Raw genomic sequence first — 55574 nt, forward strand, 5'->3', positions numbered from 1 at the left:
AGCCGTTTCAGCATGCCGATTACCTCGGCGCCTTTTTCATAGACGGTCGCGGTGTAGAAGTTGTTGATTTCCTGAAAGCTTTCCGGGCGGACAGGGTGGGACAGGGGGCCGTTATCCTCGGGGAACTGCCGCGCGCGCAGGTCGATGGCATCGTGGATGCGTTTCACCGAAGCCGACCGCATGTCAGACGTGAACTGCGCATCCCGGAAGACGGTCAGACCCTCTTTCAGACACAGCTGGAACCAGTCGCGGCAGGTGATCCGGTTGCCGGTCCAGTTGTGGAAATATTCATGCGCGATGATCGCCTCGATGCGTTCGAAATTCGCATCGGTCGAGGTTTCGGGGCTGGCCAGCACAGCAGAGGAGTTGAAGATATTCAGCCCCTTGTTCTCCATCGCGCCCATGTTGAAATCATCCACGGCAACGATGTTGAACACGTCCAGATCGTATTCGCGGCCATAGACGTCTTCGTCCCATTTCATCGACTTCTTCAGCGCCTCCATCCCAAAGGCGCATTTGCCTTCATCGCCCGGACGGACCCAGAGGTTCAGTTCGACATCGCGGCCCGTCATGGTGGTGAACCGGTCGGGATGGGCGATCAAATCACCCGCGACCAGAGCAAACAGATAGGCCGGTTTGGGCCAGGGATCGGTCCATTCCGCCCAGCCTTCACCCTTGCCCGTGGGGTTGCCGTTGGACAACAGCACCGGCAAGTCGCCATTGATGCGCACGGTGAAGGTCGACATCACATCGGGGCGGTCGGGGTAAAAGGTGATCTTGCGGAATCCTTCCGCCTCGCACTGGGTGCAATACATGCCGTTGGACATGTAAAGCCCCTCAAGCGCGGTGTTGTTTCCGGGGTCAATCTCGACCACGGCTTCCCAGACAAAGGGCGCGTCCGGGACGTCCGCCGTCAGCCCTTTGTCGGTGACCTCGGGCGAAATTTCTGTCCCGTCGACGACCGCGCGGATCAGGGTCAGGTCTTCGCCATGCAGAAAAAAGGTGCGGTCAGTGGCCTCGGGGTTTGGGCGGAATGCGATGCGCGAGGTGACGCGGGTGGCGTGATCAGCCAGATCGAATGTCAGGTGCACGCTGTCAACCAGATAACCAAACGGCGTGTAGTCTTTCAGATAGATCGTGGTGGGGGCGGCATCACGCATCGGGGGCCTCGCATCGGTTCGTGTCTGGCGCGACGTTATGGGCTGTAGCGCCGGGCTGCAAGCAGTGTGGTCCGGGCCCGGACGGGGGCAATTCGAAAATTCGGACCGGTTCTTTTGCGGCGGCCTAGCAGCGCAAGTTGCCTATCGGAAACTTTCGGCCTAAATGCAGGCTGCATACAGTGGCGTACATACACGGGAAACACATCATGAGCAGCAGACAGACGCGCAGCGGACTTCAGGTCGATACCATTCTGGCCGAGTTCATTGAGGGCCGGGCTTTGCCCGGAACCGGCGTTACAGCTGGCGCGTTCTGGGATGGTCTGTCGCGGATGGTCACCGAGCTGGGTCCGAAGAATTGGGATTTCCTGGCCAGACGGCAACAGCTTCAGGGGCAGATCGACGCCTGGCACCTTGAGCGCGCAGGTCAGGCGCATGACGCCGAGGCGTACCAGTCATTCCTGCGGGAAATTGGGTATCTGGTCGATGAGGGCGCGGATTTCCAGATTGAAACCGCCAATGTTGACCCCGAGATCGCGCTGATCCCCGGTCCGCAATTGGTTGTGCCCATCACCAAAGCCCGTTTTGCGCTGAACGCTGCCAACGCGCGCTGGGGCAGCCTGTATGATGCGCTTTATGGCACCGATGCAATGGGCGATCTGCCGGACGTAGCAGGGTACGACCCGGCCCGCGGCGCACGGGTCATCGCCTGGGCCAAGGCCTTTCTGGATGACGCCGTGCCACTGGCAGAAGGCTCGTGGACGGATGCCGCCGCGCTGCGCGTTGAAAATGGCGTGCTAATCCCCGGATTGGCCGATGTGTCGAAGTTTGTTGGCTTTGGCGGCGCGGCAGACAGTCCGGAATTCGTTCTGCTCAAGAACAACGGATTGCACATCAAAGTTGTGATTGACCCGACCAGAGATATCGGCGCTGCCGACCCGGCAGGCATCGCGGACGTCATTCTGGAATCCGCCCTGTCCACGATCATGGACTGCGAAGATTCGGTCGCCTGTGTCGATGCCGAAGATAAGGTTATGGCCTACGGCAACTGGCTGGGCCTGATGAAAGGTGACCTGACCGAAGAGGTCACCAAAGGCGGCCGCACCTTCACCCGCAAACTTGCGGGCGACGTGGACTACATCACCGCAGGCGGCGACCAGGCCACGCTGAAAGGCCGCTCGCTGATGCTGGTGCGCAATGTGGGCCATCTGATGACCAACCCTGCCGTTCTGGACGCCGATGGCAACGAGATCGGCGAAGGTCTGATGGACGCGCTCTGCACCACGCTGATCGCCATGCACGACCTCCAGCGTGACGGCGGAAACTCGGTCACAGGGTCGGTCTATGTGGTGAAGCCCAAGATGCACGGCCCGGAAGAGGTCGCCTTTTCCGTCGAGATTTTCGACATGGTCGAGGACATCCTCGGCCTGCCGCGCAACACTGTGAAACTGGGCATCATGGATGAGGAACGCCGCACCTCGGCCAACCTCAAGGAATGCATCCGCGCCGCGAAATCGCGCGTGGCCTTCATCAATACCGGCTTTCTGGATCGGACGGGGGATGAAATTCACACCTCGATCGAAGCGGGTCCGATGCTGCCCAAGGGTGACATGAAAGTGACGCCCTGGATCACGTCTTATGAGGACCGCAATGTGGATATCGGCTTGGCTTGCGGCCTGAAGGGCAGGGCGCAGATCGGCAAGGGCATGTGGGCGATGCCGGATCGAATGGGCGATATGCTTGCGGCCAAGATCAGCCATCCGCAATCCGGCGCGACCTGCGCCTGGGTTCCGTCGCCCACGGCCGCAACCCTGCACGCGACCCATTACCACAAAGTCGACGTGCTGGCCCGCCAGGACGAACTGGCCGCTGGTGGAGCCCGCGCCACTCTGGACGACCTGCTGACTTTGCCGCTGCTGGGCGGTCGCAATCTCAGCGATGATGAGATCACGCGCGAGATTGAGAACAACGCTCAGGGCATTCTGGGCTACGTCGTGCGCTGGGTCGATCAGGGCGTGGGGTGTTCGAAAGTGCCGGACCTGAACGATATCGGCCTGATGGAAGACCGCGCGACCTGCCGGATTTCGTCGCAGGCCTTGGCCAACTGGCTGCACCATGACGTTGTCACCGAAGGGCAGGTGATGGCCGCGATGCAAAAGATGGCGGCGGTCGTGGACCGACAGAACCAGGACGACCCGGCATATCGGCCGATGACTCCGGGCTTTGACGGTATTGCGTTCCAGGCCGCCTGCGATCTGGTATTCAAAGGCCGTGTGCAGCCGTCAGGCTATACCGAGCCGGTTCTGCACGCCCGCCGGCTGGAACTGAAGTCCAGCCTTTAAACCCGATCAAACAGAACGACAGGACACGATATGGCAGTTTCCCTCCGCAAAGCCCGCACCATCATTCGAAAGGCGCTTGAGAAAGGCCGCGAGATGGAACTGAAACCCCTTTCCATTGTTGTTCTGGACGCGGGCGGCCACGTTATCGCGTTTGAACGTGAGGACGGCGCGGCGCCGGGCCGGTTCGCCATAGCGCAGGGCAAGGCCTATGGCTCGGTCATGCTGGGTATGGCCGGCACGGCGCAGATGCAGCGGGCCGAGGCGCAAGCCTATTTCATGGCTGCCGTGAACGGTGTTTACGGCGGTCAGGTCGTTCCGGTGCCCGGCGGCGTACTGCTGCGCGACAAAAAGGGCGAGGTGATCGGGGCCGTCGGCGTAACCGGCGACACTTCGGACAATGACGCAGTGGCGGCGATGGCCGGGATCGAAGGTGCCGGTCTGACCGGAGAAGCCTGATCCTTTCGGATATTGCAGAGCCCCGGGCGGTTCACCGACACAGGCGGACCGTTCACGCGCTGACGCAAAATCAAGCTTGGGTCGGGACAAGGCTACAATTCGCAGGCAACCTGCGGATTGTGCAGCGTTGAACAAGAACTTGCGCTGACACGCAGGGCTTGTGCTATTGCGCGCTATTCGCGCTGCCGATAGTTTTTCTGAAAGCTTGCGTAACGATTTAGGAAAACAGAATGTCTCGACCTGTCGTCGGTATCATCGGCAACTCATACCTGATGAACGATCAATATCCGACCCATGCCGGAGGGACGATGAATTCGGACGCGGTCGCCAATGTCTCGGGCTGTCTGCCGCTCTTGATCCCGGCGGACCCGCGCTACGTGAGTGTCGAGGAATTGCTGGAAGTTTGCGACGGTTTTCTGCTGACCGGCGGGCGGCCGAACGTGCATCCCGAAGAGTACGGCGAACCGGCAACCGATGCCCATGGCGAGTTCGACCGCGCGCGCGACGCGATCACCCTGCCGCTGGTGCGGGCCTGTGTCGAACGGGGTCAGCCGTTTTTTGGCATCTGCCGGGGATTTCAGGAGGTCAATGTGGCGATGGGCGGCACGCTCTACCCCGAAATCCGGGATCTGCCGGGCCGCATGAACCACCGAATGCCGCCCGATGGTACGCTGGAAGAAAAATTTGCCCTTCGGCATGTGGTGACGCTGACCGAGGGGGGCGTGTTTCACCGTCTGATGGGCGCGCCCGAGGTCATGACGAACACGTTGCACGGGCAGGGGATCAAGTCCGTTGGGCAGCGGATCGTCATCGACGGTCACGCCCCTGATGGCACGCCCGAGGCGATCTATGTGAAAGATGCGCCCGGCTTTACGCTCTCGGTGCAATGGCATCCGGAATGGGATGCCGTCAACGATCCGGTTTCACGCCCGCTGTTCCAGGCGTTTGGCGCTGCGGTGCGTGCTTGGTCGACAGGCTCGTCAGCGGGGTTGATTCAGCAATCCGCTTAAAACGCGCGCCGATCCGGGAGAGAAGAACCGGATCGGCGCGCCGTGATCAGACCAGCAGGTTAAACTGATTGATCAGAGGCAGTGTCCGCGCCCGTTCGCCGGTGAGATCGAACAGGGCATTGCCCAGTGCCGGCATCGACGGGGGCGTGCCGGGTTCCCCCGCGCCGCCCATATGGCGGTTGGTTTCCAACACGCGGACCTCGACTTCGGGGGCGGTGTGCATCCGTACGGCGTCGTAGTCGGGGAAGTTGAACTGCTCGACCTCGCCATCGGAAAAGGTGATCTCTCCGAAGCAGGCCGCGGACAGACCGTACATCATGCCACCGAACATCTGCGCCTTGACGTTTTCGGGGTCCAGCGCAAGCCCCATGTCGCAGGCGATCCACGCCTTGTTGATACGGATGGTGCCGTCTTCGTCCACGACCTCGATGACCTGCGCCACCGGCGTGCCGAAGCTATAGGTCAGGGCGACGCCGCGCCCGACGCCCGCCGGGGTCTGACCCGTCCAGCCCGACATCTCGCGCACAGCTTCCAGACAGCCCGCCGAGGGGGCGTGTTCGGATCCGGCCAGTTCCAGCCGGAAGTCAAGCGGATCGCGCCCGGCCGCGTGGGCCAGTTCGTCCATGAACGTCTCATGAAAGAACCCGTTATGGCTGTTGCCGACTGACCGCCAGAACCCGACGGGAATATCCAGATCGGCGATATGACCGCTCATCCGATAGTTCGGGACGGCATAGGGTTGGTTAAAGAAGCCTTCGACCAGCACCTTGTCGGGCCCTGCCGGGGGCAGCCCCGTGTACCGCGTGACAGCCTGCTGTGTGCAGGATTGCGCGGCGACCTGACCGTCGATCAGAACGGCCTTGCCATCTTTGACCGCGCCCCGCATCCGGGCAATCGCGCCGGGGCGGTAATAGTCGTGCCGCATGTCTTCTTCGCGGCTCCAGGTCGTCTGGACCGGAATGCCGGGCATGGCCATGGCGACTTTGGTAGCAATCTCGCCAAAGTCCAGCTCACCCCGGCGACCGAAGCCGCCGCCAAGATAGGTGGTGTGGATCTCAACCGCATCGGTGTCCAGATTGGCGACATTGGCCACCCGCATCTGGATCAGCGTCGGGGCCTGGTTGCCGCACCAAAGTTCCAGCGCGTCGCCTGTGAACAGGGCGGTCGCATTCATCGGCTCCATCGTGGCGTGGGCCAGATAGGGCACCTGATACTCGGCCGAAATTTCAGTGGCGCCTTCGGGCAAAACACTGACATCCCCATCGTCCCGCATGGTCGAGTTTGGCGCGTCATCGAACGCCTCGGCGATCCGGGCGAAAACGGCGTCGGTCTCGGGCGGGTAGGGGGCTTCACCCCAATCCACGTCAATCGCCTCGACTGCCTGATTGGCCAGCCAGGTGTTGCTTGCGACAACCGCAACCCCTGTGCCCAGATCGACGATCTTTTCAACACCGGGCATGTCCCTGGCGGCACTGTCGTCATAGCCATTCATGACGCCGCCCAGCCTGGGGTTCATCCGAACGCTGGCGAATTTCATGTCGGGCAGGCGCACATCGACGCCGAATTCTGCCGTGCCGGTGGCTTTGCCGACCATGTCCAAACGCGGTTGTGTCCGCCCCAGATAACGCCATTCGGACGGATCACGCAGCGGCACCTCCACCGGGTCGAACTTGGCCGCGTCCATCGCAAGGTCGGAATAGGCGATCTTGTCGCCATTGGGAGTAATGACATGACCGGACGCGGTTTGCAGCTGTGAGGGATCAACACCCAGCCTGTCCGCCGCCGCGCGTTTCAGCGTCTCGCGCGCGGAAGCTCCGGCTTGACGCATCCGTTCGAACCCGTCCTTCATCGATGTCGAGCCGCCGGTGACCTGAAGGCTCAGTACCTTGCCGACCACACCCAGCGCCTGGCCCAGATTGTGCTGGAAATTGGAGATGTCATAGCCCTTGTTGGGCAGACCTTCTCCCATCAGGGCTGAGTTGTAATAGGCGGCAGCCGCAGGTCCGTGCAGAACGTTGATCTGATCCAGATCCACATCCAGTTCTTCCGCAATCAGCGCGGCCCAGGTTGTTTGAACGCCCTGTCCCATCTCGGCCCGCGGCGCGAACAGGGTGACACCGTTCTGGTCGATCAGAACAAACGGGCTGAGCGCGGCTTCGCCGTCACCGGGTTTCAGCGGGTTTTTTGCAGGCCGGTTTACATAATAGGCGCCAAACGCCACACCGCCAACAATGGCGGCTGAACCGATCAGGAACGTACGACGGAGGATTTTACCAACGGATGCCATTGCTTACGCCTCCTTCAGCTTGGACGCCGCATCGTGAATCGCGGCGCGGATGCGGGGATAGGTGCCGCAGCGGCAAAGGTTGCCCTGCATGGCCTCGTCAATGTCGGAATTTGTGGGTGCCGGGTTTTCCGCCAGCAACGCGGCCGCCTGCATGATCTGGCCCGACTGGCAATAACCGCATTGCGCGACCTGATGGTCGACCCAGGCTTGTTGGATCGTGGTCATCGCGTCCGGCGCGCCGATGCTTTCGATCGTGGTCACATCGCCCCACACATCCGACAGTGTCACCTGACAGGATCGAACGGCCTCACCGTCGATATGCACCGTGCACGCCCCACAGGCGGCGACACCGCAACCGAACTTGGTGCCGGTCAATCCGATTTCGTCCCGCAGGACCCAAAGCAGGGGAACGTCATCGGGCAGGTCCACCTGATGTTGCTTTCCGTTGATCGTTAGGGCCGTGGCCATGGCGCACCTCTCTGTCGTAGCTGTGGCTGGTTTCTGACATAGTTGGCTTAAAATGTCAGGATGTCAATTGACAAAATTAACAGAAAGTGTCACGAGTTCAGATATGACGGGTACGATTGATGATTCACGACAAAGGGCGATCCTGACTTCGGCCTTTCAGGCGTTTGCCGCCTATGGATTCCGAAAGACCTCGATGGATGACATAGCGCGCGGAGCCGGGATGTCCCGTCCGGCCGTTTACCTGCATTACAAGAACAAAGAGGCCATCGTCAGCAAGCTGACGGAGTTCTATTACGCCGAGAAAACCGCTGCGGTGGCAGCGGCGCTGGCGACGGAAGGTTCAGTGTCCGACATTCTGACCCGCGCGATTCAGGCCCAGACCGAAGGGATGGCGGCAATTCTGGCCTCGCCGCACGGGCTTGAGATGCTGGACACCACCAAGTCCATGTCGGCCGAGATCATCTCGCAGGGCGAGGCCGGGTTGGCGGATTTGTACGCGACCTGGCTCCGGCAGGAAGACAAGCTGGGGCGGCTTCGCCCGATGGTGGACCCGGATGAAACCGCAAAGACGATTACCGCCACGCTCAAGGGCCTCAAGATGACCGGCACCGATGCCGGGGAATATGAGAACCGCGTGGCGCAGCTGGCCGCCCTGATCGGCGCCGGGCTGGAGGTCAGGTAACGCGCTGGCGGATCTTGTATTCCGGTGTGTCCCACAACCGGTTCTGCATGATGTCCGCCAGAATATCGACCGCACCTTCAACGTCTGTCTCATCGATATAGAGCGGAGTGAACCCAAACCGCATGATGTCAGGTGCGCGGAAATCTCCGATCACGCCGCGCGCAATCAGGGCCTGCATGGCGGCGTAGCCATGGCTGAAGCGAAATGAAACCTGACTTCCGCGTTGCATCGGGTCGCGGGGGCTGGCCAGTTCCAATTCGGGGCAGGTGGATTCGACACGTGCAATGAACAGCTCGGTCAGTTCAATGGACCTGGCCCGCACGTCCGACATGTCGGCCATGTCCCAGATGTCCATTGCCGTAGAAAGTGCAGTCATCTGAATGACAGGCGGCGTGCCGACGCGCATCCTTTCGATGCCGCTGCCGGGGCGATAGTCCAGATCGAAGGCAAACGGGGCCTCATGCCCCATCCACCCGGACAGTGCCGGGCGCACACGTTCTGCCAGACGCGCGGCGACATAGATAAAGGCGGGGGCTCCGGGGCCACCGTTGAGATATTTGTAAGTGCATCCTACGGCGAAATCGGCATTGCAGCCGGACAGGTCCACCGGAATCGCTCCGGCGGAATGGGCCAGATCCCAAACGGTAACGGTTCCGTTTGCATGGGCCAGCTCGGTCAGCGCCTTCATATCGTGCATCCGGCCGCTGCGGTAATCCACTTCGGTCAGCATCAGCACGGCCACATCTTCGGTGATGTTCTGCGCCACGTCCTCGGGCGCCACGACACGCAGTTCGTAGCCGGGCCCAAGTGAGCGCAACAGACCATCGACCATGTAAAGATCAGACGGGAAGTTGCCGCTGTCCGACAACACGACCTTGCGATCCGGGCGCAGCTCCAGCGCGGAGGCCACGGCCTGATAAACCTTGATTGACAGGGTGTCGCCGATCACCACGCTTCCGGGTTCAGCCCCGATCAGACGGCCGATACGGTCGCCCAGCCCGGTCGGCAGGCCCATCCATCCGGCCTTGTTCCACCCGGTGATCAGCATCTGCCCCCATTCCTGAACCAACATGTCATTCACCCGGGCACCGGCGGCGCGCGGCAGAGGTCCAAGCGAGTTCCCGTCCAGATAGATGACGCCTTCCGGCAGGTCGAACATGGCTTTGGTGGCGGCAAAGTTTGTCATGGGAATCCAGCTGATTGTAGGGTCGAAGGCTCGGGTCAAATGGCTATCTGATCACGATACCTGTGTCCATCTTCGATGCCTGCGCCTGAATTCGCAATGAAGATTGGCGGATTTCAGGCTGCGACCAACTGTAGTTTTGCCATTTGTGGCGGAAAACGGTAGTTGATCAGACAAAAGCGACACACTCGCGCGTCTTCCAGGCCGAAAGAAACAACGAGATGCAAAAAATCGACATTCCTCCGGTCTGGTTGGTAGGCTTTGCGGTTCTCGCCTGGCTACAAGCGCGCCACTTCTCGCTGGGTTTGTCACTGGACAGCGGGTTAACGGATCTCCTCAGCGGTATTTTGATCGGCGGGGGTGTGGTTCTGGCCGTTCTGGCCATTGTCGAATTTCGCCGCCACCGGACCACGGTCATCCCGCATGAGACACCCACCGCACTGGTTCAGAGCGGTATCTTCAAGCGCAGCCGGAACCCGATCTATCTGGGCGACGTGCTGATCCTGGCGGGTTTGATCCTGAGATTTGATGCGGTTTTATCGCTGGTATTGGTGCCTGTGTTCGTGTGGGTGCTGGAGCGCCGTTTCATCCTGCCCGAAGAAGACCGTCTGCGCCGAACCTTCCGGGCGGATTTCGCGCGATACGAGCGGCAGACCCGCCGCTGGATCTGAGGGTGTGTTCGTTGTGACACAACGTAAAAAATGCTGCGCTTGCGAAATAATATTGCGCAGGGTAGATGAAAGCTTGATGAACAATACCGACCACCTGCTCTGTCAGAGTGAAAATTAGGGGGATAGCACCGGTGAAGATAGGCACACCAAAAGAGGTACTGGACGGTGAGAACCGTGTAGCGATGACGCCGGACTCGGCGCGTCAGTTACAGAAACTGGGCTATGAGTGCCTGATCGAAAAGGGCGCCGGCGCCGCCGCAGGGTTTTCGGATGCGGCGTATGAGGACGCAGGTGTCGAAGTGGTAAAAACCGCGGCGTCGCTCTGGAAGGCGGCCGATATCGTTGCCAAGGTCCGACAGCCCACTGAAACCGAGCTGAAACGGCTGACCAAGGGCAAGACGTTGATTTCGTTCTTTAATCCTGCTGGGAATGAAGAAGGGATGGAACTGGCCAAGTCCAAGGGCGCCAATGTGATCGCCATGGAAATGGTGCCGCGGATTTCCCGCGCGCAGAAGATGGATGCGCTGTCGTCGATGGCCAATATCGCGGGCTATCGTGCGGTAATTGAGGCCGGCAACAACTTTGGTCGCTTCTTCACCGGTCAGGTGACAGCCGCCGGGAAAGTGCCGCCTGCCAAGGTGCTGATCGTCGGTGCCGGTGTGGCCGGGCTGGCCGCCATCGGCACCTCGACCTCGCTGGGTGCGATTACCTATGCATTCGACGTACGCCCCGAAGTGGCGGAACAAGTCGAATCCATGGGGGCCGAATTCGTCTATCTGGATTTTGAGGAAGAACAGCAGGACGGCGCGGCCACCGGCGGTTATGCCTCGGTTCAGTCCGAGGAGTTCCGCAACGCCCAGTTGGCCAAGTTCCGCGAGCTTGCGCCGGAAATGGACATCGTCATCACCACCGCCCTGATCCCGAACCGCCCGGCACCCAAGCTGTGGCTTGAGGATATGGTCAAGGCGATGAAGCCGGGCTCGGTCATCATCGACCTTGCGGCCGAGCGCGGCGGCAATGTCGAAGGCACCGTGCCGGACGAAAAGGTCGTCACCGACAATGGCGTAACCATCGTCGGCTATACCGATTTCCCCAGCCGGATGGCGGCGCAGTCGTCGTCTTTGTACGCGACGAACATCCGCCACATGATGACCGACCTGACGCCGGAAAAGGACGGTCAGGTCAATCACGACATGGAAGATGACGTGATCCGTGGTTCCACCGTGACCTATGAGGGCGAAATCACCTTCCCGCCGCCGCCGCCCAAGGTGCAGGCGATCGCGGCGCAGAAGAAACCCGAGGTCAAGGAACTGACTGCAGAAGAGAAGAAGGCGCAGGAAATTGCGGCCTTCAAGGCGCAGACCAAGCAGCAGTTTACCCTGCTGGGTGTCGGCGGCGCGCTGATGCTGCTGGTGGGGCTGATTGCTCCGGCAAGTTTCATGCAGCATTTCATCGTCTTCGTGCTGGCGATATTTGTAGGCTTCCAGGTGATCTGGAATGTCTCGCACAGCCTGCATACACCGCTGATGGCGATCACCAACGCGATCTCGTCGATCATCATTGTTGGGGCTTTGATGCAGATCGGGTCGGGGTCGTTCCTGGTCATTCTGCTTGCGGCGCTCAGCGTCTTCATGGCCGGGATCAACATCTTCGGCGGCTTCCTCGTAACCCGGCGCATGCTTGCCATGTTCCAGAAATCTTAAGGAGGCCGGGCACATGGAATTTGGCTTCACTACCGCCGCCTATGTCGTTGCGGCTGTCCTTTTCATCCTTTCGCTCGGCGGTCTGTCGAACCAGGAAAGCGCCAAGCGCGCGGTCTGGTATGGCATCGTCGGTATGGCTTTGGCGGTTTTTGCCACGCTGGTTGGCCCCGGTTCGGGTCTGTGGTTGCTGTCACTGCTGCTGATCGCCGGGGGCGGGTTTATCGGTCAATACGTGGCGCAGCGCGTGCAGATGACCGAGATGCCGCAACTGGTGGCTGCGATGCACTCGCTGGTCGGTCTGGCGGCTGTGTTCGTGGGCTTCAATGCGCATTTTGAAGTTCTGAACGTTGCCGAAGTGATGGCGGTCGCAGATGCCTCGAAAGACGTGCTGTACACCGGGCTCGGTGGGTTTGCCCAGCTGATCGCCAAGAAAACTCCGGCGGAACTGTCGATCCTGCATGTGGAACTGTTCCTGGGCATCTTCATCGGTGCGATCACCTTTACCGGGTCGGTCGTGGCCTATGGCAAGCTGGCGGGCAAAGTGACCTCGGCGGCGACCAAGCTTCCGGGTGGCCATGCGCTGAACGCGGCCGCAGCGGGTCTCTCGCTGATCTGCCTGATCTGGTACACCGCAACGGGTGGTTTCTTCCCGCTGTTCCTGATGACGCTGGCCGCGCTGTTCATCGGCTATCACCTGATCATGGGTATAGGTGGCGCGGACATGCCGGTGGTTGTGTCGATGCTGAACAGCTACTCGGGCTGGGCCGCGGCGGCGATTGGCTTCTCGCTGGGCAACGACCTGCTGATCGTGGTTGGCGCGCTGGTGGGCTCGTCCGGTGCGATCCTGTCCTACATCATGTGCAAGGCGATGAACCGCCACTTTGTCAGCGTGATCCTGGGTGGTTTTGGCGGCCCGCAGGGTGAGCAAATGGCCGTTGAAGGCGAGCAGGTGGCCATCGATGCCGATGGTGTCGCGGCTTCGCTGAATGACGCCGACAGCGTAATCATCATCCCCGGTTACGGCATGGCTGTGGCGCAAGCGCAGCAGTCGGTTTCCGAACTGGTCCGCAAACTGCGCGCCAAGGGCAAAGAGGTGCGCTTTGCGATCCACCCGGTTGCCGGCCGTCTGCCGGGTCACATGAACGTGCTGCTGGCCGAGGCGAAGGTGCCGTATGACATCGTTCTGGAAATGGACGAGATCAACGAGGACTTCCCGGAAACGGACGTCGCCATCGTGATCGGCTCGAACGACATCGTGAACCCAGCGGCGCAAGAGGACCCCAACAGCCCCATCGCCGGGATGCCGGTGCTGGAATGCTGGAAGGCCAAACAGGTATTCGTGTCGAAACGCGGGCAGGGCACCGGGTATTCGGGCATCGAAAACCCGCTGTTCTTCAAGGAGAACACCCGCATGTTCTATGGCGACGCCAAAGAGTCGCTGGACAAGCTGCTGCCGATGATCGAATGATCTGCGGCTAAGCAGACCACAGAAAGGCGCCCCAACCGGGCGCCTTTTTCGTTTTTGCTGTACCCTCATGGCGAAGGAGGTGCCCCATGGAGAAAGTGAACGGCATAGGCGGCGTGTTTTTTCGCGCCAAGGACCCAAAGGCGTTGAGCGCCTGGTACGAAAAGCACTTGGGTGTCAATCATTACGACCCCGTGCCGTGGAAGCAGCGAGAGGGTTACACGGTCTTTGCCCCCTTCGCACAGGACACCGAGTATTTCGGGCGGTCTGATCAGCAATGGATGATCAACTTTCGCGTCGATGATCTGGCTGCCCTGACAGCTCAGCTTGAGTCCGCCGGGATCACCGTTGAAACGCACCCCGACTGGGACAGCGAGGTCGGAAAGTTTGCCCGTATTCACGACCCCGAGGGCAATCCCATCGAGCTGTGGCAGCCAAATCAATGAGATAGCGGATTTGTATACCGTCGTATCCTTGTAAGTATATGAAATAAAAAGAGAATTGATGTATTCGGCTTCTGCCGTATAGTGCTCCGGATGGAACGGAGCTTTGAATGACGCCGATCGACGATCATCCGCTGCGCTATGCGCTGGCCAACGAACTGCACGCGCGGCCATTTCCGGTTGCGGCGACGCCCTGTACGGTGGTTTTCCTGGCGATCAAGAAACCGGTTGCTGCAGTGGCGCGCGACCGGGGTGAGGATATGGCCCATCTCAAAGACCTTCTGGATCGTCACGGGGCGCAGCACCCTCAGCCGGGCGCGACCCATTACGCCGGACAGATCGGTCGCCACTGGCTGAAATGGGAACAGCACACCGAATTCGTGACGTATACCGCGATCACACAGAACGTAAGCGACCGCCCGTTCAACCCCGCCGATTTCGAGGTCTTTCCGCCCGACTGGTTGATGGCCAGCCCGGGGCAGCGCGTTACGTCGGCGATGATCCGCGTGGTCGAGCGTCAACCGGACGAGGTGGTCAAATCCACCCTGGCCGATTGGTTCGAACCCGAAAGCCTTGCCGTGGCCCGCGTGCTGGACGATGCCGCCATCTGCGCCAGCGATTTCCGCATCGACCCTGCCGGACATATGCGGTTTGCGCTGTTCGTGACCCAAGGCACCGGGCGGCGCAGGACGGGGCGGATTATTCAGCGCCTGTGCGAGATCGAAACCTACAAGGCGATGTCCATGCTGGGATTTGCCCGCGTCAAACAGCTGATGCCGCGCATCGGTGAACTGGACGGCAAGCTGACCGGGCTTATGGGGCAGATGACCGACAATGCGGCACATCCCGATGAACTGCTGCCGGATCTGCTGTCCATCTCGACCGAGCTTGAAACGCTTTCGGCGCGGTGTTCCTTCCGGTTCGGGGCGACGGGGGCCTATGAGGCCATCGTGAATCAAAAAATCGAGGTGTTACGGGAAGAACGTTTTGAAGGCCGTCAGAGCTTTGCCGATTTCATGATGCGCCGATACGATCCTGCAATCCGCACCGTGAAAGCGACCGAACGCCGTCTTCAGGCCCTGTCCGACCGGGCAATCCGCGCAGGAGAGCTGCTGCGCACGCGCGTGGATGTCGAGCGCAGCGCGCAAAACCAGGCGCTGCTGGAAAGTATGGACCGCCGCGCCGATCTGGCCCTGCGCCTGCAACACACGGTCGAAGGGTTGTCGGTGGTGGCCATAAGCTATTACGCCGTCTCTCTGACCGGTTATCTGCTGTATCCGCTGACCAAGGCCGGTATCAGCAAGGGCATGTTGACGGCTGCGGCGACGATTCCGGTTGTTCTGATGGTTTGGATCGCGATCCGGCAAATCCGCAGGCGGCTGGAGTAATCCGCAATTGCCAAATGGCCCCCAGCCTGTAGAACAGAGGCGTTTGACGCATTCTGCGAAGGATTTCCCGTGATCGGACTAGTCGCTGCGTGGCGGGCAGTTGCCGCCATGTTCATCCTGAACGGTGCGCTGTTTGGCATTTGGGCATCCCGCATTCCCGCTGTGCGCGACCGGCTGGACCTGACGCATGAGGCGCTGGGCTATGGCCTGTTGTTCATGGCGGCGGGGGCGGTGTGTTCTTTTCCGGTGACCGGACGGCTGACCGACCGGTTCGGAGCGGTGGGCCTGACGCGGGTCGTCGCGGTCCTTTACACGCTGTCCCTGATCCTGCTTGCCCTGGCCGACGGGTTCTGGGTGCTCGCCGCATATCTGTTTGTTTTCGGGGCCTTCCATGGCTCGATGGATGTCGCCATGAACGCCTGGGCGGCTGAGGTCGAACAATCCTACAAAAAGCCCGTCATGTCCTCATTCCACGCAATGTGGAGCCTAGGGGCCGGGCTGGGCGCGCTCAGCGGGTATGGGGCTGTGCAGATGGGGCTGACGGTGATGCAGCACTTTTTGCTGGCCGGCGGGGCGGTGGTGGCGCTGGCGCTTGCCCTGTCCTGGGTGCGATGGACGTCGCGCAAGTCCGGGCTGTCTGCGGGTTCGGTCTTTGCCCTGCCCACCGGCGCGCTTGTCCTTGTCGGTTTTTCCGCGTTGTGCGGGGCGTTGGGGGAAGGGGCCGTCGCGGATTGGAGCGCGATCTTTCTGCGTGACGTGACTGGGGCGGCCGAAAGTGTCGCGGCGCTGGGATATGCAGTATTTTCAGTGACCATGGTGGCTTTCCGGCTGGCGGGTGGCTTTGTCATCGCCCGGTTTGGTCCAGTTGCAACGGCGCGCTTTGGCGGTGCATGTGCGGCGCTTGGGGTTCTGGGTGTTGTGACCGCGTCGGGGACCGGGCTGGCATTGGCTGGATTTGCCCTGATGGGCGTGGGGTACGCGGTGATCATGCCATTGGCTTTCAGCCGGGCAGCCAGCGATCCGAACGTGCCGCCAGGCCAGGCAATCGCCAGCGTCGCCACACTGGGATACGGAGGGCTGTTGATCGGTCCGCCCCTTATTGGGTTTCTGGCCGAGATGCTTACATTACGTCTGGCGTTCACGGCCCTGCTGCCCCTGGCCGCTGCAATCATCCTGTTGTCCGGCGCGCTGCGGCCGGTCGACCCGAACTGAATTTGATGCCGCCCGGCAGGGTGGCAGGACACCGGACACGCGATCCGGTCAATGAAGATGGGAGAAGACTATGCCGATCAAAAACCGTTTCGCCGAATTGCAGGGTGAAATCACCGAATGGCGACGCGATATTCACGAGCACCCGGAAATCCTGTTCGAGACCCACCGCACAAGCGCATTGGTCGCGGACAAGCTGAGGGCCTTCGGCTGCGATGAGGTCGTGACCGAAATTGGCCGAACCGGTGTCGTCGGCGTTATCAGGGGTAAGGCCGATACCGGCGGCAAGGTGATCGGATTGCGGGCGGATATGGACGCGCTGCCGATTCTCGAGGCGACCGGTCTGGACTATGCATCCAGGACCGACGGTGCGATGCACGCCTGCGGCCATGACGGGCATACCGCGATGTTGCTGGGGGCCGCGAAATATCTGGCTGAGACACGGAATTTCGACGGCACCGTTGTCGTGATTTTCCAGCCGGCCGAAGAAGGCGGCGGCGGCGGGCGCGAGATGTGCGAAGACGGCATGATGGACCGCTGGGGCATCCAGGAGGTCTATGGGATGCACAACTGGCCCGGCCGCCCCGTCGGCAGTTTCGCCATTCGGCCCGGGGCGTTTTTCGCGGCCACCGATCAGTTTGATATCACCTTCGAAGGCAAGGGCGGTCACGCGGCCAAGCCTCATGAGACGGTCGATACCACTGTGATGGCGGCCCAGGCCGTTCTGGCTTTGCAGACGATTGCCGCACGTAATGCCGATCCGGTGGACAAGGTTGTAGTTTCGGTGACGTCCTTTGAAACCTCGTCCACGGCTTTCAACGTGATCCCGCAAACGGCGGACTTGAAAGGAACCGTTCGGACCATGAGCAAGGAGATGCGCGATCTGGCCGAAAAACGGATCGTCGAAATCTGCAACGGCGTGGCCGCGACCTTTGGGGGTGTGGCAAAGGTTACCTATTACCGGGGCTACCCGGTGATGGTGAACAGCGACGAACAGACCGATTTCGCTGCGGATGTGGCGCGGTCCGTCTCGGGCAGTTGTGACGAAGCGCCGTTGATTATGGGAGGTGAGGATTTCGCCTTCATGCTCGAAGAGCGGCCGGGCGCGTATATCCTTGTTGGCAACGGCGATACTGCGGCGGTGCATCATCCCGAATATAATTTCAACGATGAGGCTATTCCCGCCGGGTGCAGCTGGTGGGCTGAGATCGTCGAACAGCGGATGCCGGCGGCTTGATGGGTCGGGCGGGGGCTCTGCCCCCGCACCCCCGAGGTATTTTTAGCCAGATGAAGCCGGATCGGCGCCCTGCATATTGAGTTGGACACTGAGGGTATCAACGATGGCGTCCAGCGCCGATTTTTGTGTGTTTACGCAGGATTTCGCCGCGGCGCGTGCGGTGTTCAGAGCGCTTTCGTCGGACAGCCAGGCGGCAACCGCCGCGGCCAGTTCGGGGGCGGATGTTACCTCGATCGCGCCTCCGGCCGTGATCAGCGGGGCAAAGGTTTCGGCGAAATTAAAGTAACCCGGTCCGGTAATCACGGCAGCACCTGCCTGTGCAGGTTCGAACGGGTTATGGCCGCCGATCTCTTTCAGTGAGCCGCCCAGAAAAACGATCGGGCAGAGTGCGTACCAGGTGCCGGTTTCACCCAGCGTATCCGCCATGTAGACGGTTGTATCTTGTGTTATCCTTGCGTCTTGGGACCGGATGGCCATATTCTGCCCGGCCTTTTCAACCAGGGCCGTCACGTCAGCGCGGCGTTCGGGGTGGCGCGGGATCAGCAGCAGCAGGAGATCGGGCCAGCGTTTCAGCAGTTCTTTGTGAGCGGCCAGAACGGTTTCTTCTTCACCGGCATGGGTGGAACTGGCAATCCAGACCGGGCGGTTTCCGACCTGAGTTCGGATGTCGGACAGGGTTGCCTGATCCACCGGCAAGGGCTCGGACATTGCCTTGAGGTTGGTGCCCGGTTGCACCCGGTCGGGTGGTGCGCCCATAGCGATCAGGTTTTTGGCCGTTTTGTCATTCTGTGTCAGGAACAGGCGGAACCGCTCCAGGATGAACCGCGCTGTTTTCGGGCGCTTTTTCCAGCCATTGACAGACCCGTCAGACAGGCGCGCATTGAGCAGGGCCAGTGGCACGCCGCGCCGGGCACCTTCAACGATCAGGCGTGGCCAGATTTCGCTTTCGACGAAGATACCGGCATCCGGACGCCAGTGATCCAGAAAGCGCTGCACGGGCCCCGCAGTGTCCAGCGGCGGATACTGGTGACGCGTACGAGGCGGCATGCGCTTTTCGATCAGTGCGGCAGAAGTAGGCGTGCCCGAAGTGATCAGAAATTCGGCGTTCGGCAGGCGTTCTCCCAGCCGTTTGATCAGGCTGATGACCGAGAGCGTCTCACCTACGCTGGCCGCATGGAACCAGATCAGTTGGCCTGCGGCGCGCGCCTGTGTGGCGTGTCCAAGCCGTTCCAGTTGGCGCGCGTCGGCGACGTTGGCGGCCCGCAGTTTGTTGCGGACCGTCCGCCAGACCAGCGGGCGCGCGATGGAGGTGAGGCCGCAGTACAGGTGGTAAAGCAGCGTTGGTCGGCCAGACGGAACCGGCATCTCAGCCGCCCGTGTGGCTCATGTGGCGGCTCATCTTGCCGTCGACCGACTGGCGGGAGTAATCGAAATCATGACCTTTGGGTTTCAGGTTGATCGCCGCGCGGATCGCGTTTTCGAGCGGTTGCTCGGTCTCGGGATGATCACGCAGGGCGCCGCGCAGATCGGCCATGTCTTCCTGACCAAGGCACATATACAACTCACCCGTGCAGGTCAGCCGAACGCGGTTGCAGCTTTCGCAGAAATTGTGGGACAGCGGTGTGATGAAGCCGATCTTTTGGCCCGTTTCCTCCAGCCGTACATAGCGGGCGGGCCCGCCTGTGCGTTCCGCCAGATCGCTGACGGCAAAGTGGTTTTCGTATTCCTTGCGGACGTCCTTGAGCGACCAGTATTGATCCAGCCGGTCCTCATTGCCGATGTCGCCCATCGGCATGACCTCGATCCAGGTCAGATCCATGTCGCGTTCGGCGCACCATCTGGTGATTTGGGGCAGTTCTTCTTCGTTGAACCCTTTCAGCGCCACGGCGTTGATCTTGACCCGAAGCCCGGCATTTTGCGCCGCGTCGATACCGTTCAGCACCTGTTTCAGCCGGCCCCAGCGGGTGATCTGCGCAAACTTGTCCTCATCCAGCGTGTCCAGCGATACGTTCACCCGGCGGACGCCTGCCGCAAAAAGATCATCGGCAAAGCGGTGCAGTTGCGAGCCGTTGGTCGTCAGCGTCAGTTCCTTCAGCGCGCCGCTTTCGAGGTGTCGGGTCATCGAGTTGAAAAAGGCCATGATATTGCGGCGCACAAGGGGTTCGCCCCCTGTGATGCGCAGCTTTTCAACCCCCAGCCTGATGAAGGTCGAACACATCCGGTCCAGTTCCTCCAGCGTCAGCAGGTCTTTCTTGGGCAGAAACTTCATGTCCTCGGACATGCAATAGACACAGCGGAAGTCACAGCGGTCCGTGACGGAGACGCGGAGATAGGTGATGGCGCGGGCAAACGGGTCGATGAGCGGAGCAGTCATGCGACATAGGTAAAGCTGACCCATGCCTGCGACAAGAGCGAACTTTCCTTTGTGCTGGTGCAGATGCGCGCAGAACGGTAGGTTTGCGGCATGAGGTATGTGCTTTTGACATTCTGTGTTCTGGCGGCGGGCTGCGAAACTGTTCGGTCCACGACCGACCGGGTTTTTGGCGGCGACAACGCGCCGAACGCGGCGGAACCGGCAGCGGTTGAAGAAACGGTTGAAACAATCCCCGAACCCGAGCCCGTTGCGGCCACAGCCGCAGGCTGGACCGGGGCCAAGACCACCATTGCGGGGCTGGGCGATCCGACCACGCCCGGTCGATGGTTGGAAACACCGCTGGTCGATGTCGAATTCACTGGCCGGGTGGTGGTGCCCAGAACCGGGGCGCAGGCCTATATCACGCTGGTACCGTCACCGGGTCCGGAAAGCGGTGGCAGCCGGTTGTCGCTGGATGCGATGCGGGCGCTGTTGCTGCCGTTCGACGAACTTGTCGAGCTTGAGGTCTATTCCAACTGATCTTTCAGGTATTTGGCCGCTTCCCGGCGGGCAAATGGCTTTAACCCATCGCCATGCAAGTTCAGGAATGCAATCACGCGGGCCGGATCGTGTTTGGACAACTCGCGCAGCCACCAGGCAATTGCTTTCTGGATGAACCAGTCGCGGTCTGAGACATAACCTGCCGCCCAGCCGAGGATACGGTCGCGGTGCAGCAGATCGTCAGGCTTCGGATGGTTCTGCTTGGTCCAGGGCAGGGTCGCCACCAGTGCCGCCCGCCGGGTCCACATATGATCGGAACGCGTCCAGCCTTCGACCTGATCCAGGCGCGCCGGATCGGCTGCAAGGCGTTTCTGCATTGCCATGCTGGCGTGATCGGCAACGGCCCAGGCGTCGAAATCCGGCAACCAGCTTTGTAGCAGGTCCCAAACGCCGTCATCCGGCCGGATACGCGCCTGTGTCAGCAGTTTTGCGGCGGCAAGACGCGCCTCGTGAATATCAGTTTGCCACAGCGCATCCGCCAGCGCCACGCGCGCAGGGACGTCCAGTTCCCGACGCCATGCCTTGGTCAGATCGTTCAGGACCGGGTTGGCGACGCCCAGATAGGGGCGGTCCGCCTTGTGATAGGCCGCCATCTGTTCGGCCCGCTCGGGATCGGCGTGAGCCTTGATCTCGTCGAGACGGGCGTCGGGCGTCATGAGCTTTGTACGCGTGTCGATTTGCCGTCGATGGTGCGCTGGTTCTTTTCGGTCCAATACGCGCGAATGTCGTCGTCGGACTTGCTGTCGACCCATTTCTGCATGGTGTCGCGTTCGGACTGATATTCCATGAACGGAACCGCATAGCCGCAGGACGTCTGAACCAGATCGATATCCATATCATAGATCTGTCGGGCGCTGCGGTGGGCCGGGAAGTTCTCGGCCAATGCGTCCCAACCCGCGTCCCCCAGATGCACCGTACGTGCCGAACCGTAGGTGCGCAGGATCAGCGGACGGGTGGTGAATGAGCACCACATCAGCGTCATTCGGTTGGTTTCAAGCAAGTGGCCTGCGGTCTCATTGCCGCTGCCGGTCAGGTTCATCCAGACGATCCGGTTGGGTCCCAGAACCCGCAGCGAATCCATACCCTTGGGCGAGATATTCACCCGGCCTTCGGGTCCCGCGGTGCCAACGAAAAACATGTGCTGTTCTTCGATGAACCTGCGCTGCATTTCGTCAAGTTCCGGAAATTGCTTGGCCATGTCTCACTCTACCGTGACTGATTTCGCAAGGTTGCGCGGCTGGTCGACATCGGTGCCCTTGGCGACGGCCGTGTGATAGGCCAGCAGCTGTGCGGGGACGGAATAAAGGATCGGTGCCAGGTTCGGGTGGATATATGGCATGCGGATAACGCTCCAGACTCCGTCTTCGGCGTCAGCGATCCCGTCGTCATCTGACACCAGAATGACCCGGCCCTTGCGCGCCATCACTTCCTGCATGTTTGAAACGGTCTTGTCGAAAACTGCATCGCGCGGGGCCATGACGACCACCGGCATATGCTTGTCGATCAGAGCAATCGGGCCGTGCTTGAGTTCGCCCGAGGCGTAGCCTTCGGCATGGATATAGCTGATTTCCTTGAGTTTCAGCGCGCCCTCCATTGCCAGCGGATACATCAGGCCGCGCCCCAGGAACAGCACGTCGCGCGCCTCGGACAGGCGCTGCGCGGATTTGCGGATAGACCGGCTTTGATCCAGCGCGGTGTTCAGAACGTTGGGCAAACCGCGCAGGGCGGCGGCATGATCCGCCAGTGCCTCTTCGCTGAGCGTGCCCCGGTCGGCCGCAGCCTTGAGCGCCAGCATCAGCAAAACGCTCAGCTGGCAGGTGAACGCCTTTGTCGATGCCACGCCGATTTCGACCCCGGCATGGATCGGCAGGGCCACGTCGCTTTCGCGTGCGATCGAACTTTCGGGGACGTTGATGACCGAAACGATCTTGTCTGCCTTACCCTCGCAATACCGCAGCGCTGCCAGAGTGTCGGCGGTTTCGCCCGACTGGCTGACAAACAGCGCGGCCGTGCGGCTTGGAATGGGCGGCTCGCGATAGCGGAACTCGCTGGCGATATCGACCTCGACAGGCAGTTTTGCAAGCTGCTCGAACCAGTATTTCGCGGTCAGGCAGGCATAGAATGCCGTGCCGCAGGCAACCATCGTCAGCCGGTCCAGCTTGGTGAAATCCAGATCGCAGGGCAGCACGATCTCGTCCTTTCCGGTCGGCAGGTAAGACCGGATCGCTTCGGCCACGACCACGGGTTGCTCGGCAATTTCTTTGGCCATGAAGTGCTTGTGACCTGCTTTGTCGGCCCGCGACATGTCGAGTTTGATCTGGCGCGTCTCGCGATTGGCCAACTCTCCGGCCTCATTGCGGATTTCCAGTGAGGTGCGGGTCAGCGCCGCACGATCGCCTTCCTCAAGATAGGTGATGCGATCCGTCAGCGGAGCCAGCGCAATCGCGTCGGAACCCACGAACATCTCGCCAACCCCGTGCCCGATTGCCAGCGGAGATCCCTTGCGGGCCGCGACAATCAGATCGTCCTCGCCATCGAACAGAAAGGCCAGCGCAAAAGCGCCTTCCAGACGGTCGATGGTCTTGTATGCGGCCTCGACCGGCGACAGGCCGGTCTTCAGATAATGTTCCGCCATCAGGGCAACGGTTTCCGTGTCGGTCTCGGTGACGAACCCGACACCGTTTTCGGCCAGCTCGGCCCGCAACTCGCGGTAGTTTTCAACGATCCCGTTATGCACCACGGCCACCGGTCCGGCCTGATGCGGGTGCGCGTTTGTGACCGAGGGCGCGCCGTGCGTGGCCCAGCGGGTGTGCCCGATGCCCGACTTGCCCGGCAGCGGATTGTGCACCAGAAGGTCGCTGAGGTTCACCAGCTTGCCCACGGCCCGTCGGCGCCCCAACGCGCCGTCATTGACGGTGGCAATGCCCGCGCTGTCATAGCCACGGTATTCCAGACGCTTCAGCGCCTCGACCAGAATGGGGGCGGCTTCGTGTTTCCCCAATACGCCTACAATTCCACACATGGGTCAGGCTCCTTTGTCGCGGCGAGCCTTCTTCGCCTTCAACATGTCAAACAGTTTACGCGCATAACCGGGCTTGTTGTCCTGCCGGGCGCGGGCAACCGCCAACGCGTCAGGTTCAATATCCCGCGTCACCACCGTTCCGGTTGCCGTCATCGCGCCATCGCCCAGCGTCACCGGTGCCACCAGCATCGTGTTTGATCCGATAAATACGTTCTCGCCGATGGTGGTTCGGTGCTTCATCACGCCGTCATAGTTGCAGGTGATCGTCCCTGCGCCGATATTTGTCGCCGCCCCGACCGAGGCGTCGCCGACATAACTCAGATGGTTGACCTTTGCGCCCTCGCCGATCTCGGCATTCTTGATTTCGACGAAGTTACCGATGCGGACGTTTTCCGCCAGTTCCGCGCCGGGGCGCAGCCTTGCATAGGGGCCGACCGTGGCACCCCGGCTGACATGACACCCTTCCAGATGCGAAAACGCGCGGATCGTCGCGCCGCTTTCGACCGTTACGCCGGGACCGAATACAACATTGGGTTCAATTACCGTGTCCCGGCCGATTACAGTGTCGGCGGCCAGATAGACGGTTTCGGGCACCATCAGAGTAACACCCAGTTCCAGCAGCGCCGCGCGGGCCTGCGCCTGAAACACCGCATCCGCCGCAGCCAGATCGGCGCGGGAGTTCACGCCCAGCGTCTGTGCCTCGTCACAGGCAACCGCTGTGACACTCAGGCCGCGGTTGCGGGCGATCTCGACCACGTCGGTCAGGTAATATTCTTCGGACGCATTGTGATTTTCAACCGCGTCGATCAGCGCGAACAAGGTTTGCGCGTCGCAGGCCAAAAGGCCCGAGTTGCAAAAGGTAATCGCGCGTTCCTCATCCGATGCGTCCTTGAATTCGACAATCCGTTCCAGACTGTTGCCGTTCATCACCAGACGACCGTATCGCGCGGGGTCCGCCGCCTCGAACCCCAGAATGACCAGATCGTTTTCGGCGCGGGCCGCGATCATCCGTTCCAGCGTATCAGGCTGCAGGAACGGCGTGTCGCCGTACAGGACCACAACATCGCCGTCGAATTCGGACAGCGCGACGCGCGCCTGTGCGACGGCGTGGGCCGTGCCCAATTGCTCTTGCTGAATTGCGATCTGCGCGGTTTCATCCTCGGCGGCGGCGATGCTGGCAACGGCCTCGGACCCGTGCCCTGTGACAATCACGGTACGCTCGGGCGACAAAACTGCACCGGCGCGCATGGCGTGGACCAGCATCGGCGTCTGGGCAATCGGGTGCAGGACTTTGGGAAGATCCGAATTCATCCTGGTGCCTTTTCCGGCGGCTAGGATGACAAGGGCAGTGCTCATGAAAACGATTTCTCTTTGTGTTTTGGTGCGGACCGTTTTATCCGCTGGGGGCAAAGGCGCAAGCGGTTCGGGCATCAAACAAGATTGCCGTTTGCAACATGAAACGGCGAAAACCCGCCGAGGCAGGAGACACGATGCGCACTGTAATCTTCGATCTGGACGGCACTTTGGCCGATACGTCGGGTGATTTGCTGGCCGCCGCCAACCATTGCTTTCGCGAAATGGGGCACGGCGACGTGTTGGTGCACAAACAGGACGCAGCGGTTGCCTTGCGGGGCGGCCGGATGATGCTGACGCATGGGCTGAAGCGGGTCGGAGCCTATGATGAGGACACCGTCCTTGCTTATTACCCAACACTGCTTGAGGCATATTCACAGGCCATCGACACCCATACCGAATTCTACCCCGGCGCGCTGGAGGCGGTCGAGGTTCTGAAATCCGCAGGATACGGTGTCGGCATCTGCACCAACAAGCCAGAGGCTCTGGCGGACCAGTTGCTGAGCCAGTTGGGCGTGCGCGGATTGTTTGCCTCGCTCATCGGTGCAGACACGCTGCCGGTGCGCAAACCCGACCCTGAGCCTCTGCGCGAGGCCGCGCGCCGGGCCGGAGGACATCCTGACCTCTGCGTTCTGATCGGGGATTCCGACACGGACCGCAACACCGCGCGGGCGGCGGGCGTTCCGTCGGTCCTTGTTACCTTTGGCCCGTCGGGTGACGATATGGCGGCACTGGAGCCCGAGGCCCTGTTGCACCATTTCGACGACCTGCCGGACCTTGTGGCCGGATTGATCGGTGCGGCGGCCTGATCTCTTGACCCGAACGGTTTGCGATATCAGAACGAACTTATGACAGAGATATTCACCGGCAGCTTCACCCAGCAGGAACCAATCCCGGAAGAGGCGATTGAGGCCGCTTTGGCCGTGCTGCGCCACGGCCGCCTGCACCGCTACAACGTCGCGCCCGGTGAACTGGGCGAAACTGCTTTGCTGGAGCAGGAATTCGCGGCGCAGATGGGGGCCAGATATTGCCTGGCGGTTTCCTCCGGCGGGTATGCGCTGGCGACCGCATTGCGGGCGGTTGGGGTGCAGCCGGGCGATCCGGTGCTGACCAATGCATTCACGCTGGCGCCGGTGCCGGGTTCGATTGCCTCGGTGGGTGCACGGCCGGTCTTTGTGGGCGTGACCGAGAACCTGACGATTGATCTGGATGACCTAGCAGCCAAGCTGGATCAGGCCCGTGTCCTGATGCTGAGCCATATGCGCGGGCATCTGTGCGACATGGACCGCCTGATGCAACTGTGTGATGCCGCTGGTGTGATTGTGATCGAAGATTGCGCGCACACGATGGGGGCGGCGTGGCGGGGACAGGTGTCCGGGCGGCAGGGGGCGATCGGCTGCTATTCCTGCCAGACTTACAAACACGTCAATTCCGGTGAAGGCGGGTTGCTGATCACCGATGATGAGGAACTTGCGGCCAAGGCGACGATGCTGTCGGGATCCTATATGCTGTACGAACGACATCTTGCCGCGCCGGGCCCGGAGGTGTTTGAACGGATCAAATACACAACGCCCAATGTCTCGGGACGGATGGACAATCTGCGCGCGGCGATCCTGCGCCCGCAACTGAAGGATCTGGATCGGCAGGCAGAGCGATGGAACGAGCGCTATGCCGAGATCGAAGCCGGTCTGCGCGATACGCCCGGACTGCAAATTGTCGACCGCCCGGCGGAAGAAACTTTTGTCGGGTCGTCGATTCAGTTCCTTTTGCTGGACTGGTCGCCTGAACGCATCGCCGAAGTGATCCGGCGTTGTGCGGCGCGTGGCGTCGAACTCAAATGGTTCGGCGGGGCCGAGCCGACCGGGTTTACCTCGCGCTATGACAGTTGGCGGTATGTCGACAGCGAACGGATGCCGGGCAGCGATCGGGTTCTGGCCGGCATCATGGACATGCGTGTGCCGCTGACCTTCTCGCTGGAAGATTGCCGGTTGATCGCGCGGATTATCCGGGCCGAAGTCAGCGCCGTATTTCAGTCGTGATCCAGCGGAGTGCGCTTGCAGCGCACGCTTTATGGTTTGAGTGACGCCGCCCCGGGGGGCGGCGTTTTGCGTTTTGAGCCCTGTAAAACTGCAAAGATTGACCGGGTGAGGATTTGCTGTTATCCAGTTATTGAACACTTGTTCATTAACGCGGAAGAGGAGAACGCGTATGTTCATGGCGAACATGCAATTTGATCTGGGCGAGGACGTGAACGCATTGCGCGAAATCGTGCATCGCTGGGCGCAGGAACGGGTCAAGCCCATGGCGGCAGAGGTGGACAAGTCCAACGCCTTTCCCAATGAGCTTTGGAAAGAGATGGGCGAGTTGGGCATGCTTGGGATCACGGTGCCCGAGGAATATGGCGGGGCAGGGATGTCTTACCTGGCTCACACGGTTGCGGTCGAGGAAGTGGCGCGGGCGTCAGCCTCGGTCTCGCTGTCTTACGGTGCGCATTCGAACCTGTGTGTGAATCAGATCAAACTGAATGGCAATGATGAGCAGAAGGCGAAGTATCTGCCGCGCTTGATCTCAGGCGACCATGTCGGTGCGCTGGCAATGTCCGAGGCGTCGGCAGGGTCGGACGTGGTGTCGATGAAGCTGCGCGCGGAGAAGCGCAATGATCATTATCGGCTGAACGGCAGCAAGTACTGGATCACCAACGGTCCGGATGCGGACACTCTGGTCGTCTATGCCAAGACAGACCCGGACGCGGGCTCAAAGGGGATTACGGCCTTTCTGATCGAGAAAGAGATGAAGGGCTTCTCCACTTCTCCCCATTTCGACAAGCTGGGCATGCGTGGATCGAACACGGCTGAGCTGATTTTCGAAGACGTCGAGGTACCGTTCGAAAACGTTCTGGGCGAAGAGGGCAAGGGCGTGGCCGTCCTGATGTCAGGGCTGGATTACGAACGTGTGGTTCTGGCGGGTATCGGGACAGGGATCATGGCCGCCTGTCTGGATGAAATCATGCCGTATCTGGCCGATCGGAAACAATTCGGCAAACCCATCGGCAGCTTTCAACTGATGCAGGGCAAGATTGCCGACATGTACACGGCAATGAATTCCGCACGGGCCTATGTCTATGAGGTCGCAAAAGCCTGCGACCGCGGGGATGTGACCCGCCAGGACGCGGCGGCCTGCTGTCTCTATGCATCGGAACAGGCGATGACACAGGCGCATCAGGCAGTACAGGCGATGGGCGGGGCCGGGTTCCTGTCAGATTCGGCCGTCAGCCGAATCTTCCGCGACGCCAAGCTGATGGAAATCGGCGCTGGCACCAGCGAAATCCGCCGGATGCTGATCGGGCGGGAAATGATGAACGAAATGCTCTGAGAACAACGCCCCGCCTGGCAAGTCGGCGGGGCGCTCTATGAATGGGATCAGAAGCGATGGACGTAGGATACGCCGACCAGCCAGGGGTCGATTTCTGCGGTGCCGATATCGGTACCGTCCAGCGAGACATCCGAGTCGATGTCGAACCAGCGCACGTTCAGCCGCACAGCGCCTTTTTCGGTGACCATGTAATCCAGACCGGCCTGCAGGGCGACGCCGACCGAATTGTCCAGCTCCAGATCGCCCAGAGCCGAGCTTTCATCGAAGAAGATGGTGTAGTTGATACCTGCGCCGACATAGGGCTTCCAGGCGCTGTTGGTCGGGAAGTGATAGTTCAGCGACAGGGTGGGTGGCAATTGTTTGACGGTGCCCGCATCAATGCTGCCACCCAGGGTGACATCATGGCTGAACGGGGTCGCGGCCAGCAGCTCAACGCCCAGGTTGTCCCGGACAAAGTATTCAGCAGTGAAGATCGGACGTGTGTCCGAGCTCACCTCGGCGTCGAAGCCGGCCATCGTACCGTTGTCGGATTTCGGGTCGAGGTAGCCAACACCGAAACCGACGGTCCAGTCACCCTGGGACTGGGCAATGGCAGGCGCAGCAAGCGCAACAAGCGCGGTGGAAAGGGTCAAAGCGGCGAGTGTTTTGGTCATTTTTTGGCCTTCGGTTTTGTTGATGACCGGGTTCTGCCGAAACCCCCTGCGGCTAACCCTGATCTGCATCAAGTTCCTGTGAGTTCGCGAACCGGTGCGTTCGGGCGAACTTGCAGAAAAATAAGGGATTTCAGCCATGTATCCCGCTGACCGCATACCGGGATTGCAAAATAATGGGGACTGGGCAGTGCCGGATCGCCTCAACATGGCGCGTCAATGCCTGTCGCATTCTGATGATCGGACGGCGATCTTTGATCTGACAGACGGCGGGTGCAGACCCGTCAGCTTTGGTCAGCTGCACCGCCTGACAGACGGCATCGCTCAGGCGTTGTTGAAACGGGTGAGCCCGGGTGACAGGGTCGGGGTTCTTCTCAGCCAGTCGCCCTTCTGCGCGGCGGCACATCTGGCGATCTGGAAGATCGGCGCGATTTCTGTGCCTCTGTTCAAGCTGTTCAAACGGGACGCGCTGGCCTCTCGCGTTGGGGATGCAGGGGCGCAAATTGTCCTGACGGATGCCGAAGGGGCCGCGTTGCTGGGTGATCTGGCCCGGCCTCTACTGGTGGACCGAATTGCGCCCTATGACGGATTGCTGCCCTTTGCGGATACCGGTTCCGAGGACCCGGCGGTACTGATTTACACCTCGGGCACGACGGGCAGCCCCAAGGGTGCGTTGCACGGACACCGGGTTCTGACCGGGCACCTGCCGGGCGTGTCGATCAGCCACAACCATCTGCGGGATGGCGACTGTCTCTGGACACCCGCCGACTGGGCCTGGATCGGCGGGTTGTTCGACGTGCTAATGCCGGGGCTGGCGCTGGGTATCCCGGTCGTCGCGGCGCGGCTTGAGAAATTCACGCCCGAAGCCTGCGCCGATGTGATCACGCGGGGCGGGGTGCGGAACGTCTTTTTTCCACCGACGGCGCTGCGGATGCTGAAAGCGGCGGATCAGGCGATCCCCGATCTGCGTTCGGTCGCGTCAGGCGGTGAACCTCTGGGGGCCGAAATGCTGGCGTGGGGCGAGAAGGCGTTTGGCCTGACGATCAACGAGTTTTACGGCCAGACCGAATGCAACATGGTCGTCTCTTCCTGTGCTGAAGACTTCCCCGTTCGCCCCGGATGTATTGGTAAGCCGGTGCCGGGGCATGCGGTGGCGGTAGTTGATGACCACGGCAACCCAACGCAGGAAGAGGGCGATGTGGCCATCCGGCGCGGCTCGGCCTCGATGCTGTTGGAATATTGGAACCGGCCCGAGGCGACTTCCGAGAAATTCCGCGGCGACTGGCTGATTACCGGCGACCGCGGCGTGTGGGAGGGCGACTATCTGCGCTTTGTGGGCCGCGACGATGACGTGATCACCTCGGCCGGTTATCGCATTGGCCCGGCGGAGATCGAGGATTGCCTGCTGACCCATCCGGCAGTGGCAACGGTTGGCGTGGTCGGAAAGCCCGACCCGCTGCGGACCGAGATCGTAAAGGCTTATGTCGTGTTAAAACCGGGGGCCGAAGCCTCGGGGGCAGAGTTGCAGGATTGGGTCAAGGACCGTCTGGCGCAGTATTCCTATCCGCGCGAGGTGACCTTTCTTGAGGAACTGCCGATGACGGTGACAGGGAAGGTGATCCGCAAGGAATTGAAGACGCGAGCTGCGGGGGAGTCCAGTGAATGAAACACATTATGCTCGCCTTTTCTCTAATTTTGGCAGGCGTTTGCACGGTGCGGGCAGAAAGCTCGGGTAATCCGATCGAAGTATTGGAGTGGTTCGACGGTTGCGCGCTACTAACCCAGCATAACAATGGAATGACCATGGATACCAATTGTATTAGTATCGCCGTCGACTATTGCACAATAGGCCGTGTCGTCGAAGAACGGGTGCAATGTCTTGTCAGACTTACTGAGCATGTCGATGCACTTTCGGCAGAAATCAAATCAACTGTGCCCCAAAGTATTGGAAAGTCGGGCAGAGCGGCACGTAGCTACGAGCGACAGTACCTCCAATTGGTCGAAAGCGTTTTCGATGTTTGTGATGCATCTCCTAGCGAAGAAATTCCCCCAGATACATGGTGCGAAATGTATTTGAAGGCAGGGAGCTGGGTGAATTGGCGGCACCTGCAAAGACTTGCTGACGAGGTAGCCAAATGAAACTCACGTCCAAAGCCATGCCCGCCTCCGAGGGCTTCAAGGCGAACCGCGCGGCCCATCTCGACGCGCTGGCGCAAATCTCTACCGCTGCCGAAGCGGCCCGCATGGGCGGCGGTGAGAAATCCCGCGCGCGGCATGAATCGCGCGGCAAGATGCTGCCACGCCGACGGGTGGCGAACCTGTTGGATCCGGGGTCTCCGTTCCTCGAAATCGGGGCAACGGCGGCGCACGGGATGTATGGCGATGCAGCCCCGGCGGCGGGGGTGATCGCGGGCATTGGCCGGGTGCAGGGGCGTGAGGTCATGGTGGTGTGCAACGACGCCACAGTGAAGGGCGGCACCTATTACCCGATGTCGGTCAAAAAGCACCTGCGTGCGCAGGAGATTGCCGAGGAAAACAACCTCCCATGTATCTATCTAGTCGATAGCGGCGGCGCGAACCTGCCCAATCAGGATGAGGTCTTCCCCGACCGCGACCACTTTGGCCGCATCTTCTACAACCAAGCGCGGATGAGCGCTAAGGGCATCCCGCAGATCGCGGTGGTGATGGGCTCGTGCACGGCGGGCGGGGCCTATGTGCCTGCAATGTCGGATGTGACGATCATTGTCAGGGAACAGGGCACAATCTTTCTGGCCGGCCCGCCTCTGGTCAAGGCCGCAACGGGGGAGGTGGTAAGCGCCGAGGATCTGGGCGGCGGCGACGTCCACACCCGCCTGTCTGGTGTCGCCGATTATCTGGCCGAAGACGACGCCCACGCGCTGGCGCTGGCACGGCGTGCGGTGGGGTCCCTGAACCTGCGCAAGCCGCAAACGGTGGATTGGGCCAGTCCCGAGGACCCGGCCTATGACCCCGAGGAAATTCTGGGTGTCGTCCCTGCCGACCTGCGCACGCCCTATGACATCCGCGAGGTGATAGCACGGTTGGTCGATGGCTCGCGCTTCGACGAGTTCAAACCGCGTTTTGGTGAGACGCTGGTGACCGGCTTCGCCCATGTCAAAGGTTGCCCGGTCGGGATCATCGCCAATAACGGGGTGTTGTTTTCCGAGGCCGCCCAGAAGGGCGCGCATTTCGTCGAACTGTGTTCGCAGCGCAAAATCCCGTTGGTTTTCCTGCAGAACATCACCGGTTTCATGGTGGGCCGCAAATACGAAAACGAGGGCATCGCGCGGCACGGGGCCAAGATGGTGACGGCGGTGGCCACGACGAACGTGCCCAAGATCACAATGCTGGTGGGCGGGTCGTTCGGGGCCGGAAACTATGGCATGGCGGGCCGCGCCTATCAGCCGCGTTTCCTGTGGACCTGGCCGAACTCGCGGATCTCCGTGATGGGCGGTGAACAGGCCGCAGGCGTTCTGGCCACGGTCAAACGTGACGGGATCGAACGGGCAGGCGGCACTTGGTCGGTCGAGGAGGAAGCCGAATTCAAACGCCCGACGCTGGAGATGTTCGAGGAACAGTCACACCCGCTTTATGCATCCGCGCGCCTTTGGGATGACGGCATCATCGACCCGCGCAAAAGTCGTGACGTGCTGGCCCTGTCACTGAGCGCCGCCCTGAATGCCCCGATTGAGGAGACACGTTTCGGCGTGTTCCGGATGTGATGATGACCGATCTGGAACAACTGAAAATCCGCTATCCGGGCGCGCAGACCTTCAAATTTGGCGACAGCGCTCAACTCAGTGCTGAGCTGCTGGCGTTGGTGCGATCAGGCCGGAAAACGGCAACTTGTGGTGCTTTGCGCGACTACCCAGAAGGCAGCGCCGACGTACCGGTCGTGGGGCGGCGGGATATTGCGCTGGAATGGGATGATCGCCCGGCTTTGGTGATCGAAACGGTTGAGGTCTCGACCTGCCGCTATTGCGATGTGACGGAAGACTTCGCGTTGGCCGAGGGTGAGAATGAAACGCTTGAGGGGTGGCGAGAGGATCATCGCCGGTATTTCGAACGAAATGGCGGGTTTGATCCCGAGATGGAATTGCTGTGCGAACGGTTCCGCCTTGTCGAAGATCTGGCGGGTAAGAGGTAAGCCATGTTCAATAAAATCCTGATTGCCAACCGGGGCGAGATTGCCTGCCGTGTCATGGAAACGGCGCAGAAGATGGGCGTGTCCTGTGTGGCCGTTTATTCCGATGCAGATGCCTCGGCCAAGCACGTTCAGATGGCGGATGAGGCGGTGCATATCGGCGGTGCGGCCCCGGCAGAGAGCTATCTGAAGGGGGACGTCATCATTCAGGCCGCGCGCGATACCGGCGCGCAGGCGATCCATCCCGGCTATGGCTTTTTGTCCGAAAACCCCGATTTCGTGGATGCGGTCGAAGCGGCGGGTCTGGTGTTCATCGGACCTTCGGCGGATGCAATTCGCAAGATGGGTCTCAAGGACGCCGCCAAGGTCCTGATGGAAAAGGCGGGCGTGCCCGTGGTGCCCGGCTATCACGGTGACAATCAGGATCCGGAACACCTGGCGGGGGCCGCGGATACGATTGGATATCCTGTTCTGATCAAGGCCGTCGCCGGCGGTGGCGGCAAAGGCATGCGGCTTGTCGAGCGCCCCGAAGATTTCGCATCGGCGCTGGACAGCGCCCGCGGCGAGGCGCGAACCGCCTTTGGCAATGACGCGGTGCTGGTTGAGAAATTTGTCGCCAAGCCGCGCCATATCGAGGTGCAGGTATTTGGCGATGGTACGCAGGCGGTACACCTGTTCGAACGTGATTGTTCGCTGCAAAGGCGACATCAGAAAGTGATCGAAGAAGCCCCGGCCCCCGGCATGACACCCGAGATGCGCGAAGCGATGGGGCTTGCCGGCGTCAGAGCGGCCGAGGCCATCGGTTACAAGGGCGCAGGTACGGTTGAGTTCATCGTCGATGCCTCGGACGGGCTGCGCCCTGATCGGTTCTGGTTCATGGAGATGAACACGCGCCTGCAAGTGGAACACCCGGTGACCGAGGCGATCACGGGCGTTGACCTTGTGGAATGGCAATTGCGCGTCGCGTCGGGCGACGCCCTGCCGATGTCGCAGGACCAGCTCTCGATCTCGGGCCACGCGTTTGAGGCACGTCTTTATGCCGAGGATGTGCCCAAGGGTTTCCTTCCGGCGACAGGCACGCTGACTTATCTGCAGTTCCCGCCGGGTTGCCGCGCCGACAGCGGAGTGCGCGCGGGCGATACGATCAGCCCGTGGTATGACCCGATGATCGCCAAGGTCATCGTTCACGGGTCCACCCGGTCGGTCGCGTTGGAAAAACTGCACCGTGCGCTGCGGGAAACCGAAGTTGCCGGCACCGTCACAAACCTGGCCTTTCTGGGCGCGTTGACCCGCCATAAGGGCTTTGTAGCTGGCGACGTGGATACCGGGTTGATCGGGCGGGATCTGGATGGCCTGATCGATGACGGGCCGGTTCCGGCAACGATTGCCGTTGCGGCGGCCATGGCTGCGCTTGGTTTGGATGACGCAGGCGACGCGGCCGGATTCCACCTTTGGGCACCATTGCACAAGGCGGTTCAACTGATGGATGGCGATATCCTTGATTTGGACGTTCAGGTTGAAAGTCCGAACCGTCAGACGTGGCAGGTGAAGGGGGAAACCATCATTGCCGAACGCTCTGCCGACCGCTGGCTGATCGGCGGGCAACCGATGCCACCGGTCGCAGTCACGGGCACCCGTGTGACGGTGTTCGAAGGGTACGGCCACGCGTTTGATATCGTCGACCCGCTGGATCGGGATGCCAGCGCGGCGGGTGACACCAACGTAATCGAGGCCCCGATGCCCGGCCTGGTCAAAGCCGTATTTGCGCAAGTGGGGCAGGCCGTGAAGGAAGGCGACAGGCTGGCCATCCTTGAGGCGATGAAGATGGAGCATTCCCTGTTGGCCGCACGTGATGGCGTGGTCGCCGAAGTACTGGCGGATGCGGGGTCTCAGGTTGAGGCCGGGGCCGCTCTGGTCCGGCTGGAGGAGGAATGATCTGTCCCGTTCACGCGCAACGTGGCACAGTCGGTCGGGAATGGTCTAACAGCGAAGGGCACAACCATGGGTGAACAGGTTGAGATTTTTGAGGTCGGGCCGCGCGACGGGTTGCAGAACGAACCGCGTGAGATCCCGGTATCGGAAAAAGTGGCCCTGGTGGATTGCCTCAGCCGGGCCGGGTTCAACCGGATAGAGGTCGCCAGTTTCGTCTCGCCCAAATGGGTGCCGCAGATGGCCGGAAGCGCCGAGGTTCTGGCCGGCATTACCCGGTCCGAAGGCGTGCGCTATGCCGCGCTGACACCGAACATGCGCGGATATGAGGACGCTCTGGCCGCCAAGGCGAATGAAATAGCAGTGTTTGCATCGGCGTCGGAAGGGTTCTCCAAAGCCAATATCAATGCGACGATTGCCGAATCCATCGAACGGTTCACCCCGATCCTTGAGGCGGCGCGCCATATTGACCTTCCGGTGCGCGGATACGTGTCCTGCGTCACCGATTGCCCTTACGACGGTGCAACGCCGCCCGAAAAGGTTGCCGAGGTTGCGGATCAGTTGTTCGCGCTGGGCTGCTATGAGGTCTCTCTGGGGGATACGATCGGGCAGGGTACACCTGACAAGATCGCCCATATGCTGCTGGCGGTCCGGGACCGGGTTCCCATCACAAGGCTTGCCGGGCATTTCCACGATACGAACGGGCGGGCTATCGACAACATAGACGCGGCACTGGCGCTGGGCGTGCGGACGTTTGATGCGGCGGTCGGCGGGCTGGGCGGATGCCCCTATGCGCCGGGCGCAGCGGGGAACGTCGCCACCGAAACCGTCGTGGCGCATCTTGAGCGGCTTGGATACGAAACCGGGGTTGATCTGACCGTTGTGGAAGAAGCCGCGCAGATGGCGCGCGCCATGCGCTCCGAATAGGAAGAAGACATGTTCGAAACGATCTCGGTGACCAAGGATCAACGCGGTGTCGCGACTTTGACACTGAACCGCGCCGAAAAGCACAACGCCATGTCGGCGCTGATGATTTCAGAACTGACACAGGCGGCGGATCAACTGGCGGCAGATGATGCGGTGCGGGTCGTTGTGCTGACCGGTGCGGGCAAGAGTTTCTGTGCAGGCGGCGATCTGGGCTGGATGCAGGACCAGATGGCCGCTGACCCCGACACGCGTTTTGCCGAGGCGCGCAAGCTGGCCGAAATGTTGCAGGCCCTGAACACGCTGCCGAAACCTCTGATCGGGGCGTTGCAAGGTAACGCTTTTGGCGGTGGCGTCGGGCTGGCCTCGGTCTGCGATGTGGCGATTGCCGTGGACAGCGTGAAGATGGGCCTGACGGAAACCCGGCTGGGTCTGATCCCCGCCACGATCGGCCCCTATGTCGTGGCCCGCATGGGCGAGGCGCGGGCGCGGCGGGTGTTTATGTCGGCCCGGTTGTTCGACGCGGCCGAGGCGGTTGAACTGGGGCTGCTGGCCAAAATCGTCTCTGTCCACGATCTTGAAGACGCGGTTGAGGCCGAAATTCTGCCCTATCTGTCCTGTGCGCCGGGCGCGGTCGCCTCGGCCAAGGACCTGGTGCGCACTCTGGGGCCGCGCATCGACGATGCCGTGATTGATGAGACCATCCGGGCCCTCGTGGACAGGTGGGAAACCAGTGAGGCAAGCGAAGGAATCAGCGCCTTCTTCGAAAAAAGAAAACCTGCATGGAAAACTCAGGTTTAGCCTTTGTCTTCCTAGCCTCAACCTTTTGGTTTGAATGCTTCTGCCAGAAGGGTTTGCAAGCGGAATATTAGGTCGCTGCGCGATTGTGTTCGGTTGACCCTCTGACCCCGCGCGGATAGAGAATGTCCAGTCAACACGCCAATTGACGGCGCGCCCTTTTCGGGGATTGCGCAGGAAAGGAGCTATTCGTGGAAGACCTGTTGCGGGAGTACCTCCCGATCCTGGTGTTTCTGGCCGTTGCCGTAGGCCTTGGAATCGTCCTGATTCTGGCAGCCGTGGTTCTGGCCGTCCGCAATCCCGACCCCGAAAAGGTCAGCGCATATGAATGTGGTTTCAACGCTTTCGATGATGCGCGGATGAAATTCGACGTCCGATTCTATCTGGTCTCGATTCTCTTCATCATCTTCGACCTCGAAATCGCGTTCCTGTTCCCCTGGGCCGTGGGATTCCGCGACATCAGCGATGTCGGGTTCTGGTCCATGATGGTGTTCCTGGCAGTGCTGACCATCGGCTTTGCCTATGAATGGAAGAAGGGGGCTCTGGAATGGGAGTGATGACGGGTGCAAACACCGCCGGCGTCGACAAGGAAGTCGCCACCCAGGCCCTGAATGCCGAGTTGCAGGACAAGGGTTTCCTGCTGACCTCGACCGAGGACATCATCAACTGGGCGCGCACCGGATCGTTGCACTGGATGACATTCGGTCTGGCTTGCTGCGCGGTCGAGATGATGCACACTTCGATGCCGCGATACGACGCGGAACGGTTTGGCATTGCCCCGCGTGCGTCCCCGCGCCAGTCCGACGTGATGATCGTTGCTGGTACGCTGACCAACAAGATGGCCCCGGCACTGCGCAAGGTCTATGACCAGATGCCCGAGCCGCGCTATGTGATCTCGATGGGCTCCTGCGCCAATGGCGGCGGCTACTATCACTATTCCTATTCCGTCGTGCGCGGCTGTGACCGTATCGTTCCGGTGGACATCTACGTCCCCGGCTGCCCGCCGACCGCCGAGGCGCTGCTCTATGGTCTGATGCAGTTGCAACGCAAAATCCGCCGCACCGGCACCATCGTGCGCTGAGGAGAGAGCTGATGAGCGACGCACTCAACGAACTTGGCGCACAGCTGGAACTGAAAAGGGCCGATTGCGTTCTGTCCTGGGATGTGACCCATGGAGAGCTGAACGTGGATGTGGCGCCGTCCAATCTGGTGGAATTTGTTGATTTCCTGAAGACAGACCAGAGCTGCAAGTTTTCGACCCTGGTGGACATCACCGGCGTCGACTATCCCGAACGGGCCAAGCGGTTCGACGTGGTCTATCACTTCCTGTCGATGTACCAGAACCAGCGCATCCGCCTGCGGGTTTCGATCCGGGAAGAGGATATGGTACCGTCCCTTGTCGACATTCATCCCTCGGCCAACTGGTTCGAGCGTGAAGTGTTCGACATGTTCGGCATCCTGTTTTCGGGCCACCCGGACCTGCGGCGCATCCTGACCGACTATGGGTTCCGCGGCTATCCGCTGCGCAAGGATTTCCCAACCACCGGCTATACCGAAGTGCGCTATGACGAGGCGCAAAAGCGCGTGGTCTACGAACCCGTCTCGCTGGTGCAGGAATACCGTCAATTCGATTTCATGTCCCCATGGGAAGGTGCGAATTACATTCTGCCGGGGGATGAAAAACAGGAGTCGTAATCATGTTTGAGTTCCTGATCTGGGTTGCTCTGGTCGTTGCTACGATCATTCCGATGCTCAAGCTGCTGCCGCATTTCGGTATCAACAAGAACTGGGCATATGCGTGCATCGTATCCCCGGTTGTCATTGTGCTGCTGTGGATGATGGCCATGAAGCTGCAAGAGATGGAGCGTCGCTGACATGATGGGCGAACTGATCGTTTTGGGCGCGCTCGGGGTGCTGCTGGCAGGGGCCGCGGCAAAGGCGGCCGAGGCGGAAAAGGTCCGGGTCCGGGCCGAAGCGAAAAAGAAGAAACGGGGGCGTTGATGGACGGCTCAAGATATGATGACGGCAGCACGGACGCGCTGAGCGGAGAACAGAAGATCCGCAACTTCAACATTAACTTCGGCCCGCAACACCCTGCGGCGCACGGGGTTCTGCGTCTTGTTCTTGAGCTGGACGGCGAGATTGTCGAACGCTGCGACCCGCATATCGGCCTGCTGCACCGTGGCACCGAAAAGCTGATGGAAAGCCGGACCTACCTGCAGAACCTGCCGTATTTTGACCGTCTGGATTACGTGGCGCCGATGAATCAGGAACATGCCTGGTGTCTCGCCATCGAGAAGCTGACCGGGGTCGAGGTGCCGCGTCGCGGGTCGCTGATCCGCGTTCTGTATTCCGAGATCGGGCGCATCCTGAACCACCTTCTGAACGTGACCACGCAGGCGATGGACGTAGGCGCGCTGACCCCGCCGCTGTGGGGGTTTGAAGAGCGCGAAAAGCTGATGGTGTTCTATGAACGCGCTTGTGGTGCACGCCTGCACGCGGCCTATTTCCGTCCCGGTGGTGTGCATCAGGACCTGCCGCCGGAACTGCTGGACGATATCGAGGCGTGGAGCCACGAATTCCCCGCCGTTCTCGATGATATCGACGGTCTGCTGACAGAAAACCGCATCTTCAAACAGCGCAACGCCGATATTGGCGTGGTGACCGAGGATGACATTCAGAAATACGGCTTCTCGGGCGTGATGGTGCGCGGATCGGGCCTGGCATGGGACCTGCGCCGCGCGCAGCCCTATGAATGCTATGACGAGTTCGAATTCCAGATCCCCGTCGGCAAGAACGGCGACTGCTATGACCGCTACCTCGTCCGCATGGAAGAGATGCGCCAGTCGCTGTCGATTATCCAGCAGGCCATCGCCAAAATCCGCGACTGCCCCGGTGACGTTCTGGCCCGCGGCAAGATCACCCCGCCGAAACGGTCGGACATGAAGACGTCGATGGAGAGCCTGATCCATCACTTCAAGCTCTACACCGAAGGTTTCCACGTCCCCGCGGGCGAGGTTTACGCCGCTGTTGAGGCGCCCAAGGGCGAGTTCGGCGTCTATCTGGTCGCTGACGGGACCAACAAACCCTACCGCGCCAAACTGCGCGCGCCGGGCTTCCTGCACCTGCAAGCCATGGACCACGTTGCCGGTGGGCACCAACTGGCGGATGTTGCTGCGATCATCGGGACGATGGACGTTGTGTTTGGGGAGATCGATCGGTGAGTTTCACACTCCTCGCCCTGATATTCGCCGGAATTGGCGGCGCGTTCCTGTTGTTGTTGGGAGTCGTTTTCTGGACGAACCCCGCACTTGGGCTTGAGAAAACCGGTCATCATAAGGAAGAATTGCCGCACGTGATGGCGGATCGCTATTTTGCTTTTGCGCTGATCGGGGTTTTTGCGGCCATCTACAAGGATCTCAACGTTGTGCTTGTGTTCTTTGCTGCTTGCGCAGTGATGGCCTTCGTCGACGCTCGAATTTATCACCTTGCGCGGCAAAATATATCGAAACACATGACTGCTGGCGTTTTGTCGGTGATTGCATTCGCAGCCGCCGCTTTGGCCAAAGTGACTGAAGGAGCTGCCTGATGCTTCGCCGCCTCCACCCCGAACAACCCGATAGTTTCGCCTTCACAGCTGCCAACCAGCAATGGGCCGAGGCGCAGGTCACCAAATACCCGGAGGGGCGTCAGGCCAGTGCGGTGATCCCGCTGCTGTGGCGCGCGCAGGAGCAGGAGGGGTGGCTGAGCCGTCCGGCGATTGAATCCGTAGCCGATATGCTGGGCATGGCCTATATCCGCGTGCTTGAGGTGGCTTCGTTCTACTTTATGTTCCAGCTGCAACCGGTCGGCTCGGTGGCGCATATTCAGGTTTGCGGTACGACCTCGTGCATGATCTGCGGGGCTGAGGATCTGATCGCGGTCTGCAAGGAAAAGATCGCTGCCAAGCCGCATGAGCTTTCCGCCGATGGCAAGCTGAGCTGGGAAGAGGTGGAATGCCTCGGCTCTTGCACCAACGCGCCCATGGCGCAGATCGGCAAGGACTACTACGAAGACCTGACCGCTGAGAGCTTTGGCAGGATCATCGACGATCTGGCTGCGGGCAAGGTGCCGGCCCCGGGGCCGCAAAACGGGCGGTACGCTGCGGAACCGCTGAGCGGTCTGACCAGCCTGAACGAGTATGAGACAGGCAAGCCGCAATACAATGCCAGCGTCGAACTGGCGACCGACCTTGGCGACACGGTCAAGCGCATCGACGGGACCGAGGTGCCGATCCTGACCCCCTGGCTGGGCAAGGATGGCAAGGCGGCTGCAACCAAGGCTGCGCCGAAACCACCCAAAGCCCCGGCAACCCCGAAGCCTGCCGTGAAGCAGGCCGAGGAGGCAAAGGCCAAAATTGAGCCGGAAGAGGTAAAGGAAGACCAGCCTGACACGTTGACCGAACCGCGCGACGGCAAGCCGGATGACCTCAAGTTGCTGAAAGGTGTTGGGCCTAAACTGGAAGAGACCCTGAATGATCTGGGTTTCTACCACTATGACCAGATCGCCAGGTGGACATCCGGGCATGTGGCGTGGGTTGACGCGCGGCTGAAGTTCAAGGGCCGGATCGAGCGCGATGGCTGGATCGAACAGGCGGCCAAGCTGGCGGCTGGTGAAGAGACCGAGTTTGCAAAACGTGCCAAAGACGAAGGCACTTATGAGGACTGAGACGGGTGCCCCTTCCGGGCATCGGAATGAGATGGATAAGGACAAGGAACAGGCCATCGCCCGCAAGGGCCGTCATATCGGCATCGTCATTGCCGTGACGATGCTGCTGTGGCTTGCCATGTCCGTAATCGGTCCGCAGCTGGGGCTGCCGGGCCGTTACGCGCTGCTTTTTGATTTCGCCGCTCTGGCGGGATTCATTTATGCGGGCGTCAACATTTTTCAACTCTGGCGCATGCGTCAGGACAGCTGAAGGTAACACGCGATGCTGAAGGATCAGGACAGGATCTTTACCAACATCTACGGGATGCATGAGCGCACGCTGAAAGGCGCGCAGGCCCGCGGGCATTGGGACGGCACCGCTGGCCTGATCGAAAAGGGCCGCGACTGGATCATCCAGACGATGAAGGACTTGGGTCTGCGTGGTCGTGGCGGTGCGGGCTTCCCCACTGGCTTGAAATGGTCGTTCATGCCCAAGGAAAGCGACGGTCGTCCGGCCTATCTGGTGGTGAACGCGGACGAATCCGAGCCCGGCACCTGCAAGGACCGCGAGATCATGCGCCACGATCCGCATACTCTGATCGAAGGCTGCCTGATCGCCTCATTCGCGATGAATGCGCATACCTGCTACATTTACCTGCGTGGCGAATATATCCGCGAGCGTGAGGCGTTGCAGGCGGCGATTGACGAAGCCTATGACGCGGGTCTTCTGGGTAAGAATGCTGCGGGTTCAGGCTGGGATTTCGACCTGTTCCTGCATCACGGGGCCGGGGCCTATATCTGCGGTGAGGAAACCGCCCTGATCGAAAGCCTTGAGGGCAAGAAGGGCATGCCGCGGATGAAACCTCCGTTCCCTGCGGGTGCGGGGCTGTATGGCTGCCCGACCACGGTGAATAACGTGGAATCCATTGCCGTTGTACCGACGATCCTGCGCCGTGGCGCGGATTGGTTCGCGGGCTTTGGCCGTCAGAACAACGCCGGCACCAAGCTGTTTGCGATCTCGGGCCATGTGAACAACCCCTGCGTCGTCGAAGAGGCGATGTCGATCCCGTTCGAACAGCTGATCGAGACCCATTGCGGCGGCATTCGCGGCGGCTGGGACAATCTGTTGGCGGTGATCCCCGGCGGGTCGTCGGTTCCTTGTGTGCGCGGTGAGAATATGCGCGATGCGATTATGGATTTCGACCATTTGCGCAACGACCTGGGCTCGGGCCTTGGAACCGCAGCGGTGATCGTGATGGACAAATCCACCGATATCATCAAGGCAATCTGGCGTCTGTCCAAATTCTACAAGCACGAAAGTTGCGGCCAATGTACGCCGTGCCGCGAAGGCACCGGCTGGATGATGCGCGTGATGGACCGTCTGGTGCGTGGTGAGGCTGAACTGGAAGAGATCGACATGCTGTTTGATGTCACCAAGCAGGTTGAAGGTCACACGATCTGCGCCCTTGGCGACGCGGCGGCCTGGCCTATTCAGGGCCTGATCCGCAACTTCCGTGAAGAAATCGAAGACCGCATCAAGGCTCAGAAGTCGGGTCGTATGGGTGCGATGGCAGCGGAGTAAATCTCATGGATGTTTTTGCAGAATATGGCCACGCGGTCGCTTCGGTTGTGACATTCACCCTGATCGTCCTGTTCATGTCCCCGTTCACGGCCCTGGCCAAACAGGGCAAGGGTCTGGCACCCGGAGCGACACCGGAGCAGGACTATTCGGACAAAGCCTATCGGCTGAACCGCGCCTATCTGAACGCAACCGAGACTTTGCCGGCCTTCATCGCCGTTACGGTCGCGGCCATTCTGATGGGGGTCAGCCCGTTCTGGGTGAACCTGTTGGCCTCGGTCGCGCTGGTATCGCGGCTGGCGATGCTGTTCGTGCATATCCGCGGCGTCGGAAAGCCGCACAGTGGTGTGCGCTCGGTTCTCTATGTTATTGGCTGGGCCTGCATGATGGTTGTGGGCCTGATGGCGTTGGTGGCGGCGTTTTGATGGCAATGCGTGGCACTCAACGGCTGGCGCAAGTCAGTCCAACCAGAAAACGCACGGGACTGCTCAGCGCCCTGGTCGCCCTGTCGGTTGTTTCGGCATGCGGGATTGTGACGCCGTCCGACGATCGGATTCTCTTTGACGGCAAGTCTTTTCGGGCCAAGGCGAAACCGGTTGATAAGAAAGTTTCGCCGGCGGACTTTACCGTTGTCGTCAACGGTGTGTCGTCGTCACTGGACGGTGCGCGCGAGGCCGGGCGTTACGAAGGGATCAAATTTTGCATCGCGAATTTCGGCTCGTCCAGAATTGAATGGCAGGTCGGGCCGGATACGGAACCTCAGAGCCTTCGCATCAGCGACGACCAACTGACTTTTGCGGGAACCTGCCAGCGGCCATGAAGCGGTTTATCGCATATCACACCATGACGCGGGCGGTGTTATTGCATAGCAACCCGGCCATCGCTCGTCTTGGGTTTCCCAAGACGAAAGGAATTGTCATGTCTGGTATGAAAACGCTTGCCTTGCTGTCGGTGCTGACCGTCCCTGCGATTGCCGAGGCCAAACCGCCCTTGCGCGATGTCAAGGAGATCGACAACGAGCTCTATTACATCGCCATCGCAAACGAGATTTCGGAATTCTGCCCGTCGATCAGCGGGCGCCGGATGAAGGCGATCGGTGTGATGTGGGGGCTGCGGTCGAAGGCGAACAAACTGGGGTATACGGACAAAGAAATCCGGGCCTACGTGGACTCGGACGCCGAAAAGGACCGGATGCGTGCCAAGGGCGAGGCTTATCTGGCCCAGAACGGCGTCACATACGAAAACCCCAATTCCTTCTGCTCGCTGGGGCAGAAGGAAATAGAAAGAAACAGCGCCATTGGCGTGTATTTGAGGGCGAATTGACGGATGGGACTCAAGGCAATGAAGGCGGGAATTCTGGCATTGGCTTTGCCGCTGGGTTTGGCTGCGTGTGAAACAACAACCACTGCCGCAACGGATGATGCAGTGTCTCGCGCCGAATTCCGCAAGGAAATTCCGCCTGAATTGTATAAGTTGGCGTTTGCCAACGGGATGGCCGAGCAAATCGCTGCAGGTTGCCCATCCATATCTCTGAACCGAAGTCAGGTGTTCAAAAGCATGAAGTCGCTTTCCGACAAATTGGAAGCCCAAGGGTACCAAAAAAGCGACTTTGAATACTTCACCAAAAATGCGCCACGTAAGCGTATCCAAGATGACGCAATCCGCTATGTCCAGGAAATCGGAATAGTCATCGGCGAACCAAGTACCATGTGTGCCGCCGGAAAACGCGAGATCGCCAACGGTACTGCTATCGGCGCATTCCTGAAAGGCTAACGTAACCATGTCTGACCTCCGCAAAGTAAATATCGACGGGCAGGAAATCGAAGTCGACGGTGCGATGACCCTGATTCAGGCTTGTGAGCAAGCCGGGGTCGAGGTGCCGCGTTTCTGCTATCACGAACGTCTGTCGATTGCCGGGAACTGCCGGATGTGTCTGGTTGAGGTTGTAGGTGGTCCGCCGAAACCGGCGGCCTCTTGCGCGATGCAGGTGCGAGATCTGCGCCCGGGTCCGGAAGGTCAGCCTCCGGTGGTCAAGACGAATTCGCCCATGGTCAAGAAGGCCCGTGAAGGGGTGATGGAGTTCCTGCTGATCAACCATCCGCTGGATTGCCCGATCTGCGATCAGGGCGGCGAATGCGATCTTCAGGATCAGGCGATGGCTTATGGCATGTCGGGCACGCGCTTCAAGGAAGCCAAGCGCGCGGTCGATGATCTGGATCTGGGGCCGCTTGTTGGCACCGCGATGACCCGTTGCATCAGCTGCACCCGCTGTGTGCGTTTTACCACCGAAGTCGCCGGGATTACCCAGATGGGCCAGACCGGGCGAGGTGAGGATGCCGAGATCACCTCGTATCTGAACCAGACGCTGGATTCGAACATGCAGGGCAACATCATCGACCTGTGCCCGGTTGGGGCGCTGACCTCGAAACCCTATGCCTTTACCGCACGGCCTTGGGAACTGACCAAGACCGAGAGCATCGATGTGATGGACGCCCTGGGTTCCAATATTCGCGTGGACACCAAGGGGCGTGAAGTCATGCGCTTTCTGCCGCGCAACCATGACGGCGTGAACGAGGAATGGATCAGCGACAAGACCCGCTTTGTCTGGGATGGTCTGCGCCGTCAGCGTCTGGACAAGCCCTATGTGCGCGAAAACGGCAAGCTGCGCCCGGCCACCTGGGCCGAGGCGCTGAGCAAGGCTGCTGAGGCGCTGAAAGGCGCCGAGAAACCGGCGGGGATTGTCGGTGATCTGGCTTCGGTTGAAGCCACGTTTGCACTGAAACAGATGATCGAAGGGCAGGGCGGTGTTGTTGAATGCCGCACCGATGGTGCCAAACTGCCTGCGGGCAACCGGGGTGCCTACGCCGGGACCGCAGCCATCGAGGATATCGACAGTGCCGAGCGTATCCTGCTGATCGGCACCAACCCGCGCGATGAAGCTCCGGTTTTGAACGCGAGAATTCGAAAAGCATGGGCGCATGGGGCCAATGTGGCTCTGGTTGGTCCGGCGGTCGATCTGACCTATGAATACACTCATGTTGGTGATGACCGCGCAGCCTTGCAAAATGTGGTCGACATGGGCGGGGATGATGAAATCAGGGGCAAAGCCTCGCTGGTCATCGTCGGGCAGGGTGCTTTGCAAGAGGCTGACGGCGCCGCCGTTCTGGCCGCCGCACAGACCATCGCTGCGAATACTGAAAGTGGTCTGATCGTTCTGCACACGGCGGCCTCACGCGTTGGCGCGATGGATGTAGGTGCCACCAACGACGGCGGTATGGACGCGATAAGCGCTGCGGACGTGATCTATAACCTCGGCGCGGACGAAGTGGAAATCGGCGAGGGTGCCTTTGTCATCTATCAGGGCAGCCATGGCGACAGGGGCGCGCATCGTGCTGACGTGATCCTGCCGGGCGCCGCGTATACCGAGGAAAACGGTCTGTTCGTGAATACCGAAGGTCGTCCGCAACTGGCGATGCGCGCGGGCTTTGCGCCGGGTGAGGCAAAAGAGAACTGGGCGATCCTGCGTGCCCTGTCTGCCGAGCTGGGCGCGACGTTGCCCTATGACTCGCTGGCGCAGCTGCGCACCGCGCTGGTCGAGGCGGTACCGCATCTGGCCCGCATCGACGAGGTGATCGGGAACGAGGTTCAGGCGCTGGACGCCGCCGCGCTTGGCAAGGCCACGTTCCGCAATGCGGTCAAGGATTTCTACCTGACCAATCCGATAGCCCGCGCCTCGCAACTGATGGCTGAGCTGTCGGCGCAGGCGCAGGCCCGCAATTCCGGGAAGATTGCGGCGGAATGAACCAGACCGGTTTCATATCGCAGATCGGCCCGCACAGTGCCGGGCGGCAGAAGACCGCGGCTGAATTGCGTGTGGAACTGAAGAAAAAGGGTGGCGCAATGGCGGCGGATGCTGTTTACACCAACGCGCCGACCCAGCCGCTCGTGGCGCAGGCATCTGGCCTGAGAATCACGCGCGGAAAACGGAATACCCACGGTGTGAGGACCAATGGCTGAATTCTTTAACACCCCAGGCGGAATAGCCATCATCATTCTGGCGCAAGTGCTTGCCGTTGTTGCCTTTGTGATGATCTCGCTGTTGTTCCTTGTTTATGGCGACCGCAAGATCTGGGCCGCCGTCCAGATGCGCCGTGGCCCCAATGTGGTGGGCGTCTATGGCCTGCTGCAATCGGTGGCGGATGCGCTGAAATATGTGGTTAAAGAAGTGGTCATACCCGCCGGGGCCGACCGTACCGTGTTCATCCTTGCGCCGCTGACCTCCTTCGTGCTGGCGATGATTGCCTGGGCGGTCATCCCGTTCAACGACGGCTGGGTGCTGTCGGATATCAACGTTGCGATCCTTTATGTTTTTGCCGTCTCCTCGCTTGAGGTTTATGGCGTGATTATGGGCGGTTGGGCGTCGAACTCAAAGTACCCGTTCCTTGGCTCGCTGCGCTCAGCGGCTCAGATGATTTCTTACGAAGTGTCCATCGGCCTGATCATCATCGGTGTGATCATCTCGACCGGCTCGATGAATTTCGGCGACATCGTGCACGCGCAGGATGGCCGGTTCGGGTTCTTCAGCTGGTACTGGCTGCCGCATTTCCCGATGGTCTTCCTGTTCTTCATCTCGGCGCTGGCCGAGACCAACCGCCCGCCGTTTGACCTGCCAGAGGCGGAATCAGAACTGGTCGCGGGCTATCAGGTCGAATACTCGGCTACGCCGTTCCTGCTGTTCATGGCCGGCGAATACATTGCCATCTTCCTGATGTGCGCGCTGACGTCGCTGCTGTTCTTCGGCGGCTGGCTGTCGCCGATCCCGGGCCTGCCGGACGGCGTGCTGTGGATGGTCGCCAAGATGGCGTTCTTCTTCTTCATCTTTGCGATGGTCAAGGCCATCACACCCCGCTACCGCTATGACCAACTGATGCGGCTGGGCTGGAAGGTGTTCCTGCCATTCTCGCTGGCCTGGGTGGTGTTCGTGGCCTTCGCGGCGAAATTCGACTGGTTCTGGGGCGCATTCGCCCGTTGGAGCGTAGGAGGCTGATTATGACCCAAATCGACTACACCCGCGCCGCCAAATACTTCCTTTTGCAAGACTTCTGGGTCGGCATGAAACTGGGGCTGAAGTATTTCTTTGCCCCTAAAGCCACCGTGAACTACCCGCACGAAAAGGGTCCACTCAGTCCCCGGTTCCGTGGTGAGCACGCGCTGCGCCGCTATCCGAATGGCGAAGAACGCTGCATCGCCTGCAAACTGTGCGAGGCGATCTGTCCGGCCCAGGCCATCACCATCGACGCCGAACCGCGCGAAGACGGCAGCCGCCGCACCACACGCTATGACATCGACATGACGAAATGCATCTATTGCGGTTTCTGCCAGGAGGCGTGCCCGGTCGATGCCATCGTCGAAGGCCCGAACTTCGAATTTGCAACGGAAACCCGGGAAGAGCTGTTCTACGACAAGGAAAAACTGCTGGATAACGGTGAACGCTGGGAAGCCGAGATTGCCCGCAATCTGGAAATGGACGCGCCATACCGATGAACGACAGCCCGACAAATCCGTTCGAGCTGATGATGAAGCAGGCTCAGGAAATGGCCAAGGCGATGAACCCGGCTATGGAGAATTTCTCGCCCAAAGGGTTCGAGGCGTTGTGGCCGACCATGCCGAAAGAGGTCATGGAGATGATGTTCGGCAACACCGTCAACAAAGACGGGCTGGATGCCAAAACTCGCCTGCTGCTGACACTGGCGGGGCTGACCTGTCAGGGCGCGCAGGCGGATGCGGCGGTGCGCCAGACCGTGCGCCATGCTTTGGAAGCGGGTGCAAAGAATCAAGAGATCGTGGAAACGATCGGTCAGATGTCGGTCTTTGCCGGCATCCCGGCCATGACCCGCGCGCTGGATCTGGCGCAAGAGGTCATGGGCGACAACGAGGATGAGGATCAATGACCGTCTTTGCCTTCTATCTGTTTGCCATCAGCGCCATCACCGGCGGGCTGTTCACGGTGATCAGCCGCCAGCCGGTGCACTCGGTGCTGTGGCTGATCCTGTCCTTCCTGTCCGCGGCGGGGCTGTTCGTGCTGCTGGGGGCCGAGTTCGTGGCGATGCTGCTGATCATCGTCTATGTGGGCGCGGTCGCGGTACTGTTCCTGTTCGTGGTGATGATGCTGGACGTGGACTTTGCCGAGCTCAAGGCCGAGATGGCGCGCTATATGCCGCTGGCTTTGCTGATCGGTCTGGTCATCCTGATGCAGTTCGTCATGGCCTTCGGCGCATGGGACAGCGCACAAGGCGCGGCGGCCAATCTGGCCCAGCCGGTTCCAGCAGACCGCCACAACACCGAGGCGCTCGGCGTCATCCTTTATGATCAATACTTCCTTCTGTTCCAGCTGGCGGGCCTGATCCTGCTGGTCGCCATGATCGGCGCCATCGTGCTGACCCTGCGCCACCGCCAGGACATAAAACGTCAGGACATCATCGGCCAGATGATGCGCGACCCGGCCAAGGCGATGGAGTTGAAGGACGTGAAACCGGGGCAGGGGTTGTGATACGGAGCTTGCTCATAACGCTGGCATTCATGCTTTTGGCGACGAACGCGATGGCATGTATGGCAGAAGTCGACCCAACTTGGCGAGACGAACCAATCTCTGTTGCTTCGGATGGTAGTTTCAAGCACGCGGAAGATGAGGCCTTTAGTCAGCTGTTTGGCGGTAAGATTGTAAATTTGGGCGATGGACGCATAGCGCAAAGGATCACGTCAGATCACCCTTGCGGCCTACGCGAATTCCTCCTCTTTGCCGATTGCCGTCAAGCCAATGTTGTAGAAGTCGTGGGCGCTGAAAACCCGGATCAACCTGCCGGATGGGGCGACGATCTCATTGACTTAATTCAAGTCCCGATTGGGGTTATAGATGTGAGAAAAATCACTTCTGTGGAAGAACTTATCTCAATTGCCTACGAGAACGACTACAGAATTAACCTGAATGTAGAAAGACATGTTGCGAATATGAAACGCCGCAACAGATACGATCCATTCAACGGCTGCAAACTCTACTACCCCGACTTGCCAGGAGCGAAGCTATGATCGGACTTGAACACTATCTTACGGTCGCGGCGACGCTGTTCGTCATCGGCATCTTCGGTCTCTTCCTGAACCGCAAGAACGTCATCATCCTGCTGATGAGCATCGAGTTGATGCTGCTGGCAGTGAATATCAACCTTGTGGCGTTTTCCAGTTTCCTCGGCGATCTGGTCGGGCAGGTGTTTACGCTGTTCGTCCTGACCGTTGCGGCGGCCGAGGCGGCGATAGGTCTGGCCATTCTGGTCTGTTTCTTCCGCAACCGCGGCACTATCGCGGTTGAAGATGTCAACATGATGAAGGGGTAAGGGATTATGGAAACCACCATCCTCTTTGCCCCGCTGGTGGGCGCTCTGCTCTGCGGGTTCGGCTGGAAGTTCATTGGCGAAAAGGCCGCCATGTGGACCGCCACGGGCCTGCTGTTTCTGGCCTGTCTTCTGTCGTGGATCGTGTTCTTCACCTTTGATGGACAAACCCAGCAGATCGAGGTCATGCGCTGGATCGAGAGCGGGTCGCTGTCGACAAGCTGGGCGGTGCGTCTGGACCGTCTGACCGCGATCATGCTGATCGTGGTGACGACGGTCTCGGCACTGGTACACCTCTATTCCTTCGGCTACATGGATCACGACCCGCAATGGCGTGAGGGCGAAAGCTATAAGCCGCGCTTCTTTGCCTATCTGTCCTTCTTCACCTTTGCCATGCTGATGCTGGTGACGGCGGACAATCTGGTTCAGATGTTCTTTGGTTGGGAAGGCGTGGGCCTCGCCTCATACCTGCTGATCGGGTTCTATTACCGGAAACCTTCTGCCAATGCCGCGGCGATCAAGGCGTTCATCGTCAACCGGGTGGGTGACTTTGGATTTGCGCTGGGGATTTTCGCTCTGTTTTTCCTGACGGACAGCATCAATTTCTCGGACATCTTCGCGTCGGCCCCGACCTTGGCGGAGACGCAACTGCACTTCCTGTGGGGTGAGTGGACCGCGATCGAAGTCATCTGTGTGCTACTGTTCATCGGTGCGATGGGTAAGTCGGCACAGCTGATCCTGCACACGTGGCTGCCGGATGCGATGGAAGGTCCGACGCCTGTGTCAGCGCTGATCCACGCCGCGACCATGGTGACCGCGGGTGTATTCCTGGTCTGCCGCATGTCGCCGCTGATGGAATTCGCACCGGGTGCGACCGGGTTCATCACCGTGCTGGGCGCCTCGACCGCGTTCTTTGCCGCGACCGTGGGTCTGGTTCAGACCGACATCAAGCGCGTCATCGCCTATTCGACCTGTTCGCAACTGGGCTATATGTTCGTGGCTGCGGGTGTCGGCATGTATTCGGCGGCGATGTTCCACCTGTTCACGCACGCCTTCTTCAAGGCGCTGTTGTTCCTTGGCGCCGGCTCGGTGATCAACTCGATGCATCACGAGCAGGAGATGACCGAGTATGGCGGCCTGCGGAAAAAGATCCCCTATACATTCTGGGCGATGATGATCGGTACACTGGCCATCACTGGCGTGGGTATTCCCCTGACGACGTTTGGCTTCGCCGGTTTCCTATCCAAGGACGCCATCATCGAAAGCGCCTATGCGGGTGGTTCGGCCTATGGCTTCTGGCTGCTGGTGATCGCGGCTGCGTTCACGTCGTTCTACAGCTGGCGTCTGATCTTCCTGACCTTCTATGGTGAGCCGCGCGGCGACAAGCACACGCATGAGCATGCGCATGAAAGCCCGATGACCATGCTGGTGCCGCTGGGTGTGCTGTCGCTGGGTGCTGTCTTTGCGGGCATGATCTGGTACGGCAATTTCTTTGGCCACGCGGACAAGGTCGGCAAGTTCTATGGCATTCCGGTTGCCGAAGCGTCAGAACATGCCGAGGCAGATGCACATGCCGACACGGCCCAGGCGGATGACAGCCATGCCGACGACGGTCACGGTGAAGAGGCCGCGCATGATGAGAAGGCCGAGAAGGGTGGCGATCATCACTATGTCTTTGCGGGTGAGCCGGGCGAGGGTGCAATCTATATCGCGCCGGACAATCACATTCTGGACGACGCGCACGCCGCTCCGAAATGGGTCAAGGTATCACCGTTCGTGGCTATGCTGCTTGGCTTTGTTGTCGCGTACTGGTTCTACATCGTGAACACGTCGCTGCCGGCGCGTCTGGCCGCGAACCAGCGCCCGCTGTACCTGTTCCTGCTGAACAAGTGGTACTTTGACGAGATTTACGATGCGATCTTTGTCAAACCCACCGTCGCGCTTGGCCGGTTCCTGTGGAAACGCGGCGATGGCAACACGATTGACGGCTTCCTGAACGGGGTCGCGATGGGCGTTGTTCCCTTCTTCACCCGCCTCGCGGGCAAGGCACAGACAGGCTACATCTTTACTTACGCCTTCTGGATGGTTCTGGGTATTGCTGCCCTGGTCACCTGGATGTCGATCGGCGGAGGCGCGCACTAATGGATAATATCCTCTCCATCGTCACCTTCATCCCCGCCGTGGCGGCAGGCATTCTGGCCCTGTTCCTGCATGGCGAGGACGCGGCCGCGCAGCGCAACGCGAAGTGGGTTGCGCTGGTTGCGACCACGGTGACTTTCCTTGTTTCGATCGGCATCTATACCGGCTTTGATCCGTCAAACACCGGCTTCCAGATGGTGGAAGAAGGCGAGTGGCTGATGGGCCTGAAATACAAGATGGGCGTTGACGGGATCAGCGTTCTGTTTGTGCTGCTGACCACCTTCATCATGCCGCTGACCATTCTGGCCAGTTGGCAGGTAACCGACCGTGTCAAGGAATATATGATCGCTTTCCTGTTGCTTGAAACGCTGATGCTGGGCGTGTTCATGGCACTGGATCTGGTGCTGTTCTACCTGTTCTTCGAGGCCGGTTTGATCCCGATGTTCCTGATCATCGGTGTCTGGGGCGGCAAGGACCGGATCTATGCCAGCTTCAAGTTCTTCCTCTACACTTTCCTCGGCTCGGTGCTGATGCTGGTGGCAATGGTTGCGATGTATTCCGATGCGGGAACCACGGATATCGAGGCATTGATGAGCCATCAGTTCTCGTCCGAAGGGTTCAGCGTTCTGGGCATTTACGTCGTAGGCGGCTTGCAGACGCTGATGTTCCTGGCCTTTTTTGCCTCGTTTGCCGTGAAGATGCCAATGTGGCCGGTGCACACCTGGCTACCCGACGCGCACGTTCAGGCGCCGACGGCTGGCTCAGTTGTGCTGGCGGCGATCCTGCTGAAAATGGGCGGTTACGGCTTCCTGCGGTTCAGCCTGCCGATGTTTCCTGTGGGCTCAGCCGTGATGACCGATCTGGTGCTGTGGATGTCGGCGATTGCTGTCGTCTACACCTCGCTGGTGGCGCTGGTGCAGGAGGACATGAAAAAGCTGATCGCTTATTCCTCGGTCGCCCACATGGGCTTTGTGACCATGGGGATTTTCGCAGCAAACCAGCAGGGCGTGGACGGGGCAATCTTCCAGATGCTCAGCCACGGGTTCATTTCGGCCGCGCTCTTCCTGTGTGTTGGCGTCATCTATGACCGGATGCACACCCGCGATATCGAGGCTTATGGCGGTCTGGTCATTCGTATGCCTGCCTATGCGCTGGTCTTCATGCTGTTCACGATGGCCAATGTCGGCCTGCCGGGCACATCCGGGTTCATCGGCGAATTCCTGACGCTGATGGGCGCGTTCCAGGTCAACACCTGGGTGACGGCTGTGGCGGCCTCTGGTGTGATCTTTTCGGCGGCTTATGCGCTGTGGCTGTACCGTCGGGTCGTGTTCGGCGATCTGATCAAGGAAAGCCTCAAGGCGATGACGGATATGAGCTCGCGCGAGCGGCTGATCTTTGCGCCGCTGATCGTGATGACCATTCTGCTGGGCGTATACCCGTCGCTGGTGACCGATGTGATCGGCAACTCGACCGCCGCGCTGATTTCGAACTATGACACGGCTCTGGCCGCGGCTGAGATCGCGACCCAGACGGCCGCATCGCATTAAGGGAGCTTCGGAGACATGATCCAGGCTGATCTGACAATAATCCTGCCGGAAATCGTTCTGGCCGTGTATGCGATGGCCGCCCTGATCGGGGCCGTCTACACGACGAAGGACGGGCTGGCGCCGGTTCTGGTCTGGGCGACTGCAGGGCTGATGGCGCTGCTGTCCTTCTGGATCGCCACCAATGGTGATGGCACCAACGTGGCTTTCAACGGCATGTTCGTCGATGATGGATTCTCGCGCTTTGCCAAGGTCGCGATCCTGCTATCCGCCGCAGCCGTTCTGGTGATGAGCCAGGATTACATGACCCGCCGCGGGTTGTTGCGGTTCGAATACCCGCTGCTGGTTGCGCTTGCTGCCGTGGGCATGATGATGATGGTCAGCGCAGGCGATCTGATGTCCCTGTACATGGGATTGGAACTGCAGTCGCTGTCGCTGTATGTCGTGGCCGCGCTGCGCCGCGACAGCGCCAAATCCACCGAGGCGGGTTTGAAATACTTCGTTCTTGGTGCGCTCAGCTCGGGCCTTTTGCTGTACGGCGCGTCGCTGGTCTACGGCTTCACGGGAACCACGCTATTCTCGGGTATCATCCAGACGGTGCATCACGGCGACGTTTCGGTCGGCCTGCTGTTTGGTCTGATCTTCCTGATCTCGGGCCTTGCATTCAAGGTCTCGGCTGTGCCGTTCCATATGTGGACGCCGGACGTCTACGAAGGTTCGCCCACGCCGATCACCGCTTTTTTTGCCACGGCGCCAAAAGTGGCTGCGATGGCCTTGTTTGCACGCCTGATGCATGACGCCTTTGGCGGTATCGTCAAGGACTGGCAGCAGGTGATCGTGCTGCTGTCGGTTCTGTCGATGCTGCTGGGTGCCGTTGCAGCGATTGGTCAACGCGACATCAAGCGTCTGATGGCATTCTCGTCGATTGCCCATATGGGGTATGCGCTGATTGGTTTGGCGGCCGGCACCGAGATGGGCATCAAGGCAATGCTGATGTATCTGGCGATATACGTGACAATGAATATCGGCACCTTTGCCTTCATCCTGATGATGGAGCGCGACGGCAAGCCGGTCACGGATATCGACGCGTTGCGTCAGTATTCCAAGCGCGACCCGGGCAAAGCTCTGGCCGTTCTGATCCTGATGTTCAGCCTTGCGGGCGTGCCGCCGATGCTGGGTTTCTTTGCCAAGTTCGGTGTCTGGCAGGCGGGCGTCAGCGCAGGTCTGACTGGTCTGGTCATCGTGTCGGCCATCGCGTCGGTCATCGGCGCATTCTATTACCTGCGGATCGTGTTCTACATGTATTTCGGGGACGAGAACGAAGATCCGATCGAAACACATTCCACGCCGGTATTGTGGGTTGCCCTGATGGGCTCGGCCGCGCTGATGCTGGTTGGCGTGTTCTATCAGTTCGGC

The 55574-nt window shown here is 60.3% G+C and carries 58 protein-coding genes (2 of these 58 cut by a window edge); 47 read left to right on the plus strand and 11 right to left on the minus strand.

The features are described 5' to 3' along the window. On the minus strand, nucleotides 1-1160 hold the start of the coding sequence (gene pepN, locus ACXAC3_RS09260; RefSeq protein WP_475159051.1) for an aminopeptidase N. The gene continues 1393 nt to the left of window position 1, outside the view; 1160 of the gene's 2553 nt are visible here — the first part of the coding sequence; it begins with the start codon at nucleotides 1158-1160; its stop codon lies off the left edge, out of view. Between the two features lie 206 nt (nucleotides 1161-1366). Between pepN and ACXAC3_RS09265 the strand changes: the two genes are divergently transcribed. The 3 genes from ACXAC3_RS09265 (at nucleotide 1367) to ACXAC3_RS09275 (ending at nucleotide 4965) form a co-directional block, all read left to right on the plus strand. Beyond that, complete coding sequence (locus ACXAC3_RS09265) at nucleotides 1367-3499, plus strand: malate synthase G (protein WP_475159054.1); 2133 nt, start codon at nucleotides 1367-1369, stop codon at nucleotides 3497-3499. A 30-nt stretch (nucleotides 3500-3529) separates the two neighbouring features. After that, complete coding sequence (locus ACXAC3_RS09270) at nucleotides 3530-3955, plus strand: GlcG/HbpS family heme-binding protein (protein WP_475159057.1); 426 nt, start codon at nucleotides 3530-3532, stop codon at nucleotides 3953-3955. A 230-nt stretch (nucleotides 3956-4185) separates the two neighbouring features. Beyond that, the gene (locus tag ACXAC3_RS09275; RefSeq protein WP_475159059.1) at nucleotides 4186-4965 is read left to right on the plus strand and encodes a gamma-glutamyl-gamma-aminobutyrate hydrolase family protein; all 780 of its coding nucleotides are present in this window, start codon (nucleotides 4186-4188) and stop codon (nucleotides 4963-4965) included. A gap of 46 nt (nucleotides 4966-5011) precedes the next feature. On the opposite strand, the gene ACXAC3_RS09280 is transcribed toward ACXAC3_RS09275, so the two are convergent. Further along, complete coding sequence (locus ACXAC3_RS09280) at nucleotides 5012-7252, minus strand: xanthine dehydrogenase family protein molybdopterin-binding subunit (protein WP_475159060.1); 2241 nt, start codon at nucleotides 7250-7252, stop codon at nucleotides 5012-5014. A gap of 3 nt (nucleotides 7253-7255) precedes the next feature. Further along, nucleotides 7256-7720 (minus strand): (2Fe-2S)-binding protein, encoded by a 465-nt coding sequence (locus ACXAC3_RS09285; protein WP_475159062.1) that lies wholly within the window; start codon nucleotides 7718-7720, stop codon nucleotides 7256-7258. Between the two features lie 103 nt (nucleotides 7721-7823). Here ACXAC3_RS09285 and ACXAC3_RS09290 point away from each other — a divergent pair, with 103 nt between their 5' ends. Beyond that, the gene (locus tag ACXAC3_RS09290; RefSeq protein ID WP_475159064.1) at nucleotides 7824-8402 is read left to right on the plus strand and encodes a TetR/AcrR family transcriptional regulator; all 579 of its coding nucleotides are present in this window, start codon (nucleotides 7824-7826) and stop codon (nucleotides 8400-8402) included. Here ACXAC3_RS09290 and kynU read toward each other — a convergent pair. Further along, nucleotides 8395-9588, minus strand: a complete 1194-nt coding sequence (gene kynU / locus ACXAC3_RS09295; protein ID WP_475159066.1) for a kynureninase — start codon at nucleotides 9586-9588, stop codon at nucleotides 8395-8397. The two genes, ACXAC3_RS09290 and kynU, sit on opposite strands and share 8 nt — an antisense overlap. Nucleotides 9589-9806: 218 nt before the next feature. Between kynU and ACXAC3_RS09300 the strand changes: the two genes are divergently transcribed. The 7 genes from ACXAC3_RS09300 (at nucleotide 9807) to ACXAC3_RS09330 (ending at nucleotide 17701) form a co-directional block, all read left to right on the plus strand. Next, complete coding sequence (locus ACXAC3_RS09300) at nucleotides 9807-10256, plus strand: methyltransferase family protein (RefSeq protein WP_475159067.1); 450 nt, start codon at nucleotides 9807-9809, stop codon at nucleotides 10254-10256. Between the two features lie 131 nt (nucleotides 10257-10387). Further along, nucleotides 10388-11959 carry a Re/Si-specific NAD(P)(+) transhydrogenase subunit alpha gene (locus ACXAC3_RS09305; RefSeq protein ID WP_475159069.1) on the plus strand — a complete coding sequence of 524 codons (1572 nt, stop codon included), beginning with the start codon at nucleotides 10388-10390 and terminating at the stop codon, nucleotides 11957-11959. Between the two features lie 13 nt (nucleotides 11960-11972). Beyond that, nucleotides 11973-13427, plus strand: a complete 1455-nt coding sequence (locus tag ACXAC3_RS09310; RefSeq protein ID WP_475159072.1) for an NAD(P)(+) transhydrogenase (Re/Si-specific) subunit beta — start codon at nucleotides 11973-11975, stop codon at nucleotides 13425-13427. A gap of 86 nt (nucleotides 13428-13513) precedes the next feature. Next, nucleotides 13514-13870 (plus strand): VOC family protein, encoded by a 357-nt coding sequence (locus tag ACXAC3_RS09315; protein ID WP_475159075.1) that lies wholly within the window; start codon nucleotides 13514-13516, stop codon nucleotides 13868-13870. Between the two features lie 107 nt (nucleotides 13871-13977). Continuing rightward, nucleotides 13978-15255: a DUF3422 family protein gene (locus ACXAC3_RS09320; protein ID WP_475159079.1), complete on the plus strand. Its 1278-nt coding sequence runs from the start codon at nucleotides 13978-13980 to the stop codon at nucleotides 15253-15255. Nucleotides 15256-15324: 69 nt separating this feature from the next. Beyond that, a complete protein-coding gene (locus tag ACXAC3_RS09325; protein WP_475159080.1) occupies nucleotides 15325-16467 on the plus strand; it encodes an MFS transporter in 1143 nt (380 codons plus the stop codon). A 70-nt stretch (nucleotides 16468-16537) separates the two neighbouring features. Next, the gene (locus tag ACXAC3_RS09330; protein ID WP_475159083.1) at nucleotides 16538-17701 is read left to right on the plus strand and encodes a M20 aminoacylase family protein; all 1164 of its coding nucleotides are present in this window, start codon (nucleotides 16538-16540) and stop codon (nucleotides 17699-17701) included. A gap of 42 nt (nucleotides 17702-17743) precedes the next feature. On the opposite strand, the gene ACXAC3_RS09335 is transcribed toward ACXAC3_RS09330, so the two are convergent. Both ACXAC3_RS09335 and moaA read right to left on the minus strand, forming a co-directional pair. Further along, nucleotides 17744-19066, minus strand: coding sequence for a 3-deoxy-D-manno-octulosonic acid transferase (locus ACXAC3_RS09335; protein WP_475159084.1), 1323 nt, complete (start codon nucleotides 19064-19066; stop codon nucleotides 17744-17746). A gap of 1 nt (nucleotide 19067) precedes the next feature. Beyond that, the gene (gene moaA, locus ACXAC3_RS09340; protein ID WP_475159087.1) at nucleotides 19068-20075 is read right to left on the minus strand and encodes a GTP 3',8-cyclase MoaA; all 1008 of its coding nucleotides are present in this window, start codon (nucleotides 20073-20075) and stop codon (nucleotides 19068-19070) included. Nucleotides 20076-20165: 90 nt separating this feature from the next. Here moaA and ACXAC3_RS09345 point away from each other — a divergent pair, with 90 nt between their 5' ends. After that, nucleotides 20166-20594 carry a hypothetical protein gene (locus ACXAC3_RS09345; protein WP_475159089.1) on the plus strand — a complete coding sequence of 143 codons (429 nt, stop codon included), beginning with the start codon at nucleotides 20166-20168 and terminating at the stop codon, nucleotides 20592-20594. Here ACXAC3_RS09345 and ACXAC3_RS09350 read toward each other — a convergent pair. From ACXAC3_RS09350 to glmU, 4 genes are read right to left on the minus strand one after another with little or no spacing between them, the layout of a single operon-like run. Beyond that, entirely contained in the window at nucleotides 20582-21271 is a 690-nt protein-coding gene (locus ACXAC3_RS09350; protein WP_475159091.1) for a DNA alkylation repair protein, read from the minus strand. The genes ACXAC3_RS09345 and ACXAC3_RS09350 overlap by 13 nt on opposite strands. Next, the gene (locus ACXAC3_RS09355; RefSeq protein WP_475159092.1) at nucleotides 21268-21813 is read right to left on the minus strand and encodes a pyridoxamine 5'-phosphate oxidase family protein; all 546 of its coding nucleotides are present in this window, start codon (nucleotides 21811-21813) and stop codon (nucleotides 21268-21270) included. Before ACXAC3_RS09355 ends, ACXAC3_RS09350 begins: the two co-directional genes overlap by 4 nt. 3 nt (nucleotides 21814-21816) lie before the next feature. Further along, nucleotides 21817-23637, minus strand: coding sequence for a glutamine--fructose-6-phosphate transaminase (isomerizing) (gene glmS / locus ACXAC3_RS09360; protein ID WP_475159096.1), 1821 nt, complete (start codon nucleotides 23635-23637; stop codon nucleotides 21817-21819). Between the two features lie 3 nt (nucleotides 23638-23640). After that, nucleotides 23641-24993, minus strand: a complete 1353-nt coding sequence (glmU, locus tag ACXAC3_RS09365) for a bifunctional UDP-N-acetylglucosamine diphosphorylase/glucosamine-1-phosphate N-acetyltransferase GlmU (protein WP_475159097.1) — start codon at nucleotides 24991-24993, stop codon at nucleotides 23641-23643. 134 nt (nucleotides 24994-25127) lie between these two features. Between glmU and ACXAC3_RS09370 the strand changes: the two genes are divergently transcribed. From ACXAC3_RS09370 to ACXAC3_RS09380, 3 genes are all read left to right on the plus strand, one after another. Then, entirely contained in the window at nucleotides 25128-25799 is a 672-nt protein-coding gene (locus tag ACXAC3_RS09370; RefSeq protein ID WP_475159099.1) for an HAD-IA family hydrolase, read from the plus strand. A 39-nt stretch (nucleotides 25800-25838) separates the two neighbouring features. Next, a complete protein-coding gene (locus ACXAC3_RS09375) occupies nucleotides 25839-27029 on the plus strand; it encodes a DegT/DnrJ/EryC1/StrS family aminotransferase (RefSeq protein WP_475159101.1) in 1191 nt (396 codons plus the stop codon). Nucleotides 27030-27198: 169 nt separating this feature from the next. After that, nucleotides 27199-28362 carry an isovaleryl-CoA dehydrogenase gene (locus ACXAC3_RS09380; RefSeq protein ID WP_475159104.1) on the plus strand — a complete coding sequence of 388 codons (1164 nt, stop codon included), beginning with the start codon at nucleotides 27199-27201 and terminating at the stop codon, nucleotides 28360-28362. A gap of 47 nt (nucleotides 28363-28409) precedes the next feature. On the opposite strand, the gene ACXAC3_RS09385 is transcribed toward ACXAC3_RS09380, so the two are convergent. Then, a complete protein-coding gene (locus ACXAC3_RS09385; protein WP_475159108.1) occupies nucleotides 28410-29015 on the minus strand; it encodes an OmpW/AlkL family protein in 606 nt (201 codons plus the stop codon). Nucleotides 29016-29151: 136 nt separating this feature from the next. Here ACXAC3_RS09385 and ACXAC3_RS09390 point away from each other — a divergent pair, with 136 nt between their 5' ends. The 32 genes from ACXAC3_RS09390 to nuoN form a co-directional block, all read left to right on the plus strand. Further along, nucleotides 29152-30678, plus strand: coding sequence for an AMP-binding protein (locus ACXAC3_RS09390; RefSeq protein WP_475159111.1), 1527 nt, complete (start codon nucleotides 29152-29154; stop codon nucleotides 30676-30678). Next, entirely contained in the window at nucleotides 30675-31151 is a 477-nt protein-coding gene (locus ACXAC3_RS09395) for a hypothetical protein (RefSeq protein WP_475159113.1), read from the plus strand. The genes ACXAC3_RS09390 and ACXAC3_RS09395 overlap by 4 nt, the downstream gene beginning before the upstream one ends. Beyond that, complete coding sequence (locus ACXAC3_RS09400; protein ID WP_475159115.1) at nucleotides 31148-32752, plus strand: carboxyl transferase domain-containing protein; 1605 nt, start codon at nucleotides 31148-31150, stop codon at nucleotides 32750-32752. The genes ACXAC3_RS09395 and ACXAC3_RS09400 overlap by 4 nt, the downstream gene beginning before the upstream one ends. After that, complete coding sequence (locus ACXAC3_RS09405; RefSeq protein WP_475159118.1) at nucleotides 32752-33177, plus strand: ASCH domain-containing protein; 426 nt, start codon at nucleotides 32752-32754, stop codon at nucleotides 33175-33177. The genes ACXAC3_RS09400 and ACXAC3_RS09405 overlap by 1 nt, the downstream gene beginning before the upstream one ends. Nucleotides 33178-33180: 3 nt before the next feature. Then, on the plus strand, nucleotides 33181-35109 hold the full coding sequence (locus ACXAC3_RS09410; protein WP_475159120.1) for an acetyl/propionyl/methylcrotonyl-CoA carboxylase subunit alpha: 1929 nt from the start codon (nucleotides 33181-33183) through the stop codon (nucleotides 35107-35109). A gap of 66 nt (nucleotides 35110-35175) precedes the next feature. Then, complete coding sequence (locus ACXAC3_RS09415) at nucleotides 35176-36030, plus strand: hydroxymethylglutaryl-CoA lyase (protein WP_475159124.1); 855 nt, start codon at nucleotides 35176-35178, stop codon at nucleotides 36028-36030. Between the two features lie 9 nt (nucleotides 36031-36039). Continuing rightward, nucleotides 36040-36828, plus strand: coding sequence for a crotonase/enoyl-CoA hydratase family protein (locus tag ACXAC3_RS09420; protein ID WP_475159127.1), 789 nt, complete (start codon nucleotides 36040-36042; stop codon nucleotides 36826-36828). Nucleotides 36829-37016: 188 nt separating this feature from the next. Next, complete coding sequence (locus tag ACXAC3_RS09425; protein WP_209504455.1) at nucleotides 37017-37382, plus strand: NADH-quinone oxidoreductase subunit A; 366 nt, start codon at nucleotides 37017-37019, stop codon at nucleotides 37380-37382. After that, nucleotides 37373-37906 (plus strand): NuoB/complex I 20 kDa subunit family protein, encoded by a 534-nt coding sequence (locus ACXAC3_RS09430; RefSeq protein ID WP_037307875.1) that lies wholly within the window; start codon nucleotides 37373-37375, stop codon nucleotides 37904-37906. Before ACXAC3_RS09425 ends, ACXAC3_RS09430 begins: the two co-directional genes overlap by 10 nt. Nucleotides 37907-37917: 11 nt before the next feature. Continuing rightward, entirely contained in the window at nucleotides 37918-38520 is a 603-nt protein-coding gene (locus ACXAC3_RS09435; RefSeq protein ID WP_475159130.1) for an NADH-quinone oxidoreductase subunit C, read from the plus strand. Between the two features lie 2 nt (nucleotides 38521-38522). Beyond that, nucleotides 38523-38699, plus strand: a complete 177-nt coding sequence (locus ACXAC3_RS09440; protein ID WP_475159133.1) for a hypothetical protein — start codon at nucleotides 38523-38525, stop codon at nucleotides 38697-38699. Between the two features lies 1 nt (nucleotide 38700). Beyond that, a complete protein-coding gene (locus tag ACXAC3_RS09445; protein ID WP_475159136.1) occupies nucleotides 38701-38826 on the plus strand; it encodes a hypothetical protein in 126 nt (41 codons plus the stop codon). Further along, entirely contained in the window at nucleotides 38826-40049 is a 1224-nt protein-coding gene (locus ACXAC3_RS09450; RefSeq protein WP_475159138.1) for an NADH-quinone oxidoreductase subunit D, read from the plus strand. The genes ACXAC3_RS09445 and ACXAC3_RS09450 overlap by 1 nt, the downstream gene beginning before the upstream one ends. Further along, nucleotides 40046-40414, plus strand: coding sequence for a hypothetical protein (locus tag ACXAC3_RS09455; RefSeq protein WP_475159140.1), 369 nt, complete (start codon nucleotides 40046-40048; stop codon nucleotides 40412-40414). The genes ACXAC3_RS09450 and ACXAC3_RS09455 overlap by 4 nt, the downstream gene beginning before the upstream one ends. Further along, nucleotides 40414-41532 carry an NADH-quinone oxidoreductase subunit NuoE gene (gene nuoE / locus ACXAC3_RS09460; RefSeq protein ID WP_475159143.1) on the plus strand — a complete coding sequence of 373 codons (1119 nt, stop codon included), beginning with the start codon at nucleotides 40414-40416 and terminating at the stop codon, nucleotides 41530-41532. Before ACXAC3_RS09455 ends, nuoE begins: the two co-directional genes overlap by 1 nt. Before the next feature lie 31 nt (nucleotides 41533-41563). Next, on the plus strand, nucleotides 41564-41782 hold the full coding sequence (locus ACXAC3_RS09465) for a DUF5337 domain-containing protein (RefSeq protein WP_475163396.1): 219 nt from the start codon (nucleotides 41564-41566) through the stop codon (nucleotides 41780-41782). A gap of 12 nt (nucleotides 41783-41794) precedes the next feature. Then, nucleotides 41795-43093, plus strand: coding sequence for an NADH-quinone oxidoreductase subunit NuoF (gene nuoF / locus ACXAC3_RS09470; RefSeq protein WP_475159147.1), 1299 nt, complete (start codon nucleotides 41795-41797; stop codon nucleotides 43091-43093). A 5-nt stretch (nucleotides 43094-43098) separates the two neighbouring features. Continuing rightward, on the plus strand, nucleotides 43099-43515 hold the full coding sequence (locus ACXAC3_RS09475; protein WP_475159148.1) for an MAPEG family protein: 417 nt from the start codon (nucleotides 43099-43101) through the stop codon (nucleotides 43513-43515). After that, nucleotides 43515-43910, plus strand: a complete 396-nt coding sequence (locus tag ACXAC3_RS09480) for a hypothetical protein (RefSeq protein WP_475159152.1) — start codon at nucleotides 43515-43517, stop codon at nucleotides 43908-43910. The genes ACXAC3_RS09475 and ACXAC3_RS09480 overlap by 1 nt, the downstream gene beginning before the upstream one ends. 98 nt (nucleotides 43911-44008) lie before the next feature. Continuing rightward, nucleotides 44009-44413 (plus strand): DUF5333 domain-containing protein, encoded by a 405-nt coding sequence (locus ACXAC3_RS09485; RefSeq protein ID WP_475159154.1) that lies wholly within the window; start codon nucleotides 44009-44011, stop codon nucleotides 44411-44413. Nucleotides 44414-44416: 3 nt separating this feature from the next. After that, nucleotides 44417-44863, plus strand: a complete 447-nt coding sequence (locus tag ACXAC3_RS09490) for a DUF5333 family protein (protein ID WP_475159156.1) — start codon at nucleotides 44417-44419, stop codon at nucleotides 44861-44863. Nucleotides 44864-44870: 7 nt separating this feature from the next. Then, nucleotides 44871-46892 carry an NADH-quinone oxidoreductase subunit NuoG gene (gene nuoG / locus ACXAC3_RS09495; protein WP_475159158.1) on the plus strand — a complete coding sequence of 674 codons (2022 nt, stop codon included), beginning with the start codon at nucleotides 44871-44873 and terminating at the stop codon, nucleotides 46890-46892. Further along, entirely contained in the window at nucleotides 46889-47107 is a 219-nt protein-coding gene (locus ACXAC3_RS09500) for a hypothetical protein (RefSeq protein WP_475159160.1), read from the plus strand. The genes nuoG and ACXAC3_RS09500 overlap by 4 nt, the downstream gene beginning before the upstream one ends. Further along, complete coding sequence (gene nuoH / locus ACXAC3_RS09505) at nucleotides 47100-48137, plus strand: NADH-quinone oxidoreductase subunit NuoH (RefSeq protein ID WP_475159162.1); 1038 nt, start codon at nucleotides 47100-47102, stop codon at nucleotides 48135-48137. Before ACXAC3_RS09500 ends, nuoH begins: the two co-directional genes overlap by 8 nt. A 2-nt stretch (nucleotides 48138-48139) precedes the next feature. Then, entirely contained in the window at nucleotides 48140-48634 is a 495-nt protein-coding gene (nuoI, locus tag ACXAC3_RS09510) for an NADH-quinone oxidoreductase subunit NuoI (protein ID WP_039524264.1), read from the plus strand. Further along, nucleotides 48631-49041, plus strand: a complete 411-nt coding sequence (locus ACXAC3_RS09515; RefSeq protein WP_475159167.1) for a carboxymuconolactone decarboxylase family protein — start codon at nucleotides 48631-48633, stop codon at nucleotides 49039-49041. The genes nuoI and ACXAC3_RS09515 overlap by 4 nt, the downstream gene beginning before the upstream one ends. Beyond that, nucleotides 49038-49640: an NADH-quinone oxidoreductase subunit J gene (locus tag ACXAC3_RS09520; RefSeq protein WP_039534292.1), complete on the plus strand. Its 603-nt coding sequence runs from the start codon at nucleotides 49038-49040 to the stop codon at nucleotides 49638-49640. Before ACXAC3_RS09515 ends, ACXAC3_RS09520 begins: the two co-directional genes overlap by 4 nt. 59 nt (nucleotides 49641-49699) lie before the next feature. Further along, on the plus strand, nucleotides 49700-50176 hold the full coding sequence (locus tag ACXAC3_RS09525; RefSeq protein WP_475159173.1) for a hypothetical protein: 477 nt from the start codon (nucleotides 49700-49702) through the stop codon (nucleotides 50174-50176). Next, entirely contained in the window at nucleotides 50173-50478 is a 306-nt protein-coding gene (gene nuoK, locus ACXAC3_RS09530; protein WP_005984024.1) for an NADH-quinone oxidoreductase subunit NuoK, read from the plus strand. Before ACXAC3_RS09525 ends, nuoK begins: the two co-directional genes overlap by 4 nt. Nucleotides 50479-50484: 6 nt before the next feature. After that, a complete protein-coding gene (nuoL, locus tag ACXAC3_RS09535; RefSeq protein WP_475159178.1) occupies nucleotides 50485-52617 on the plus strand; it encodes an NADH-quinone oxidoreductase subunit L in 2133 nt (710 codons plus the stop codon). Continuing rightward, a complete protein-coding gene (locus ACXAC3_RS09540; RefSeq protein WP_475159180.1) occupies nucleotides 52617-54161 on the plus strand; it encodes an NADH-quinone oxidoreductase subunit M in 1545 nt (514 codons plus the stop codon). Before nuoL ends, ACXAC3_RS09540 begins: the two co-directional genes overlap by 1 nt. A gap of 15 nt (nucleotides 54162-54176) precedes the next feature. Beyond that, nucleotides 54177-55574, plus strand: the 5' portion of a protein-coding gene (nuoN, locus tag ACXAC3_RS09545) for an NADH-quinone oxidoreductase subunit NuoN (RefSeq protein ID WP_475159181.1). 45 nt of this gene lie beyond the right edge of the window; the window shows 1398 of its 1443 coding nt (coding positions 1-1398); it begins with the start codon at nucleotides 54177-54179; its stop codon lies off the right edge, out of view.

The sequence above is a fragment of the Ruegeria sp. ABV4_181 genome (assembly GCF_056158465.1).

Excerpts from the sequence above, each read along its gene's own strand:
- ACXAC3_RS09265 (WP_475159054.1), top strand. The coding sequence starts at position 1,367 with ATGAGCAGCAGACAGACGCGCAGCGGACTTCAGGTCGATACCATTCTG.
- ACXAC3_RS09270 (WP_475159057.1), top strand. The coding sequence starts at position 3,530 with ATGGCAGTTTCCCTCCGCAAAGCCCGCACCATCATTCGAAAGGCGCTT.
- ACXAC3_RS09275 (WP_475159059.1), top strand. The coding sequence starts at position 4,186 with ATGTCTCGACCTGTCGTCGGTATCATCGGCAACTCATACCTGATGAAC.
- ACXAC3_RS09280 (WP_475159060.1), bottom strand. The coding sequence starts at position 7,252 with ATGGCATCCGTTGGTAAAATCCTCCGTCGTACGTTCCTGATCGGTTCA.
- ACXAC3_RS09285 (WP_475159062.1), bottom strand. The coding sequence starts at position 7,720 with ATGGCCACGGCCCTAACGATCAACGGAAAGCAACATCAGGTGGACCTG.
- ACXAC3_RS09290 (WP_475159064.1), top strand. The coding sequence starts at position 7,824 with ATGACGGGTACGATTGATGATTCACGACAAAGGGCGATCCTGACTTCG.
- kynU (WP_475159066.1), bottom strand. The coding sequence starts at position 9,588 with ATGACAAACTTTGCCGCCACCAAAGCCATGTTCGACCTGCCGGAAGGC.
- ACXAC3_RS09300 (WP_475159067.1), top strand. The coding sequence starts at position 9,807 with ATGCAAAAAATCGACATTCCTCCGGTCTGGTTGGTAGGCTTTGCGGTT.
- ACXAC3_RS09310 (WP_475159072.1), top strand. The coding sequence starts at position 11,973 with ATGGAATTTGGCTTCACTACCGCCGCCTATGTCGTTGCGGCTGTCCTT.
- ACXAC3_RS09315 (WP_475159075.1), top strand. The coding sequence starts at position 13,514 with ATGGAGAAAGTGAACGGCATAGGCGGCGTGTTTTTTCGCGCCAAGGAC.
- ACXAC3_RS09320 (WP_475159079.1), top strand. The coding sequence starts at position 13,978 with ATGACGCCGATCGACGATCATCCGCTGCGCTATGCGCTGGCCAACGAA.
- ACXAC3_RS09330 (WP_475159083.1), top strand. The coding sequence starts at position 16,538 with ATGCCGATCAAAAACCGTTTCGCCGAATTGCAGGGTGAAATCACCGAA.
- ACXAC3_RS09335 (WP_475159084.1), bottom strand. The coding sequence starts at position 19,066 with ATGCCGGTTCCGTCTGGCCGACCAACGCTGCTTTACCACCTGTACTGC.
- moaA (WP_475159087.1), bottom strand. The coding sequence starts at position 20,075 with ATGACTGCTCCGCTCATCGACCCGTTTGCCCGCGCCATCACCTATCTC.
- ACXAC3_RS09345 (WP_475159089.1), top strand. The coding sequence starts at position 20,166 with ATGAGGTATGTGCTTTTGACATTCTGTGTTCTGGCGGCGGGCTGCGAA.
- ACXAC3_RS09350 (WP_475159091.1), bottom strand. The coding sequence starts at position 21,271 with ATGACGCCCGACGCCCGTCTCGACGAGATCAAGGCTCACGCCGATCCC.
- ACXAC3_RS09355 (WP_475159092.1), bottom strand. The coding sequence starts at position 21,813 with ATGGCCAAGCAATTTCCGGAACTTGACGAAATGCAGCGCAGGTTCATC.
- glmS (WP_475159096.1), bottom strand. The coding sequence starts at position 23,637 with ATGTGTGGAATTGTAGGCGTATTGGGGAAACACGAAGCCGCCCCCATT.
- glmU (WP_475159097.1), bottom strand. The coding sequence starts at position 24,993 with ATGAGCACTGCCCTTGTCATCCTAGCCGCCGGAAAAGGCACCAGGATG.
- ACXAC3_RS09370 (WP_475159099.1), top strand. The coding sequence starts at position 25,128 with ATGCGCACTGTAATCTTCGATCTGGACGGCACTTTGGCCGATACGTCG.
- ACXAC3_RS09375 (WP_475159101.1), top strand. The coding sequence starts at position 25,839 with ATGACAGAGATATTCACCGGCAGCTTCACCCAGCAGGAACCAATCCCG.
- ACXAC3_RS09380 (WP_475159104.1), top strand. The coding sequence starts at position 27,199 with ATGTTCATGGCGAACATGCAATTTGATCTGGGCGAGGACGTGAACGCA.
- ACXAC3_RS09385 (WP_475159108.1), bottom strand. The coding sequence starts at position 29,015 with ATGACCAAAACACTCGCCGCTTTGACCCTTTCCACCGCGCTTGTTGCG.
- ACXAC3_RS09390 (WP_475159111.1), top strand. The coding sequence starts at position 29,152 with ATGTATCCCGCTGACCGCATACCGGGATTGCAAAATAATGGGGACTGG.
- ACXAC3_RS09395 (WP_475159113.1), top strand. The coding sequence starts at position 30,675 with ATGAAACACATTATGCTCGCCTTTTCTCTAATTTTGGCAGGCGTTTGC.
- ACXAC3_RS09400 (WP_475159115.1), top strand. The coding sequence starts at position 31,148 with ATGAAACTCACGTCCAAAGCCATGCCCGCCTCCGAGGGCTTCAAGGCG.
- ACXAC3_RS09405 (WP_475159118.1), top strand. The coding sequence starts at position 32,752 with ATGATGACCGATCTGGAACAACTGAAAATCCGCTATCCGGGCGCGCAG.
- ACXAC3_RS09410 (WP_475159120.1), top strand. The coding sequence starts at position 33,181 with ATGTTCAATAAAATCCTGATTGCCAACCGGGGCGAGATTGCCTGCCGT.
- ACXAC3_RS09415 (WP_475159124.1), top strand. The coding sequence starts at position 35,176 with ATGGGTGAACAGGTTGAGATTTTTGAGGTCGGGCCGCGCGACGGGTTG.
- ACXAC3_RS09420 (WP_475159127.1), top strand. The coding sequence starts at position 36,040 with ATGTTCGAAACGATCTCGGTGACCAAGGATCAACGCGGTGTCGCGACT.
- ACXAC3_RS09430 (WP_037307875.1), top strand. The coding sequence starts at position 37,373 with ATGGGAGTGATGACGGGTGCAAACACCGCCGGCGTCGACAAGGAAGTC.
- ACXAC3_RS09435 (WP_475159130.1), top strand. The coding sequence starts at position 37,918 with ATGAGCGACGCACTCAACGAACTTGGCGCACAGCTGGAACTGAAAAGG.
- ACXAC3_RS09440 (WP_475159133.1), top strand. The coding sequence starts at position 38,523 with ATGTTTGAGTTCCTGATCTGGGTTGCTCTGGTCGTTGCTACGATCATT.
- ACXAC3_RS09445 (WP_475159136.1), top strand. The coding sequence starts at position 38,701 with ATGATGGGCGAACTGATCGTTTTGGGCGCGCTCGGGGTGCTGCTGGCA.
- ACXAC3_RS09450 (WP_475159138.1), top strand. The coding sequence starts at position 38,826 with ATGGACGGCTCAAGATATGATGACGGCAGCACGGACGCGCTGAGCGGA.
- nuoE (WP_475159143.1), top strand. The coding sequence starts at position 40,414 with ATGCTTCGCCGCCTCCACCCCGAACAACCCGATAGTTTCGCCTTCACA.
- ACXAC3_RS09465 (WP_475163396.1), top strand. The coding sequence starts at position 41,564 with ATGGATAAGGACAAGGAACAGGCCATCGCCCGCAAGGGCCGTCATATC.
- nuoF (WP_475159147.1), top strand. The coding sequence starts at position 41,795 with ATGCTGAAGGATCAGGACAGGATCTTTACCAACATCTACGGGATGCAT.
- ACXAC3_RS09475 (WP_475159148.1), top strand. The coding sequence starts at position 43,099 with ATGGATGTTTTTGCAGAATATGGCCACGCGGTCGCTTCGGTTGTGACA.
- ACXAC3_RS09480 (WP_475159152.1), top strand. The coding sequence starts at position 43,515 with ATGGCAATGCGTGGCACTCAACGGCTGGCGCAAGTCAGTCCAACCAGA.
- ACXAC3_RS09485 (WP_475159154.1), top strand. The coding sequence starts at position 44,009 with ATGTCTGGTATGAAAACGCTTGCCTTGCTGTCGGTGCTGACCGTCCCT.
- ACXAC3_RS09490 (WP_475159156.1), top strand. The coding sequence starts at position 44,417 with ATGGGACTCAAGGCAATGAAGGCGGGAATTCTGGCATTGGCTTTGCCG.
- nuoG (WP_475159158.1), top strand. The coding sequence starts at position 44,871 with ATGTCTGACCTCCGCAAAGTAAATATCGACGGGCAGGAAATCGAAGTC.
- ACXAC3_RS09500 (WP_475159160.1), top strand. The coding sequence starts at position 46,889 with ATGAACCAGACCGGTTTCATATCGCAGATCGGCCCGCACAGTGCCGGG.
- nuoH (WP_475159162.1), top strand. The coding sequence starts at position 47,100 with ATGGCTGAATTCTTTAACACCCCAGGCGGAATAGCCATCATCATTCTG.
- nuoI (WP_039524264.1), top strand. The coding sequence starts at position 48,140 with ATGACCCAAATCGACTACACCCGCGCCGCCAAATACTTCCTTTTGCAA.
- ACXAC3_RS09515 (WP_475159167.1), top strand. The coding sequence starts at position 48,631 with ATGAACGACAGCCCGACAAATCCGTTCGAGCTGATGATGAAGCAGGCT.
- ACXAC3_RS09520 (WP_039534292.1), top strand. The coding sequence starts at position 49,038 with ATGACCGTCTTTGCCTTCTATCTGTTTGCCATCAGCGCCATCACCGGC.
- ACXAC3_RS09525 (WP_475159173.1), top strand. The coding sequence starts at position 49,700 with ATGGCAGAAGTCGACCCAACTTGGCGAGACGAACCAATCTCTGTTGCT.
- nuoK (WP_005984024.1), top strand. The coding sequence starts at position 50,173 with ATGATCGGACTTGAACACTATCTTACGGTCGCGGCGACGCTGTTCGTC.
- nuoL (WP_475159178.1), top strand. The coding sequence starts at position 50,485 with ATGGAAACCACCATCCTCTTTGCCCCGCTGGTGGGCGCTCTGCTCTGC.
- ACXAC3_RS09540 (WP_475159180.1), top strand. The coding sequence starts at position 52,617 with ATGGATAATATCCTCTCCATCGTCACCTTCATCCCCGCCGTGGCGGCA.